This is a genomic window from Phycicoccus flavus, assembly GCF_004025965.2.
Taxonomy (GTDB): Bacteria; Actinomycetota; Actinomycetes; order Actinomycetales; family Dermatophilaceae; genus Phycicoccus; species Phycicoccus flavus.
Genome location: NZ_SAYU02000032.1, coordinates 1 through 45487 on the forward strand (window position 1 = coordinate 1; position 45487 = coordinate 45487).

The following is a 45487-nucleotide window of genomic DNA, read 5'->3' on the forward strand; positions in this document are numbered from 1 at the left end:
GGCCGCACCCGGCGGCGGGGGTGGCGGCGGAGGCGCCGTCCCGCCGGTGGGCGGCGGTGGCGGGGCGGCCGGCATCCCCGCGGCGCTGCCGGTGGCGGCGGCCGTCGCGGCTGCTCCCGTGGGCGGGGGCGGGGCGTCGTGGCGGGTCTCGGGCGGGGAGACGGTGAGCGGCCCCAGCCTCCCGGACAGCTCCAGCTCGCGCAGGGTGTCCAGGACGCGCTCGCGGTCGGCGGGGTCGACGGGCCGGTCGGTGGCCTCCAGCCAGGCGAGCACCCCGAGGTCGCGCAGGGCCTTGTTCGGGCTGGGCCCGCCGCCGATGTTCGCGTCGATCCCGGCGTTCGTCATCGCGACGTCCGCCTTGGCGGCCAGGTCGTTCGCGGCGGCCTTGGCGCGGTCGAAGAAGCTCATCGGGGTCCTCCCTGGTCCGACCCTCGGGCTGTCCCGGAACCATAGCGAGCCGGGCACCGTCCCTTCTAGCGTTGACCCCGAGAGGGTGGGCCGCCACCCGACGCACGGAAGGTGACCCTCCCCCCATGACGATCCACGGCTCGCTGTTCCAGGACTTCCGCGAGAAGCAGACCCAGGACCCGTTCGCGCTGCAGAACAAGAAGCTGCTGCGCATCGACATGCGGTACGGGGCGGTGCACGCGAAGACGGGCTCGATGGTCGCCTACCAGGGTGACGTGCGCTTCCAGAACCGCGGGTCCGGCGGGATGGGCAAGTTCCTCAAGTCGGCGATGACCGGCGAGGGCGTGCGGATGATGGAGTGCACCGGCTCCGGCGAGCTGTTCGTCGCCGACGAGGCCGCCGAGGTGCAGGTCCTGTACCTCGAGAACGACATGATCTCGGTCAACGGCAACAACGTCCTCGCCTTCTCCGCCTCGATCCAGTGGGACATCCACCGCATCCAAGCCCGCGGCGGGATGATGACCGGCGGCCTCTACAACGTCTCGCTGCGGGGCACCGGCTACGTCGCCGTGACGACCAAGGGCGACCCCGTCGCGCTCGACGTCGCGTCGTCGCCGACCTTCGCCGATGCCCAGGCCGTCGTCCTGTGGACCGCCGGGGTGTCGATGGACGTGCGGGTCGACACCGGCGGCATCGGCTCGATGCTGCGAGGCGGCACCGGCGAGCTGCTGCAGATGGCCTTCGGCGGCCAGGGCTACGTGCTCGTCCAGCCGAGCGAGAACGTCGTCGACGGCGGCCACCAGAGCAGCGGGAACCGCGGCGGCGGGGGCATGCTCGGCGGCCTCCTCGACGGCTGACCCCTGCGCCAACTTTCTCGCCTGATCCCGGAACCTTCGGGTTCGCCCACCCTCCGAAGGGGCGCGAACCCGAAGGTTCCGCGGTGATCCGGCGCCGGCGACCCGGTCCGGCGCGACGGACACCGCACCCGGTGCGCCAGAATGCACGGCATGACGGCTCAGGCGACCGGCACGGACATCCTCGACGTCGCGCGCGAGCAGGTGCTCGGGCGCGGCGTCCCCCTCACGAAGGAGCAGGTGCTCGACGTCCTGCGCACCGGTGACGACCGGCTGCAGGACCTGCTCGCGCTCGCCCACGAGGTGCGGCTGCGCTACCAGGGGCCGAGCGTCGAGGTCGAGGGCATCGTGTCGCTGAAGACCGGCGGCTGCCCCGAGGACTGCCACTTCTGCTCGCAGTCGGGGCAGTTCACCTCGCCGGTGCGCTCGGTGTGGCTGAACATCCCCGAGCTCGTCCGCGCCGCGAAGCAGACGGCCGCCACCGGCGCGTCCGAGTTCTGCATCGTCGCCGCCGTCCGCGGCCCCGACGACCGGCTCATGGAGCAGATGCGCGAGGGCGTCGCCGCCATCAAGGCCGCCGTCGACATCGAGGTCGCCGCCTCGCTCGGCATGCTCACCCAGCACCAGGTCGACGAGCTCGTCGACATGGGCGTGCACCGGTACAACCACAACCTCGAGGCCGGCCGGTCTTTCTTCCCCCGGGTCGTGACGACGCACAGCTACGACGAGCGGCTCGACACCTGCCGGATGGTCAAGGAGTCCGGCATGGAGCTGTGCTGCGGGGGCCTCGTGGGGATGGGCGAGACCCTCGAGCAGCGCGCCGAGCTCGCCGCGCAGCTGGCCGAGCTCGAGCCGCACGAGGTCCCGCTGAACTTCCTCAACCCGCGCCCCGGCACGCCGTTCGGCGACCTGCCGCCGATGGAGCCCGCCGACGCGCTGCGCACCGTCGCCGCCTTCCGGCTGGCCCTGCCCCGCACGATCCTGCGCTACGCCGGCGGCCGCGAGCTGACCCTCGGCGACCTCGGCACCCGCGACGGCCTGCTCGGCGGCATCAACGCCGTCATCGTCGGCAACTACCTCACGACGCTCGGCCGCGACCCGCGCGAGGACCTGGCGCTGCTCGACGAGCTCGAGATGCCGATCCGGGCGCTGGGCGAGACCTTCTGAGCGGCGGCCCGTCGGTGGTCGCGGACGCGGGGACGCCCGAGCCGGTGCCGCGCGTCGGCGACGCGGGCGCCTGGTGCGGGCAGTGCGGCGAGGCCCGCGACGACGCGGCCGGGCACGACCGCTGCGCCGCCCGGGCCGAGCTGGAGCCCCCGCGGTTCTGCGTGCACTGCCGCCGCCGGATGCGGGTGCAGGTGACCCCGGGGGCGTGGACGGCGACGTGCAGCCGGCACGGGTCGGTCGAGCGTTCGACCTGGTCCTGAGTCCCCCTCTCCACGTCGGGTGCCGGGGCGGCTGCCGGAGCGCCCACCTGGCCACCCGACTCCGCGAGCGCCGGCGGGAATGCGGCATGGTGGTTGACCGTTCAACCACACGATCAGCGTCGATCGCCCTGCCCGATCCCGCCCCAGGAGTGATCATGAACGTCCTCGTCCTCGTCGGCAGCCTCCGGCCCGACTCCACGAACCGCCGACTCGCCGACGCCGCCGTCGCCCACCTCCCGGCCGACGTGCAGGCCACCGTCTTCGAGCGCCTCGCCGACCTCCCGCACTACTCCGAGGAGCTCGACCACGACGACGCGCTGCCCGAGGTCGCCCGCGACCTGCGCGAGGCCGTCGCCGACGCCGACGCGCTGCTGCTCGTCACCCCGGAGTACAACGGCTCGCTCCCGAGCGCGCTGAAGAACGCCGTCGACTGGACCTCCCGCCCGCGCGGCGCCTCGGCCATCGCCGGCACCCCGGCCGCCGTCCTGGGCGCCAGTGGGTCGCCGCGCGCCGCCCAGTGGGCCCGCGAGGACGGCGTGCGGGTGCTGCGCGTCGCCGGGGCCGACGTGCTCGAGGACACCGTCGGCGTCGGGTCCGCGTTCCAGGCCTTCGCGGATGGCCGGCTCACCGACCCCGAGCTCGACGACGCGCTGCGCGGTCTCGTCCGTCGCCTCGCCGAGCAGGTCCGGGCGCACCGCACCGCCGCCTGACCCCGGCTCCCCCCGCCCGCCCGAGCGCCTGGGTCCGGCCCCTCCCGCCGGCACGCGTGTCCGGCGGCCCGGCCGGACCGGCTGCCACCGACCCGGTCGGCGATGTCCGGCGTCGTGCGGAGCGGGCCTCTCCGACGGCCCGACTCGTCGGTCGGGGCCGTGTCAGCGGGTCGCCGTGACGATGTCCTGCGGACTGTCCGGTCCGGACAAGGGCTTCCTCGCGCGTTGACCTGCGACGACGCCGCCCTGCACCATCTCGCGGCATGACACCGCTCGTCAGCACCCGCCGCCAGTACCTCGGACTCCTCGGGGCGGGAGGGATGACGGCGTGGCTGTCGGCGACGCACGCGCCGGCCGCACGGGCGGCCGTCGCCCCCGCCGCCTGGCTGACGGACGACGCGGTGGCGTCGCTCTACCACCGGGTCCTGCTGCGGCACACCCGCTGGACGGAGTCGCAGCGGGACGCCGGGGCCGGGGTCTACCGCTTCGGCGACTTCGGCTTCGGTGTCGTGCTCGGCCACGCGATGCTCCTGACCCGGGGCACCTACGACGCCGACGAGGCCGGCATCAGCGAGGACGAGCTGCGCTCGCGGACCCTCGCGACCATCAGGCACTACGCCGCCACCAACCGCAACGCCGGCGGAAGCGGGTGGGGACAGCGCCTGTTCTGGGACACCACGTTCCAGACCTACTTCGTCCTGGCCGCCCGCCTCCTGTGGGACGAGCTCGACGCCCCCACCCGGCGCAACGTCGAGCTCATCGGGACCGCGCAGGCCGACTACACGGTCGCCCTGGGCACCGCCCGTGACCCGATGTCCGGGAGCTGGACCCCCAACGGCCTGCAGGGCGGCTACCGCGGCGACACCAAGCTCGAGGAGATGGGCGTCTACGCGCAGGCCATCGGCCCCGGACTCGCGTGGTCCGGGGACGACCCGCACGCGCAGGAGTGGCTCGACACGTTCTCGCTGTGGGGCCGCAACCAGGCCGGCCTCCCCGCCGCCGACGCCGCGAACCCGACCATGGTCGGTGGCGCCCCCGTCTCGGACAACCGCGCCCACAACGTCTGGGACACCTTCGCCGTCGAGAACCACGGCTCCTTCGGCCCGCACTACCAGAGCGAGCTGTGGAGGACCGGCGGGCGCAACGCCGCGCACTTCATCGCCGCGGGCCGCGAGCTGCCCGAGGTCATCACCCACCAGCCGAACAGCGACCCGCTGTGGCGCGTCATCCTCGGCGTGATGAGCGACTCCGGCGAGCCGCTCATGCCGATGGTCGACGACCGCGAGCACCTGTTCGGCCGTGACGTCATCCCCCTGGCCTTCCTCGCCCAGGTGCTGGGCGACCCGCACGCGGCGCAGGCCGAGAGCAACCTCGCCCACCAGCTGCTGCCCTACCTGGACTACCCGCCGGAGTACCGGCTGGCCAAGTTCTCCGGCGAGCCGAAGTACGAGCCCGAGACGCGGGCCGAGATCACGATGAGCCTGCTCTTCCACGAGTGGCGGGCGGCGAACGGCGGCGCGGTGGCCCCGTCCGGCCAGGCCGAGATGTTCGCCGCGGCCGCCGGTGCCGTCGACCTCGGAGACGGCATCGGGATGGTGTCGCACCAGACCGCCCGCGCCTGGGCCGGCGCGCTCAGCAAGCCGGGCTTCACCAAGCTGGCCTGGCAGCCCGACCACGACGACTGGTTCTTCAACCTCGGCGGCGCGTCCCCGATGTACCTGCCGAGCACGTCGCTGCGCGCCAACGCCCGCGACACCACCGTGTACTCCCCCGCCCGCGACGGGTTCCACGCGTCGGCGACCGTGCTGACCCTCGACGACGGGCGGGTCGGCATGACGACGCTCCCGGACGGGAGCATCGTCATCTCGAGCTCCGGTGTCGCGGACCGTGAGGGGACCTACGGCCTGCACAACCTCACGATGCCCGGCGTCCGGGGTCTCGACGGCACCCGCACCTTCGCCACGGCCGAGGGCCCGGTCGAGGTCGAGTCCTCCGACTCCGGCGGCCCCCTGCCCTCCGGTGTCGTCCGTCGCGACGTCCTCGACCTGCACGGCGTCACCGCCCGCCACGTCCGCATGCTCGGCGTCCGCGCCGTGAACAAGTACGGGTACTCCATCTGGTCCCTCGAGGTCCGCGACCGGCGAGGCGGTCCCGACCTGGCCGTCGGCCGGCCGACGACCGCCTCGTCGCAGGACGGGGGCAAGGAGGCGCGGCTGGCCACCGACGGCGACCCGAGCACCCGCTGGGCGGTCTCCCGGGGCGACCGGCTCCGCCAGGACAGCTGGATCGCGGTCGACCTGGGCGAGCCGACCTCGATCGCCACGGTGCGCATCGACTGGGAGGCCGCGAACGCGACCGCCTACGAGCTGCAGACCTCCGACGACGGCACGACGTGGACCACCCGCGTCGTCTACCCCGCCGTCACCCGGACCTCGGGCTGGCTCGGCATCGACGACCGGGTCGCCTTCCTCGTCCGCGGGTCGCGCAACCCCATCGAGATCAGCGACGCCGCCCTGTGCCTGTCCGCCGGTCCGGCCTCGGGCAGCGCCGGGATGGTCGTCGAGGGCCTTCCCGACGTCCGCTCGGACGACCTGCCGGCCACGGCGGCGGCCGCCGAGGCGCTCGCCCCGCGGGTGGCGGACGGCAGCCTCACCGCCTCGCTCGCCGGCGGGCACCTCAGCCTGTTCAACCTCGGTGGGGCCGAGGTCCGCACGGAGGTCCTCCTGCCGCACCCGGGCTCCGGCCCCGTCGCGTGCCACGAGGGCCGTCAGACGGTGACCGCGGACGGGACCGTCCTCGAGGCCGCGCTCGGGGCCTCCTCGGCGGTCGTCCTGCCGCCGCGCCTGTCGGTCTCGGTCGGGGGCGCGCGACCCCCCGCAGGTCTCGTCGTCGAGGTGGTGGACGCCGCCACCGTGCGGCTCGGCGGGGTGCAGGCCCTGGTCGACGTCGAGTTCGCGACCGGCCGGACCCAGCGGATCGGCGTCGTCCCGGCGCGCACGACGACGGTCCGGGACCCCGGCGGCACCCCGTTCCCGCTGGCCGACCTCGCCCTGGACCGGCAGACCTTCCCGACCTCGCCGCTGCCCCCGACGATGACCTCGCCCGCCGCCGCCGTCGACGGCGACGCCGCGACCGCGTGGCAGGTCGAGGGCGACGGCCGCATGGTGGTCGACCTCGGCGGCGCCCACGACATCGGGCGGGTCCGGGTCGGCTGGGGCTCGCCGTCGGGCACCGGCACGGTCGCGGTCTCGGACGACGGGCTGGAGTTCACCGAGGTCGGCCGGGTCACCCCGTCGACGACGGGCGCCGGTCTCGAGGTCGGACGGTCCGCGCGCTACGTCGCGCTGGCGGTCACCGCCCCCGCGTCCTCGGGTCGCCGGGTCGCGGTGACGTCCCTGTCGGTCCTGCCCGCCTGACCTGCCCTCCCCGCTCCCGCCGCCCCGCAGCCCGCACGGTGGCGGACGGGGCGGCGGGGCCCCGGCGGTCGGGCGGGATGATGGGGCGGTGGACGCCGACCTCGCCGACCTGCTCGCGTTCGACCGCGACCACGTCTGGCACCCGTACTCCTCGGCGCTGAGCCCGCACGCCCCGTACCTCGTCGAGTCCGCCGAGGGGGTGCGCCTGCACGTCCGCGACCGGGACGGCACCCGCCGCGAGGTCATCGACGCGATGAGCTCGTGGTGGTGCGCCATCCACGGCTACCGCGTCCCGGAGCTGAACGCCGCCGCCCGCGGGCAGCTGGACCGGATGGCGCACGTGATGTTCGGCGGCCTCACCCACGAGCCCGCCGTCGGGCTGGCCCGCCGGCTGCGCGACCTCGCCCCGGACGGCCTGGAGCACGTGTTCCTCGCCGACTCCGGGTCGGTGTCGGTCGAGGTGGCGATGAAGGCGGCGCTCCAGTACCACCTCGCGGCGGGCCGGCCCCGCACCCGCTTCTTCACCGTCCGCGGCGGCTACCACGGCGACACCTTCAGCCCGATGTCCGTCACCGACCCCGTCGGCGGCATGCACTCCCTCTTCCGCGGCGTCCTGCCCGAGCACGTCTTCGCCCCCCGGCCGCCCGGCGGTGTGGACCGCGCCGCCGACGACCCCGACCTGCTCGCCTGGGAGCGCGCGACGACCGACCTGTTCTCCGCGCACGCCGACGACATCGCCGCGGTGGTCCTCGAACCGGTGCTCCAGGGGGCCGGCGGGATGCACGCCTACAGCCCGCACGTCCTCGGGGTGCTGCACCGGCTGGCCCGCGCCCACGGCGCCCTCGTCGTCCACGACGAGATCGCCACCGGCCTGCACCGCACCGGCCCGCGCTGGGCCGGCGACCGGGTCGTGTCGACCCCGGACATCCTCTGCGTCGGCAAGGCGCTGACCGGCGGCTACGTCTCCCTCGCGGCGATGCTGTGCACCCGCGAGGTCGCCGAGGGGGTGAGCCGCGGCGAGGCCGGCGGGCTCATGCACGGCCCGACGTTCATGGGCAACCCGCTCGCCTGCGCCGTGGCCGCCGCGAGCCTCGACCTCGTCACCGCGCGCGACACCGAGGCGGAGGTGGCGCGCGTCGGACGCGGCCTGGCCGAGGGCCTGGCCCCGGCCCGCGCCCTGACGTCGGTGGCCGACGTGCGCACCCTCGGCGCCGTCGGCGTCGTCCAGCTGCGCGAGCCCGTCCGCGTCGCCGAGGTCACCGCCGCCGCATTGGCCCGCGGCGTGTGGGTCCGGCCCTTCCGCGACCTCGTCTACACGATGCCGCCCTACGTCACCTCCGGCGACGACCTCGCGCTCCTCACCGCGGGGCTCGTCGGCGCGGTGGCCGACGTCCACGGGTGACGCGGCCGGGCGCCGGGGTCAGTCGGCCCGGGCCGCGCCCCAGCCGTGCCAGTGCTCGACCTCGACCCAGCAGCTGACCCGCGGCCGGTCGCGCACCCGGTACTGCTGCCCGGTGTAGTAGACGGCGAGCCGGTCGATGTCGGCGAGGGCGGTGGCCTCGTCGTCCTCCCAGCGCACGACCCGTCCGCGGACGCTCACGTGGGTGTACCACTCGCCCTCCTTCAGGGCCGTGAGCGCGACCTCGGGGTGCTCGCGCATCCAGGACACCCGGGCGCGCTCGGCGTCCATGTTGAGCAGGACCGTGCCGTCGTCCTCGACGAGGTACCAGGTGGCGACCGACATCGGGGTCCCGCCGGGCAGGAGGACGGCGACGACGGCCGGGTTCGGCGCCCTCAGCAGGTCGAGGGTCTCGGGCGGGATCGGGGGCTTGGGCACGGGAGGTCCTCCTCGGTCGGGACGGACGCCGCGGCCGGCGCCCCGCCTCCCAGCATGCCCGCGACCGGGGACACCGGGGGCAGCCGGCGCGGCGGGGCCGGCCGGCTCACCGGCCCACCACCCGCACGAGCACCGAGACCGCCTCGTCCGTCGACACCCCGAGGACGGCCGCCCGCTCGAGGTAGGCCCGGGCGGCGTCCTCGAGGGCGGCCTGCGGGGTGACCGCCGCCGGGGGGTGCGGCGCGACCCGGGTGCCGCCACCCCGGCGCGAGCGCACGTAGCCCGCCTGCTCCAGCTCGCGGTAGGTGCGGGCCACCGTGCCCGTCGCGAGGCCGAGGTCGGCGGCCAGCTGGCGCACCGGCGGCAGCCGGTCGCCGGGCGCCAGGACGCCGCTGCCGACGAGGTCGGCCAGCTGACGGCGGAGCTGCTCGTAAGGAGGCGTGGGGTCGAGCACGTCGACCGTCACCGTCGAGAGCGTCATCGGACGGGGGCGCCCACGGACGAGGCGTCGCCCGGCGTCGGCCGGGGCAGGTCCTCGACCCGCAGCCGCGGCGCCGCGACGAGGACCCCCAGCACCGCGGACGCCCCGACGAGGGCCAGCGGCGCGACGACCCCGGCGCCGGCCTTCACCGCGGCCTGCAGCGGCGAGAGCCCGCACAGCCCGCCGTCGAGACCGGAGGAGAGGAAGGCCGCGACCGGCGCCAGGGTCCCGAGGACCGCCACGGTCGCCCCCTCGAGCACCGCGGCGACCGACCAGCGGCGCAGCGTCGTGTCGAGGCCGAGGCTCTCGACCCCCGGGCGCGGCCGGCGCACGACGGCGCGCAGGGCGAGCAGCGTGAGCAGGCCGAGCACGGCGAACGCCGCCAGCAGCGGCACCGCGTAGTACGACCCCGGGAACGGCCCACGGCCCGAGCCGTACTGCGTCGCCACGCCGTCCACCACGGTGGTGCACGCGACCTGGAAGTACCGCCCGGCACGGCCCAGGTCGTCCGGCGCCCCCCACGCCGTCCCCGCCGCGAGCGATCCCACGAGCAGCGCGGTCCCGACGCCCAGGACCGCGGCGTGCCCCCGGGGGAGGACGTCGCGGACGCGACGCGTCTCGACCGGGGCCGACCGCCGCACGCCGCCGGCCCGGTGCCCGGTGAGCTCACCGACGACGGTGCCGAGCAGGACGCCCGCGCCGAGGACCGCCGGTGCCAGGGCGCTCACCCGGCCCAGCGCGTCGACCTGGCCGCCGGCGACGGCGAGCAGCCCCGCGGCCAGCAGCCCCCCGAGGAGGCCGAGGACCCGGGACAGGCGGGTGCGCCGGGCGACGTCGACGACGGCGGCGTGCTCGGCGATGCCGAGGACGACGGTGTGCCGCCGGGCCACGGCCAGGACGGTGGCGACGAGCGCGAACGGGAGGGCGAGGACCAGGATGCGCATGGCGCCTCCATCTTGTGTCGAGTGAGTGGTACAAAAGGGAGGGTGCAGCACGCGCGGGGTTTGTGTCAAGCACTTGATACAAGGTGGCTGTCCGGAGTCCGTGGGAGGATCGAGGAATGACGGGGACGCTCGACTGGTTGAAGGAGGCCGCCGCCGCCCGGGAGGCCGCGGGGCTCGTGCGGCGGCTCTCGGTGACGAAGTCCGCCGACATCGTCGACCTCGCCGGGAACGACTACCTGGGGCTGCGCCACCACCCCGCCGTGGTCGCGGGGGCCGTCGCCGCGGTCGAGACCTACGGGTCCGGGGCCGGGGCGTCGCGCCTGGTCACCGGCACCCTCGACGTGCACGAGGAGCTCGAGTCCGCGCTCGTCGGGCTCACCGGGGCGCCCTCGGCCCTCGTGCTGTCCAGCGGCTACCAGGCCAACCTCGCCGCCGTCGCCGGCCTGGCCGACGCCGGCACCCTCATCGTCAGCGACGAGCACGCGCACGCCTCGCTCATCGACGGCTGCCGGCTCTCGCGCGCCGCGGTCAACGTCGCCCGGCACAACGACCTCGAGCACGTCGCCGAGCTGCTGGCCCGCCGCGACGTGCCGCGGGCCGTCGTCGTCGCCGAGTCCGTGTACTCGGTGCTCGGCGACACCGCGCCGGTCGAGGACCTCGTCGCCCTCACCGCCGAGGCCGGCGCGATGCTCGTCGTCGACGAGGCCCACGCCCTCGGGGTGCTCGGGCCCGGCGGCGCCGGCCTGCTCGCGTCGATCGGCGCGCTCGGCGCCGAGCACGTCGTCGCCACCGGCACGCTGTCGAAGTCGTTCGCCGCCCAGGGCGGCCTCGTGCTCGCCGACCCGGTCGTGCGCGACCACCTCGTCAACACCGCCCGGCCCTTCGTCTACGACACCGGGCTGGCGCCGGCGTCGGCGGGGGCCGCGCTCGCCGCCATCGGCGTCCTGCACGAGCACCCCGAGCTCCTCCCCCGCGTCCACGCCAACGCCGCCCGCCTGGCCGAGGTCTGCGGGATCCCCGTGCCCGACGGTGCGGTGATGTCCGTGCGCATGCCGGGGCCGCACGAGACGGTCGAGGCCGTCGAGCGCGCCCGCGCGGAGGGCATCCGGGTCGGGGCGTTCCGGCCGCCCTCGACGCCCGACGGCTCCTCGCGGCTGCGGCTCACCGCGCACGCCGACCACGGCGCCCACGAGCTCGAGCGCGCCTGCGCCGTCCTCGCCGACCTCGTCCCGGCCCCGGTCTGACGGCCGCGCCGGTGTCCGGGACCTACGGGACCGAGGGGTCCGCGGACGACGTCGACGCCACCGGGACGGTCGACGGGCGGGCCCTGCCGTCGGTGGTCCTCGTCACCGGCACGGGCACCGGTGTCGGCAAGACCGTCGTCACCGCCGCCCTCGCCGCCCTCGTCCGCGGACGCGGCAGCAGCGTCGCCGTCGTCAAGCCGACCCAGACCGGTGTCGTCGACGACGAGCCCGGCGACGTCGACGAGGTGCGCCGGCTGGTCGGTGACGACCTGCCGGTGCACGAGCTCGTCCGGCTGAAGGACCCGCTCTCGCCCGAGGCCGCCGCCCGTCGCGACGGCACCCAGCTGCCGCCGGTCGCGCTGCACGCCAAGCGGATCGGCGAGATCGCCACCGGACACGACGTCACCCTCGTCGAGGGCGCGGGCGGCCTGCTCGTCCGCCTCGACGCCCGCGGCGGCACGCTCGCCGACCTCGGGACGGCGCTGCGCTACAAGGGCGTGTCCTGCGGTGTCGTGCTCGTCGCGTCGGCCGGTCTCGGGGTGCTCAGCACGGCCGCGCTCACCGCCGAGGCCCTGCGGGCGCGGTCGCTGCCGCTGCTCGGCGTCGTCGTCGGGTCGTGGCCGCAGGACCCGGACCTGGCCGAGACCGAGAACCTCCACGACCTGCCACGGGTCACCGGGGCGCCGCTGTGGGGGCGGGTGCCCGAGGGCGCCGGCACCCTGGCCGCCGACGCGTTCACGGCCGCGGTCCCCGGCTGTTTCGCCATCGCCTGACCCGCCGGCCCCGACCGGGACGTGACCCCGGTGGCCGGTGACCTCACGGCCAGCCGCACCCACGTCGGCGGGTGCGGGGGCGGCTTGCGAGGATGGGCGGATGAGCGCCGCCGACCGTCCGTACCGCGTCACCACCGTCTGCCACGGCAACATCTGCCGCTCGCCGATGGCCGCGTTCCTCCTGCGCGAGGCCTTCGACGACGCCGGGCTCGGCGACCGCGTCGAGGTCGACTCCGCGGGCACCTCCACCGAGGAGCTCGGCAACCCGCCGCACCGGCGGACCGTCGCGACCCTGCAGCGGCACGGCCACCCGGACACCGGCTGGTCCGAGCACCGGGCGCGGCAGTTCCAGGCCGACTGGTTCGACGACGTCGACCTCGTCCTGGCCGCCGACCACGCGCACGCCGACCGGCTGACCCGCCTCGCCCGGACCGACGAGGAGCGCGGGCGCGTGCGCCTCGTCCGCTCCTTCGACCCCGACGCCGTCGCTGCCGGCGAGCTGGGCATGGACGACCCCTGGTACGGCGGCGACGCCGAGTACGAGCAGACCTACGCCGAGATCACCGCCGCCGTCCCCGGCATCGTCGAGCACGTCCGCGCCGAGCTCGAGGGCTGACCCCTCCCGCCGGGCTCGACCCCGTCGGTGGCCGTGCGGCGACCGACCGCGCCGGACCCGGTCCGGCGGTCGACGTGAGGACGGCGGCGGCGGTCAGGGCAGCGGCTTGACGAGCCAGGCGACGACGTCGGCCGACTCGCGGCGCACCCCGTCGTCGTCGACGACGGTGTACCGGTCGGGGTAGCGCGTGCCGGTGTCGAGGTAGCCGCGGCGGCGGTAGAGCCGCAGGGCGCCCTCGTTCGCGGGGTCGACGCCCAGGCCGACGCCCCGGTGCCCGGCGCCGGCGACGAGGGCCTCGACGTGGTCGAGCAGCCGCGAGCCGACGCCCGAGCCCTGCCGCTCCTGCGGCCACACCTGCAGGCCGTTGACCTCCGGCACGCCGTCGGACACCTCGGGCGCCGGCGGCCCGTCCCACCGCACCTCGCAGGACCCGACGGGCCCGGCGCCGTCGAACGCGACGAGGTAGGTGCTGGCGCCCTCCTCCACCCGCGCGACCCGGGTCTCGTGGACGGCCGAGGCGCCGGTCGGCTGCCAGCGCTCGAGCAGCGGCAGGTCCCGCCGGTCGACGGCCCGGACGGTCAGGTCATGGGTCGGGTCCACCCGTCCCACGCTAGGCCCGCCGTCGCTCCGGGCGGCGGGGGCACTGCCCCCGACCACCTCGCCCACACCGACGGCCGGCCGGGTGGTCGTCGCCGTCCGGCAGCCGACGCCGGGACGGCGGGGGCGTGCCGCTCTGGGACACTGGAGACATGACGAGCACGACCGACGCCGCGCCCGGCGGCCTCTCGCACACGACCCGCCTCGCCGACGTCGAGCCGCCGATCGCCCTCGGTGCGCTGGACGGTCGCTACCGCGGGGTCGTCGCGCCGCTCGTCGACCACCTCAGCGAGCCCGCGCTCAACCGCGCCCGCCTCCACGTCGAGGTCGAGTGGCTCGTCCACCTCACCGAGCGCGAGGTGCTCCCCGGCGTCCGTCGCCTCACCCCGGCCGAGCAGGACACCCTGCGCGCCGTCGTCCGCGACTTCGGCGCCGCCCAGATCGACGAGCTCGGCGACATCGAACGGGTCACGCTGCACGACGTCAAGGCCGTCGAGTACGTCCTCAAGACCCGCCTGCGCGAGATCGCGCCAGCAGAAGAGGACGCAGGCCTCGCCGAGCTCGTGCACTTCTGCTGCACGAGCGAGGACATCAACAACCTCTCCTACGCCGTCATGGTCCGCGGTGCCGTCCACGAGGTGTGGCTGCCCCGCGCCCGCGCCCTCGTCGACGACCTCGCGAGCATGGCCGCCGACCTCGCCGACGTCCCGCTGCTCGCGCACACCCACGGCCAGCCGGCGACGCCGACGACGATGGGCAAGGAGCTCGCCGTCCTCGCCTGGCGGCTGCGCCGGCAGCTCCGGCGGATCGAGGACGCGGAGTTCCTCGGCAAGCTCAACGGCGCCACCGGCACCTACGGCGCGCACGTCGCCGCCGTCCCCGGCGCCGACTGGGAGGCGCTGAGCCGGTCCTTCGTCGAGCACCTCGGGCTCACCTGGAACCCGCTGACGACGCAGATCGAGAGCCACGACTGGCAGGCCGAGCTCTACGCCGACCTCGCCCGCTTCAACCGGGTGCTGCACAACATGTGCACCGACGTGTGGTCCTACATCTCGATGGGGTACTTCGCCCAGGTCCGCGGGCAGGGCACGGTGGGCTCCTCGACGATGCCGCACAAGGTCAACCCAATCCGGTTCGAGAACGCCGAGGCCAACCTCGAGGTGAGCAACGCGCTGTTCGACGTGCTGTCCGCGACGCTCGTGCAGAGCCGGCTCCAGCGGGACCTCACCGACTCCTCGATGCAGCGCAACATCGGCTCCGCGTTCGGGCACAGCCTGCTGGCCATCGACAACGCCCGCCGCGGGCTCGACGGGCTCGACGCCGTCCCCGAGGCCATGGCCGCCGACCTCGACCGCAACTGGGAGGTGCTCGGCGAGGCCGTGCAGTCGGCGATGCGGGCGCTCGGCGCGCAGGGCGTGCCGGGCATGGAGGAGCCCTACGAGCGCCTCAAGGAGCTGACCCGCGGCCGGCGGATCGGACAGGACGACCTCGTGGAGTTCGTCCGCGGACTGGGCCTGCCGCCCGAGGTCGAGCAGCGGCTCGCCGCCCTCACCCCGCAGACCTACACCGGCCTCGCCCCCGCCCTGGTCCGCCACCTCGGATGACCGCCGGCCCGCGCCCCGGTGACGGCGTAACCGGGGACGGCCCCGTCGCGATCGTCCCGGCCGACCTCGCCGACCCGCGGGTCGGGGACCTCGTCGCCGAGCACCTCGCCGAGATGGAGCCGACGGCGCCCGCGTGCAGCCGGCACGCCCTGACCCTCGAGCAGTTCGCCGACCCCGCCGTCCGGCTCTGGGTCGCGGAGGCCGGCGGGGGGCTCGTCGGGTCCGTGGCGCTCAAGGACCTCGGCGGCGGGCACGTCGAGCTGAAGACGATGCGGGTCTCGCCCATCCTGCGCGGCAGCGGGCTCGGTCGCCGGCTGTTGGCCCACGCCCTGGCCGCGGCCCGGGCCGGCGGCGCCACCCGGGTGAGCCTCGAGACCGGCGCCGGCGAGGTCTTCGTGCCGGCCCGCTCGCTGTACCGCCGCCACGGGTTCACCGACTGCGAGCCCTTCGGCGACTACCGGCCGGACCGCAACAGCACGTTCCTCACCCTCGCCCTCTGACCCACCGGCGCGCGGCGCGCGTCCGTCCGCGGCGGCGGCCCCTCTGCCCACGGGCGCGTGGCCGGGCGACCCGTCTGCACGGAACCTCCACACGTCGGCGACGCCCTGCCCACACGCCGGGTGGTGGGGTGGGGCCATGGGGGCCTCGGAGGGGACGGCGCGGCCGGACGGACGACGGTCGGAGTGGGCGCTGGCGTCGGCGGCCGCGCTGACGGTGGTGCCGTGGACGGTGTTCGGCCTGCTCGGCCGGCTGCCTCGGCGGGACGACCGGGGGCGTCGGGTCACCCAGGTCGTGCTCCTCGACACGCAGGTCTGGCGGGCGTGGTCGCTCGTCGCCGGGGCCGTGCTCCTCGCCGTGCTCCTGCTGCTGCTCCTGCTCGTCCTGGCCCGGCGGGCCCGGGGCGGCGCCCGCGTCGTCACGGCCGCCGTCGGGGGGACGCTCTGGCTCGGCGTCGCGGCGCTCCTGGCGGTCGTCGCGTTCTTCGGTCTGCTGGGCACGGGTGGGCGGTCCGAGGTCGTCACCGGCGCGGACGGCCGCCGCGTGATGCTCACGGCCGACTCCGTCGACGGCGACGTCACAGCGGTGTACCAGCCGTCCGGCCGGGTCACCTGGGTCGCCGAGCCGGCCGGTCCGGAGGTCGACCGGTGGCAGCACCCCTGCACGCTCGTCTCGCGCCCGGACCTCACGGGCACGGTGCGCTGCGGGTCGACGGCCCAGGAGATCGGTCCGCCGCCCTGACGCCGGGGACGGCGGCGTGCGGTGTGCGGTGTGCGATCGTGGAGCGGTGGCGACCAGCGACCCCCGGCCCGTCGACCGCAGCGACCTCGACGGCATCGCGACAGCCCTGCCCGAGGTGACCCGCGAGGGCATCGACACCCATCCCGCGTACGCCGTGCGTGGGAAGACGTTCGTCGTCTGGCGCGGGCCCCGCAAGGACGCGCTCGAGCCCGACACCGGCGAGCGGCTGGACGACGTCATCTGCATCGTCGTCCCCGGCCCGGACGACAAGCAGGCGATCCTCCAGCTCGGCGAGCCGTGGTTCACGACCCCGCACTTCGACGGCTACGACGCCGTGCTCGTCCGGGAGCGCGATCTCGGCCGGCTCGAATACCTCGAGCTCGCCGAGATCGTCACCGACGCCTGGGCCACGAGGGCGCCGAAGAAGCTCGTGAAGCAGCACCTCGGCTGACCGGGACACCGGGGTCGGGGCGGTGGACCCGTCGGGGGCCGGTGGGCGTGCGGGTTTCCCGTCGGGGGTGGGCGCAGGTGTGCCATCCTGACCCTCAGGCCCCGGAGGTCGACTCCAACCCCATACCCTAGGGGGGTATGATGGTGTCCATGAGCGTCGCCACCCCGGACCCTGCCGTCGGCCCACCCGGCTACGAAGGCACCAAGGACGCGCAGCTGAAGCGGCTGCGCCGCATCGAGGGCCAGGTGCGCGGCATCGCCCGGATGGTCGAGGGCGACGCCTACTGCATCGACGTCCTCACCCAGGTGAGCGCCGCGACCCGGGCCCTGCAGGCCGTGAGCGTCGGCCTGCTCGAGGAGCACATCGCCCACTGCGTCGTCGACGCCGCCCGTGAGTCCGACGAGGCCGCCGCCGCCAAGGTCGACGAGGTCACCGCCGCCGTGGCCCGGTTGCTGAGGAGCTGACGTGACCCAGACCACCGACCGTCCCGGCAGCGAGGTCCACGAGGTCGACCTCGCCATCACGGGGATGACCTGCGCCTCGTGCTCGGCGCGCATCGAGAAGAAGCTCGGCAAGCTCGAGGGCGTCGACGCCGTCGTCAACCTCGCCACCGAGAAGGCCACCGTGCGCTGGACCGGGCCCGTCACCGTCGAGGACCTGCTCGGCACCGTCCGCAGGACCGGGTACGGCGCCGAGCTCGTCGGCGACGACGCCGCCCCGGCGCCCACGACGACGGCCCGGACCCCGGCGACGAGCCCCCGACCGGGGCGCGACGGCCGGCCGACCCCGCCGCGCGCGGACGGCGCCCCGCCCACCACCCGCCCGGTCGCGTCCGGTGACCACCGTGCCGCGACCGACGCGCCGCCGGCCGCCGTGCCCCCGGCCCCCGCGACGGACCGGCCCGCGGCGGACCGGCCGAACCGCGCCTCCGCCGCGCTCGAGCGGGTCGCCGACCTGCGCTCGCGCGCCCTCTCGGCCGCCGTCCTCACCCTGCCGGTCGTCGTGCTCGCCATGGTCCCCGGCGCCGACATCCCGAACGAGACGTGGGTGCAGCTCGTGCTCGCGACGCCGGTCGTGCTCTGGGCGGGCTACCCGTTCCACCGCTCGGCGGTCCTCAACGCCCGGCACGGCGCGTCGACGATGGACACCCTCGTCTCGCTCGGCGTGCTCGCCGCGTACCTGTGGTCCACCGTCGTCGTCGTGTCCGGTCGCGCCGGCGGGATGGACGGCGACGGCTCGCACGTGTGGTTCGAGTCGGCCACCGTCGTCACGACCTTCCTCCTCCTCGGCCGCTGGATGGAGGCCCGCGCCACCGACCGCACCCGCGACGCCCTGCGCGGCCTGCTGGAGCTCGGCGCCAAGGAGGCGCGCGTCCTGCGCACCGACCCCCGGTCCGGCGCGACGGTCGAGGAGCGCGTGCCGGTGGACGAGCTGGTCGTCGGCGACCGCTTCATCGTCCGCCCCGGCGAGAAGGTCGCCACCGACGGCGTCGTGCGAGACGGCTCCAGCGCCATCGACGCCGCGCTCGTCACCGGCGAGTCCACCCCGGTCGAGGTCTCGCCAGGCCACGACGTCACCGGCGGCACGGTCAACACCACCGGCCGGCTCGTCGTCGAGGCGACCCGGGTCGGCCGCGACACGACGCTGGCCGGCATCACCCGCCTCGTCGAGCGCGCGCAGACGAGCAAGGCCCCGGTGCAACGGCTCGCCGACCGGGTGTCGGCGGTCTTCGTGCCGGTCGTCCTCGTCCTGGCGCTGCTGACCTTCGCCGCCTGGTGGGCGATCGGCGGCGACCCGGTGCGCGCCCTCGAGGTCGCCATCACCGTCCTCGTCATCGCCTGCCCGTGCGCCCTCGGCCTCGCCACCCCGACGGCGCTGCTCGTCGGCACCGGCCGCGGCGCCCGGCTCGGCATCCTCATCAAGGGCGCCGACGTCCTCGAGGACACCCGCCGCATCGACACCATCGTCCTGGACAAGACCGGCACGGTGACGACCGGCGAGATGTCCCTCGTCCAGGTCGCGACGGCCGGACGGCTGCTCAAGGACCAGGCGCTGCGGGCGGCCGCCGCCGTCGAGGACGGCAGCGAGCACCCGGTGGCACGGGCCGTCGTCGCCGCCGCCCGCCGTCGGGCCCTCGACGTCCCCCCGGTCACCGACTTCGTCGCGCTGCCCGGGGCGGGGGCCCGCGGCGACGTCAACGGCACCGTCGTCTCCGTGGGTCGCGCCGACCTCTTCGACGACGTCCCGGCCGCCATCGCCAAGCCCTCGGCCGAGGGCACGACGGTGTGGGTCGGCTGGGGCGGGCGGGCCCGGGCGGCCCTCACCGTCTCGGACACCGTCCGCCGCAGCTCGGCGCGCGCGGTCCGTGACCTCGGCGACGCCGGCCTCACGACCTACCTGCTCACCGGCGACCACGACCGCGCCGCCCTCACCGTCGCGCGCGACGTCGGCATCTCCGCCGGCCACGTCGTCGCCGACGTCCGTCCCGAGGACAAGCACGCGATGATCGCCGACCTCCAGGCCCGGGGCCGGGTCGTCGCCATGGTCGGGGACGGGGTCAACGACGCCGCCGCCCTCGCGCAGGCCGACCTCGGGATCGCCATGGGCAGCGGCACCGACGTCGCCGCCGGCGCCGCGGACATCGTCCTCCTGCGCTCGGAGCTGCCGGCCGTCGCCGACGCCGTCGCCCTGTCGCGGGCGACCCTGCGCACCATCCGCCAGAACCTCGTGTGGGCCTTCGGCTACAACGTCGCCGCCATCCCGCTCGCCGTCGCCGGGGTGCTCAGCCCCATGGTGGCCGGGGCGGCGATGGCGGCCTCGAGCGTCCTCGTCGTCACCAACAGCCTCCGCCTGCGCCGCTGGTCGCGCGCCCGCTGACCCGCGGGAGACCCCCACCGCACGAGAGAGCCCACCCGGGTACCGGGTGGGCTCTCTCGTTGGGGGCGGACCGGGGTCCGCGGGGCGGGGCGTCAGACGACGACGGAGCCCTGGGGGGTGTCGAAGGTGACGGCCATGAGGCCGGGGGTGCCGCGCGGCGAGACGAACGAGAAGTCGATGACCGACGAGGTGTAGTCGGCGGGGAGCCCGAGCCACTCACGGACCCGGTCGGGGTCGCCGGCGATGGTGAGGGAGCGGATGGTCACCTCGGTCGAGGCGTCGTCGGAGGGGTGGGGCAGCCCGTCCTCCCACGCGATGAAGAACGGCAGCTGCGGGTCGGCCTGGAGGCCCTTGATCCCGATCTGCCGCCAGCGCAGCTCGACCCCGTCGGGCCGGTGCCGGTTGCCCTGGACGGCCTGGCGGCCGAGGCGCTGCTCCTGCTCGGCGAGGTCGTCGACGCACACGACCCACCCGAGCCAGCCGCCGCCGGCCTCGGACCGGGCGCGGACGACCTGGCCGAACGGCGCCTTGTCGGCGGCGGGGTGCTCGAGCACCTCGACGACCTCGACGTAGCGCTCGTGGGCCAGCGGCAGGATGACGTTGCGGGTCCCGAACCTCGGGTGGACGCCCCCGTCGACCGGCTCGACGCCGATCAGCTTCGCGAGGCGCTCGGCCGTCGCGTGCACGCCATCGTGCTCGGCCGCATAGACGACGTGGTCAACTCGCATGCCATGCATGGTCCCACATGCGCGGACGTGCTCCGGACACCGCCCCGGGACCCCTCCGCCCCTGGCCCGACGCCCGATCCCAGGCGTCACAGCAGCCTCACGAGGTGCGCTGGCGCACCGCCTCGTAGACGACGACGGCGGCCGACACCCCGGCGTTGAGGGAGTTGACCCGGCCCGCCATCGGGATGCGCACCCGCACGTCGGCGGCGCCGAGCGCGGCCTCGCTGAGGCCGGTGCTCTCGGTGCCGACGGCGATGGCGACGGCCCCGCGGTAGTCGGCGGCGGTGTGCGTCAGGTCGGTGTCGGGGGTGGTCGCGACGACCCGGAACCCGCCGGCGTGCAGCCAGTCCCGCACCTGCGCCAGCGGCGCCGACGCCACGGGCACCGAGAACACCGTGCCCTTGCTCGCCCGCACGACGTTGGGGTTGCCCCAGTCGGTCGTGGGGTCGGCGGCGACGACCGCGGCCACCCCGGCGGCGTCGGCCGTGCGCAGCACCGACCCGAGGTTGCCCGGCTTCTCCAGGCCCTCGACGACGACGACGAGCGGGTCGTCAGGCAGCGTGAGGTCGGCCAGCGGCACCCCGGCCACCGGGACGACCGCGAGCAGCCCGTCGGGGCCCTCGCGGTAGGCGACCTTCTCGAAGGCGGACCGGCCGCAGCGAATCGTCGTGGTGCCGAGCGCGCGTACCCGCTCGACGAGGCCGCCCTGGGCCTCCGGGTCGGTCATGAGCTCGGGGCAGTGCAGCAGCAGGTCCGGGACGACGCCCGCCTCGACCGCGAGCGCGAGCTCGGCGTGGCCGTCGACCACCGTGCGCCCCTCTTGCTCGCGCACCCGCCGGCGCCGAAGCGCCGTCACGGCCTTGAGGCGCGGGTTGGTCGCGGAGGTGACGTGGAGCTCGGCCATGGCCGGGCCAGCATCCCACGCACCCGACGTGGGGGCGGCCGGTCGGGGCCCGGGTGCGGTAGAAATGCGTGATGACCAGCAGCGACGCAGGCAGTCCGGCGCAGACGCGGGGCCGCCGGCTCGGCCGGGCCGCCGTCTACGCGGTCCTCACCGCCGCGCTGCTCTTCGGGATCGGCTTCCTCGTCCGCAGCAAGTGGGACCCGCTCATCGACCTCGACGACGGCACGATCGACTGGATGACCAACGTTACCCGCAACCACTCCACGCTGCGGGACGCGGCGCTGGTCTGGGAGACCGTCAGCCAGCCGCTGCTGCTCCATCTGATCGGGACGGCCCTGTGCCTGTGGGTCTGGCTGCGCCGCGGACTGCGGACCCGGGCCTGGTGGGCCTTCGCGACGCTCATGGTGTCCTGGTCGGTCGGGCTCGGCGCCAAGTACGTCTTCCAGCGGGCCCGGCCCGTGGTCGAGGACCCGGTCTCGGAGGCCCCCGGCTACTCCTTCCCGTCCGGGCACGCGCTGAACTCGGCGGCCTGGGCGACGACGGTCATCGTCCTGGTCTGGCCCCTGGTCAAGCACCGCACGGCGCGCGGCGTCCTCGTCGGACTCGGCGCCCTCTTCGTCCTCACGACCGCCCTGGACCGCACCTTCCTCGGCGTGCACTACCCCAGCGACGTCACCGCCGGCGTCGTCACCGGCGTCGGCCTCGTCCTCGCCTCCTACGCCGGCTACTCCGGCTGGCGGCCGCGCGAGCCCGAGGCCGCCGACGACACCGACATCGCGCAGGACCGGACCCTCTCGCGCAAGGAGCACCGATGACCTTCCTGGACCGCTGGGACGACCCGAGCAGGCCGACGTTCGGAGAGGCCCTGCGCGACGTCGCCGTGCGGGCGCTGGCCCCGGGGGTCCTGCTGTTCGCCGTCATCGCCGGGATCGGCTTCCTCATCGTCGGTCCGCTGCGCGGGCTCGAGGGCGAGAACGAGGTGAACCGCTGGTTCGAGGACCAGCGCACTCCGCTCGGCGAGACGATCACCCTGTTCCAGTCGTCGATGGGGAACACCGAGTACGTCATCGGCGTCGGCGTGATCGTCGCGCTCGTCGTCTACTGGCGCACCCGGAAGTGGTGGTACGCCGTCGTGCCGCTGGTGTCGATCTCCGTGCAGGCGCTGATCTTCGTCGCCGCCGCGTACGTCGTCGGCCGCCCGCGTCCCAACGTCGAGCGGCTCGACCCGACGCCGCCGACCTCCAGCTACCCCAGCGGCCACGTCGGCGCCTCGACGGCCCTCTACATCGCCTTCGCCCTCATGGCCACCCGGATCGAGAACGTCGTCGCGCGCCGGGTGCTCGTCACGCTATGCGTCCTCGTCCCGTTCTCCGTCGGCTTCGCCCGCCTCTACCGCGGCGCCCACCACGTCACCGACATCGTGTTCGGGATGCTCAACGGCGTCGTCTGCGCGCTGCTGGCCTGGGGCTACCTGCGCCGGGACCCGCACCGCTCCGACCCCGGGTACTGACCCGGCGGACCGCCTCCCCCGAGGAGCACCCATGTCCTTCCTCACCCGCTACGACGAGGACCGGTCCCGGCCCCCGTTCCTCGCCGCGCTGCGCGACGCGGCCGTACGCGCGCTCCTGCCGAGCGTCCTGGTCTTCGCGGCCGTCGTCGGGATCGGGCTGCTGATCGTCGGCCCGCTGCACCGGCTCGGCACCGCCGAGAACGGCGTGAACCGCTGGTTCGCGTCGTGGCGGACGCCGCTGTGGAACGAGGTCACGCACTGGATGTCGACCATCGGCAACACCGAGTACGTCATCGGCGTCGGCGTCCTCGTCGCGCTGCTCGTCTGGTGGCGGACCCGGGAGTGGTGGTTCGCCGTCGTCCCGCTCATCGCGATCTCGCTGCAGGCGACGTGGTTCGTCCTCGCCGCCTGGATCGTCGGCCGCCCGCGCCCCGAGGTCGAGAAGCTGGACCCGGCACCGCCGACCTCGAGCTACCCGAGCGGCCACGTCGGGGCGTCGTCGGCGCTGTACTTCTCGTTCGCGCTCATGGCCACCCGGATCGGCAACCCGGTGCTGCGCCGGCTCGCCGTGCTCGTCGGCGCCGTCGTGCCGTTCGTCGTGACCTTCGCCCGGCTCTACCGCGGCATGCACCACGTGAGCGACGTCGTCGTCGGCATGCTCAACGGCATCGGCTGCGTGCTCCTGTCGTGGAACTACCTGCGCCGCGAGCCCCGGGGCAGCGGCCACTGACGCCCGCGACCGGTTCTCCCCCCGCCGGCCGCCCGGCGGTCAGAGCCGGACGTAGCGGGCGCGGGCGAAGGAGTACACGCCGTACGCGGCGAACCCGAGCGCGACGAGGGTGAGGATGACCGGCCCGCCGGTCATGTCCTTGAGCGACTTCAGCGCGCCGTCGAGTCCCTTGACCTCGTTGGAGTTCGAGGTGAACGCCGCCGTCATGAAGAAGAGGCCGACGATGCCGATCGCCACGCCCTTGGCGATGTAGCCGTACTGCCCGGCGTGGACGGCCCACTCCCCCGGGTGCTCCTCGAGGTCCTCGAGGAACTTCTTCTTCCAGCCCTTGTAGACGTGGTAGGCCGCGACCCCGAGGATGACGAGCCCGAGGATCCCGACGAGGACCGGGCCGCCCGGACCGCCCATGAGCTTCTGGGTGAAGTCCTGGGTCTGCTGGTCCCCGCCCTTGGTCCCGCCGAGCGCCGCGACCTTGAAGGTCGTGTACGCGAAGAAGCCGTACATGACGCCCTTGGCCACGAGCTTGGCGCGGTCCTTGGCCTCCTTGCTGCTCGTGATGATCCCCTCGGTGATGTTCCAGACCCCGAGGAGGACGAAGCCGACGACCCCGATCCACAGGAGGATCTGGCCACCGGTGTTGTTCGACAGCGACTTCAGCGCACCGTTCTGGTCGGCCTGCTTCGAGCCGCCGCTGATCCCCCAGGCGACGTTGAGGGCGATGTACGCGATGAGCAGGTGCAGCCCGCCGAGGACTCCGTAGCCGATGCGGGCCCCCCACTCGACGGCGGGGCTCTCGTTGGCCTCTTCGGTGGCGTTCCTGGCCTCGGCGCTCTTGTCCATGGGTGCACCCTGCCACCTGCGACGATGCCGCGTACAGATGGGCGCCCGGTCAACCTCGCGGGACGGCGGCGAGGACGGCGACGAGACCGTCCTCGTCGACGTGGCCGGCGACCTCGTCGGCGACGTCCTTGACCTCGTCCGGGGCGTTGCCCATGGCCACCCCGCGGGCGGCCCAGCGCAGCATCTCGAGGTCGTTGCGCTGGTCGCCGACGGCGACGGTGAGCGCGGGCTCGACGTCGAGCAGCCGCCGCACGTGCTCCAGGGCCGCGCCCTTGGAGACGCCCTCGGGGGTGATGTCGAGCCAGGCGCTCCAGCCGACGGCGTACTCGACGCCGTGCAGGCCGATGCGCTCGGTGCCGGCGACGAACGCCTCGCTCGTGCTCTCCGGGTCGCGGATGGTCAGGCGCGTCACGGGGTGGGCCATGAGCTCCTCGAAGGGGACGACGCGCGGGGTGCCGTCGAGCTCGCCGTCCGGGAAGGGCGCCGAGACCTTGAACCCGACGCCGACCTCCTCGACCGCGACGAGCGCCGTGGGGAACTCGGCCCGCAGCACCCGCAGCGCGGGCGCGGGGTCGAAGGTGACGGCCTCCAGCAGCTCGTAGCCGGCGTCGGCGCCGGCGTCCAGGCGCACGGTGATCGCGCCGTTGGCGCAGACGGCGTAGCCCGTGGTGATGCCGAGGGCCTCGAGCATCGGCAGCGTGCCGACGACGGCCCGGCCGGTGGCGAGGACGACGTGGTGGCCGGCGGCCATCACCTCCTGGACGGCGGTGCGGACGGGCTCGTGCAGGCGGCCGTCGTGGTCGACGGTGGTGCCGTCGATGTCGAGGCAGACCAGGTACGGGGTGCTCATCGGGCACCACGCTACCGAGGCCGGGTGAACTCCCGGTGCCGGGCGCGTCACTCGGGCGTGGACCAGGCCTGCCGGATCGAGAGCCGCCCGCCGGTCTGCAGCAGTGAGCGGCGGTAGAGCCGCTCCGCGACGTAGAGGACGAGCCCCGCCGCCGCGAGGAGCAGGACGAGCGCGAGCACGGCCTGCCACCACGTCGCCGTCCCCTCGAGCACCCGGGCGGGCATGACGACCGTCGAGAACGGCGGGACGAAGGAGAGCACGACGCGGGCCGGCCCGTCGACGAGGAAGCCGGCGAAGAAGACACCGAGCACGATCATGATGAGCGGCGTGCCCGTGCTCTGCACGTCCTCGGCCCGCGAGGCCAGCGCCCCGGCCACGGCCCAGAGCGCGGCGAGCGCGACGAAGCCGCCGACGAAGAAGGCGAGGAACCAGGCGACCGGGCCGGAGACCGCCCCGAGCACGTCGGAGTACGGCGTGAACGACAGCCCGACGAGGCCGACCGCGGCGTAGAGCAGCATCTGCAGAATGGCGATGACGCTCGTGCCGACGACCTTCCCCGCGAGCAGCTGGCGCACCGGGATGGCCGTCGCGATGATCTCGACGATGCGGGACTGCTTCTCCTCGACGACGCTGTTGGCGATGACGTAGCCGAAGGTCAGCGTCGCGATGTAGAAGAGGAAGGCGAAGACGAAGGACCCGGCCCGGGCGATCTGCGCCTGCTCGGCATCGCCCTCGAGCAGCTGGGGCGTCACCGTCGTGCCCTGCTCGAGCGCCGTGGCCGTCGTCCCGAGCCGGGTCGCCTGCTGCTCCAGCACCGTCGAGCGGACGACCTCGCGGGTCACGCCGGCCAGGGTGTCCTCCTCGGAGTCCAGGGTCGTGAGCACCCAGCCGCCCTCCCCCGGGTGCAGCCAGGCGTCGGCGTCGCCCGCGCGCACGGCGGCCCGCGCGGCGTCGGCGTCCGCCACGGGGTCGAGGGCGACCTCGACGTCCTGGCCGGACTCCGGTGCGCCCTGCACGAGCCGGTCCCCCATCGACCGGTCGGCGGCGGTGACGGCCACCGTGTAGGAGTCGGTCCGCGAGGAGTCCCACACCTGCCAGCCGAGGTAGCCGCAGATGAGGACCAGGGTGAAGGCCGTCCCGCCGAGGAAGGCCTTGTCGGTGAGCCGGACGACGATCTCGCGGCGGGCGACGAGCGCCCAGGCGGACCGTGCGGAGCCGCCGTCGGCGGTGGCCGGGCCGGGGGCGCCGGTGCGGTCGGGGGTCGTCGTGGTGCTGCTCATCGGGCGGCCACCTCTCGGTAGATGTCGGCCAGGGCGGGTCGGACGGGGGTGAACTCGCGGACGGTGCCGCGGGCGGCGGCCTCGCGCAGGACGACCTGCTCGGCGCCGTCGTCGACGACCTCGACGAGCGCGGTCGGCCCGTCGACGTCGACGACGTGGACGCCGCGGACGTCGCGCAGCCAGCCGGTGTCGGCGTCGAGCACGACCCGGTAGCGCAGGGGTCCCCGGGCCCGCAGCTCGTCGGCGTCGCCCACCGCGACGACCCGGCCCGCGGCGAGGATGACGAGCCGGTCGCAGAGCCGCTCGACGAGGTCGAGCTGGTGGCTGGAGAACAGGACGGGGACGCCGGCAGCGGCGTGCTCGCGCAGGACGTCGGCCATGGCGTCGACGGCGACGGGGTCCAGGCCGGAGAACGGCTCGTCGAGGACGAGGGCGGTCGGCCCGTGCAGGAGCGCGGCGACGATCTGCACCCGCTGCTGGTTGCCGAGGCTCAGGGCCTGCAGCCGCTCGGTCGCCCGGTCGGCGAGGCCGAACCGCTCGAGGTGCCGCTCGGCCGCCTCGCGGGCGCTCGCGTCGGCCATCCCGCGCAGCCGGGCCAGATAGACGAGCTGGTCGAGCACCCGTTGCTTCGGGTACAGGCCCCGCTCCTCGGGCATGTACCCGAAGCGCCGCTGGTCCTGCGGGGTCACCGGCCGCCCGGCCCAGCGGACCTCCCCGGCGTCGATGCCGAGCACACCCATGACCATCCGCATGGTCGTCGTCTTCCCGGCGCCGTTCCCGCCGACGAAGCCGGTGAGCATCCCCTCCCGGACCTCGAACGAGACGTCGTCGACGGCGGTGGTGTCGCCGAAGCGGCGGGTGAGTCCCTCGATCTCCAACATGGCGTGGACGCTACGGGCGGGCAGGCCCCGCCGGATCCGCCTAGGGGATGGTCAGGCCTCCTTCGGCGAGATGAGACCGGCCTCGTGGGCGAGGACGACGGCCTGCACCCGGTCGCGCAGGTGGAGCTTGGCCAGGCAGCTCGACACGTGGGTCTTGACGGTCGCCTCGCCGAGGAACAGCCGGGCGGCGATCTCGCCGTTGGAGAGCCCGCGGCCCACGAGGACGAAGACCTCCCGCTCGCGCTCGGTGAGCCGCGCGAGGCCGGGCGGGTCGGGACGGCGGGGGGCGGCGCGCTCGCCGGTCATCCGCTCGATGACCCGGCGGGTGACCTCGGGCGCGAGGATGCCCGAGCCGCGGCCGACGACCCGGACGGCGTCGACGAGCTGGTCGGGCTCGGCGTTCTTCAGCAGGAAGCCGCTGGCGCCGGCGTCGAGGGCGTCGAAGAGGTAGTCGTCGCGGTCGAAGGTGGTGAGGATGACGACCCGGCCGAGGTCCTCGGCGACGACCCGGCGGGTGGCCTCGATGCCGTCGAGCACCGGCATCTGGACGTCCATGAGGACGACGTCGGGCCGGGTCTCGCGGGCGACGACGACGGCCTCGGCGCCGTTCGCGGCCTCGCCGACGACCTCGATGTCGTCCTCGACCGAGAGCATCATCGAGAAGCCCGAGCGGACCATCGCGTGGTCGTCGACGAGGAGCACCCGGATGGGGTCGGCCCCGGCCGGCGGCCCGGCGTCCGGGAGCGGGCTGTCGTCCCGGCTCATCGGGCGCGGGCCGGGGTGGCGGTGCGGCGGTCCGCGGAGGGCCCAGCGCCCGGTCCGGTGCCGGGGCGGGTGCCGTCGGCGCCCGAGGTCCACGGGTAGCGGACCCGCACCCGGTAGCCGCCGGTGGCGCGGGGGCCGAGGTCGACGACCCCGGAGTGCGAGGCGGCGCGCTCGCGGATCCCCAGCTGGCCGAGGCCACCGGTCGAGGTGCCCGGGCGGGGACGGCCGTCGTCGACGACCTCGAGCTCGACGTGCCCGTCGGGGCCCCGCCGCACCCGCACGACGACCGACACCCGGGTCGCGGTCGAGTGCTTCTCGACGTTGGTCAGCGCCTCCTGCACCGTGCGGTACACCGAGTGGGCGAGCGGCGCCGGCACCACCTCGGCGGCGCCCGGGGCGGACTCGACGAGGTCGTAGGTGGCGCGGCGGCCGGCGGTGCTCGCGGCCGCCACGAGCGCCGGCAGCTGGCCGAGGCCGGGCTGCGGGGTGCGGTCGGCGGGTCCGGCGTCCACGGTCGGGGCGGTGCGCAGCGTGCCGAGCAGCCCGCGCATCGAGGTCACGGCCTCGCGCGAGGAGCCCTCGATGCCGCCGAGCGCGCGGTCGGCGGCGTCGGGGTCGCGGCCCATGACCCGCCGGGCGGCGGCGGCCTGGATGCCGATGACCGAGACGTGGTGGGCGACGACGTCGTGGAGCTCGCGAGCGATCCGGAGGCGCTCCTCGGTGACCGCGCGGGTGCGCAGCTCGCCGGCCTGGGCGCGGATGGTCCCGGCCTGGTCCTCCAGGAGCGCGCGGTCGCGGGCCGTCCGCCACATGAGCTGGCCGATGACGACCGCGCCGCCGAAGTACACGACGTTCACCGCCAGGGTGAGGAGCACGGCGGCGGGGACCGGGCCGAGGAGGCCGACCCGCTCGGTGACGTCGCCCCCGGCGGAGTCGAGGAAGCGCTGCGCGGCGTTCCCGACCGCGAACTGCAGGGCGACCCAGGAGAACATCACGACGAGGATGACGCCGACGGCGGCGAGCATCCAGCGACGGTCACGGGCCCAGGCGACGCCCGACATGATGGCGACGAAGTACACGACCTGCATCGTCAGCTGGCCCATGACCACCGGCATCGTCACGCCGACGACGACCAGGTGCGTCGCGGCCAGCGCCGCCACCGTCACCGGCCATCGCCGCCGGCCGAGCAGCAACACGGCGCCGCTGGACACCGCGAGCCACTGCGCCCAGAGCGGCGCGGTGAGCTCCTGGAGGGCGCCGACGCTGCGGACGAGCTCGAGGGTGACCAGGCCGAACGCCTCGAGGGCGAGGGCGAGGAGCACGTCGGACCGGTCGACGGCCGGACGCGGCCGCTGCCACGGGTCGTCGACGCCGAACCACCGGCCGAGCCGGACGAGCGGCGTGGGGGCGGAGGCGTCCATGCGCCCAGCGTAGGAGGGGCGGGGGCGGTCGCCCTCCCCCTCGCGGTGGAGGACGGCTCCGCCCGGGCGGGGATACCGTGCCCGGGTGCCGACGCCCCAGGACATCACGACCTTCCCCGACGACACCCCGCCGCCGGGCCTCTCGCCGTACCTCGGCGGCGGCCCGTCGCCGATGGTGGCCGTCGTCGACCCGGACCCGTCGTGGCCGCAGCAGTACGCGCAGCTGGCGGAGCTCGTGCGCTCGGCGCTCGGCCTGCGGGTCCTCACCCTCGACCACGTCGGGTCGACGTCGGTCCCCGGGCTCGCCGCGAAGCCGGTGATCGACATCGTCCTCGTCGTCGCCGACCCGGACGCGGAGGATGCCTACGTGCCTCCCCTGGAGGCGGCCGGGTTCGTCCACTGGATCCGCGAGCCCTGGTTCGAGGGCCACCGGATGCTGCGGCACACCGACCCGGCGGCCAACCTGCACGTGTTCGGCCCGGACTCCCCCGCCCCGTTCCGCGACCGCGTCTTCCGCGACTGGCTGCGCGCCTGCGACGAGGACCGCGACCGCTACGCCACCGTGAAGCGCGAGGCGTCGGCGGCGGCGGTCGCGGCGGGCGAGCACGGCATGCAGTACAACGCCCGCAAGGAGGCCGTCATCCGCGAGATCCACCACCGCGCCTTCGTCGCCGCCGGCCTGCTGCCCTCCTGACCCCCGGCGGGCGGCCGCCGCCGACGGGGTCGGGGGCGCACCCTTGACAGCCGCGCCGGAGTCCGGCATCAATCACTGGGTGTCCAGGTCCACGTCGACGGGGCGGGCGCCCCGGCTGCCGCGGCGCGGGTGGTGGCGTCGCGCTCTGGCCGGTTCGCCACCGGCGCTCGCACGGTCCCTGCCGCCCGCAGGGCGCCTGGTGGACGAGGTCGAGTCCGAGTACCGGGTCGTCCTCGCCGACCGGCCCCCGTGGGCGCAGGAGTCGTCGGCGCTGCGCTTCCACCTCGAGCAGTCGGTGGCCCCCGCCCTCGCGGTCTACCGGGTGCTGCAGCGCCACGGGGTCCCGCCGGAGCCGGCCCGCGCCGAGGTCGGGCGGCTCGTCGAGGCGCAGATGGCCCCGGTGCTCGGCGTCGTCGGCGCGCTCGACCGCCTCCGGCTGCCGTTCGCGGCGCTGCGCGCGCTGAACCGGCGTCTCGTCCCCCGCATGTTCCCGGCGGCCGGCTTCACCATCGACTGGGTCCGCGACGACCCCGACTCCCTCGCCTTCGACTTCTCGGCGTGCTTCTACCTGCGCGTGCTGCGGCACTACGGCGCCGGCGAGCTCACCGGGGTCTTCTGCCACGGCGACGAGCTCGCCTACGCGCGGATGCCCCGCACCCTGCGCTTCACCCGCACCGGCACCATGGCCGGCGGGGCGCCGCGGTGCGACTTCGTGCTCCACCCGGTGCGGCGCGCCTCCTGAGGACGGCGACGTCCGGCCCGCGGGGCGGAGGGCTCAGCGGACGGGGGTGAGCACGTCGAGACCGAGCGCCGGGCGCAACGCCTCGGGCACGACGACGGAGCCGTCGGCCTGCTGGTGGTTCTCGAGGATGGCGACCATCCAGCGCGTCGTCGCCAGCGTGCCGTTGAGCGTCGCCGCGACCTCGTTGCCCTGCTCGCCCTTGAACCGGGTGCCCAGCCGACGGGCCTGGAAGGTCGTGCAGTTCGAGGTCGAGGTCAGCTCGCGGTGCCGGCCCTGCGAGGGCACCCAGGCCTCGCAGTCGTACTTGCGGGCCGCCGGGGTGCCGAGGTCGCCGGCCGCGGTGTCGATGACCCGGTAGGGCACCTCCATCGCCGCGAGCATGTCCTTCTCGATGCGCAGGAGGTTCTCGTGCTCCGCCTGGGCGTCCTCGGGACGGCAGTAGACGAACATCTCGATCTTGTTGAACTGGTGGACGCGGATGATGCCGCGGGTGTCCTTGCCGTACGAGCCGGCCTCACGGCGGTAGCACGTCGACTGCCCGGCGTAGCGGACCGGCCCGTCGGCCAGGTCGATGACCTCGTCGGCGTGGTACCCGGCGAGCGCGACCTCCGAGGTGCCGATGAGGTACAGGTCGTCGTCGGCGAGCCGGTAGACCTCCTCGGCGTGGTGGTCGATGAAGCCGGCGCCGGCCATGACCTCGGGCTTGACGAGCGTCGGCGTGACGAGCGGGACGAACCCGAGCGCCACAGCGCGCTGCATGGCCAGCTGCAGCATCGCCGCCTCGAGCCGGGCCCCGACGCCCTTGAGGAAGTAGAAGCGGGCACCCGAGACCTTCGCGCCGCGCTCCATGTCTACGGCGTCGAGGGCGTCCATGAGGGTCAGGTGGTCGCGGGGCTCGAAGCCCTCGGCGGCGAAGTCGCGCGGGGTGCCGACCTCCTCGAGCACGACGTAGTCGTCCTCACCGCCCACGGGGACCTCGGGCTCGACGACGTTGGCGATGCGCCGCATGAGGTCGTCGAGCTCGGTCTGGGCGGCGTCGGCGTCGGCGGACAGGCGCTTGACCTCGGCGGCGACCTCCCTGGTCCGCGCCAGCAGCTGCTGCTTCTCCTCACCCTGCGCCCTCGCGACGTCCTTGCCCATCGACTTCTGCTCGGCGCGCAGCCGCTCGAAGGCGGTGAGGGAGGACCGGCGGCGCTCGTCGGCGGCGAGCACGGCGTCGACGACGCCGGCGTCCTCACCCCGGGCACGCTGGCTGGCACGCACCGCCTCGGGGTCCTCACGGAGCAGCCTGATGTCGATCACCCGGCGCACTCTACCGAGGCTCCCGCCAGGGACCGGCGGCCCTTTCGCCGGGACACGGGCGCCCCGCCGGCGACGTCCACCGGTGCGCACGTCACGCCCCGTGGGTGCGTGGAGTGCAACACCCCCCCGCCCGGCCAGCGGACATTTCGGGGTGACCCCGAAATGTCACCGAGACCCCGGTTCCGAACCCTTGCTCAGCGGACATTTCGGGGTCACCCCGAAATGTCCACCGGGTGGAGGCGGGAGGGGCTGGGGTGGGTCGTGGGGTCAGCGGGAGGCGGGCTGCCCGGCGAGGGGTTCGCGCCGGTTGTCCAGCCAGCGCATGGCGGGGGTCGCGAGGACGCCGTGGACGAAGACGGACAGGGCGATGGTGAAGGTGACCGTCGACCACATCCAGCGCTCCTCGGTGAAGGCCGTCGTGCCGGCGGCGAACGCCAGGTAGAAGACCGACCCGATGCCGCGGACGCCGAAGAACCCGACGACGAGCCGCTCGCGGTGGTCCAGTCCCGCCGTGCCCCGGCGCGTGCGGTGGCCGAGGAAGGCGAGGTAGCCGGCCAGGGGCCGGACGACGAACACGAGAGCGAGGCCGACGACCACCCCGCGCAGGTCGAGGTTGGCGAGCAGCCCGCGGGTGAAGGCGAACCCGAGCCCGAGCAGCAGCACGAGCGTGAGCAGCGTCTCCAGCCGCTCGACGGCCCCGTGCATCGCGGCGTGGAAGTCCGACATCCGCTCGACCGACCGGATGGTCACCGCGCAGGCGAACACGGCGAGGAAGCCGTAGCCGTGCACGGCCTCGGCCAGGCCGTAGGACAGCAGCAGCGCGGCGACGGCGAGCAGCGGCTCCTCGGCCTCGGCCAGCCGCAACGAGCGCCGCGTGGACCGGAACGCCAGCCACGCGAGCAGCCACCCGAGCAGGGCCCCGACGAGGACCCCGACGACGGTCTTGCCCACCAGCTCCCAGCCGACCCAGCGCCACACCCCGCCGGCCGGCGCGCCCGCCGCGAGGAAGATCGCCGCCCAGACGAAGGGGAAGGCCAGGCCGTCGTTGAGCCCGGCCTCGCTCGTTAGCGCGAAGCGGACCTCGTCGTCCTCGTCGACCTCGTCCTCGGCTCCCTCGAGCGTCGGGCCGGCGACCTGCACGTCGGACGCGAGCACCGGGTCGGTCGGCGCGAGCACCGCGCCGAGCAGCACGGCGGCCGGCAGGGCCACCCCGAGCGGGCCCCACGCGAGCAGCGCCACCCCGGCGATGGTCAGCGGCATCGTGATGCCGAGCAGCCGCCAGGCCGGCGACCACGTCCCCCACGACGCGCGCAGCCGCGGGCGCAGCGGCCGGTCCAGGGCCAGCCCGACGCCCATGAGCGCGACGAGCACCGTGACCTCGGCGAGGTGCTCGATCCACGGCCGGACGGCCACCGGGTCGATCGTCGCCGACCGGGTCACCGGGAGCAGCCCGACGCCCATCCCCGCGAGGACGAGGACGATCGGCGCGGAGAGCGCCCATCGCCGGATGACGCCGGGCAGGACGGCGGCGAGGAGCAGCGCCGCCCCGAGCAGGCAGTAGACGAGCGTCGGGCTCACCGGCGGGCGGCCCCGACATCCTGCAGGTGGTGCGCGAGGTCGTGCAGGCCGTAGCGCACGAGCCCGAGCAGGTCGAAGCGCGAGCCGTTCGACCGCGTCGCCGGGCGCTCCCACGCGTCGTCGGGCACGTCCGCCACCGTCCGCGACCAGGCGTCCGCCGCGGCGTCGACCTCGTGCGCGACGACGGCCGGGTCCTGCTCGCCGTAGCCCTGCGCGACGGCGGTCTCGTCCTGGTCCCAGTTCGCGAACGTCGGGTCGTCCTCCTCGAGCACCAGGCGGGTGCGCTCGTCGAAGAGCCGGCACACGTCGCGGACGTGGCACCCGTACTCCAGCGGCGACCACGTGGCGGCGTCGGGGCGCCGGGCGGCGCCGTCGCCCGCGAGGACGCCGGCCCAGGGGGCGGTGAGCGCAACGATCAGCCCGGCCAGGTCGTCCGCCGGCACCGTTCCCGCCTCGAAGCCGCAGTCCGGGCAGGCCCGTTGCAGCGTCCAGGTCCAGTCCTTGGAGTCCGGGACGATGCCGTCCGGCGAGGCTGCCGTCATGTCGCGCAGCCTACGGCGATGACCGCCCGTGGCCTGGACTGATGTACGTTGCCGTCTGTGTCGGGCGAGACGTGGACGTTCGTGGGGATCGCGGTGGCCGTGGTGTTCGCGGTCGTCGGGCTGGTCCTCGTGCTGCAGTCCCGTGAGCCGGGTCGGCACGCCGACCCCGGGACCCGCCCCTCCCGCGACGCCTTCCGCCAGGGCGAGGCCCCCGAGCCGCCGCCGCGCAAGCGCGCCGCGGTCGTCGTCAACCCGACGAAGTTCGAGGACCTCGACGAGGTTCACGAGAAGCTGAAGAAGGTCTGCGCCGACCACGACTGGGACGACCCGCTGTTCCTGGAGACGACGAAGGACGACGTCGGCTTCGGGCAGACCCGCGAGGCGCTCGAGCAGGGCGTCGACCTCGTCTGCGCGCTCGGCGGGGACGGCACCGTCCGCGCCGTCGGCGAGGAGCTCGTCGGCACCGACGTGCCCTTCGGCCTGCTGCCCGGCGGCACCGGCAACCTCCTGGCCCGCAACCTCCTGCTGCCGGTCGACGACCTCGAGAAGGCGATGGCGGTGGCCCTCACCGGGCGCAACCGCCGCATCGACGTCGCGTGGATGGTGCTCGACGAGGACGACGAGTCGCTGGAGCTCGAGGAGGGCGCGGGCGCCAACTCCTCCAGCGGGCCACGCAAGCACGCGTTCTTCGTCATGGCCGGGCTCGGGCTGGACGCCGCCATCATGGACTCGACGTCCGAGGAGCTGAAGAAGCGGATCGGCTGGGCGGCGTACGTCCCGTCCGGCTTCTCGCACTGGCTGGGGGACCGCTTCACGACGACGGTGGCCATCGACGGCGGCGCCGAGGAGACCAAGCGCGCCCGGATGGTCGTCATCGGCAACTGCGGCAAGATCACCGGCGGCATCGAGCTCATGCCCGACGCCGAGCCGGACGACGGCCTGCTCGACCTCATCGTCCTCGCGCCGCGGGGCGTCGCCGCCTGGGCGTCCGTCGCGGCCCGGGTCGTCACCCGCAGCGACCGGACGAGCTCGGACCTCTCCCGCTCGAAGTGCACGGCGGCCACGGTGCGCGTCGACGAGAAGCAGCGCGTCCAGCTGGACGGCGACATCATCGGCGAGGCCAGCCGGCTCGCCGTCGAGATCGAACCGCGCGCCGTCGTCGTCCGCACCGAGGTCGGCAAGAACGGCTCCCCCACCTCGTGAACTTTCTCGCCTGATCCCGGAAGGTTCGGGTTCGCCGGGGTTCGGAGGGTGCGCGAACCCGAAGGTTGCGGGATCAGGCGAGAAAGGTGCGCCGGCGCGCGGGGGTCGCCCGTCGGCCGAGCGAGCGCACGCCAGCCGATCGCGCGGCGACCGTCCCCTCGCCGGGCGACCGCACGGCAGCCGATCGCGCGGCGACCGTCCCCTCGCCGGGCGACCGCGCCGGCCGACCGCCCCCGCGACCAGCCACCGCACACGGCAGACCGTGTGCAGCCGGACGGGGGTGACCGGCGCCGGGGTCAGTGGGCGGGGTGCTCCTCGGGCTTGGTCGTCGTGCGGCCCTCGCGCCACTTGCGCTCGAACGGCAGCCGCCAGGTGAACGGTGCGATGAGCTGGTGGATCTGGTTCGGCCCCCACGTGCCCTGCGAGTACGGGTGCACCGGCGGGGGGTTGTCGATGACCGGCTGGCTGATCTCCCACAGCCGCTCGATGCCGGTGGCGGACGTGAACAGCGTGCGGTCGCCGCGGGCGGCGTCGTAGATGAGCCGCTCGTAGGCCTCGAGGACGTTGCCGGCCCAGTTCGTCTCGCCCATCGCGAACTGCATCGACAGCTTGTCCAGCCGGAAGCCCGGCCCGGGCCGCTTGCCGTAGAACGACAGCGACATCCGGGAGCGGTCGGCGAGGTCGAAGGTCAGGTGGTCCGGCCCCTGGTCGCCGACGCCCGAGCCCTTGGGGAACATCGACTGCGGCGGCTCCTTGAAGGCGATGGAGATGATCCGGGCCCCCTCCGCCATCCGCTTGCCGGTGCGCAGGTAGAACGGCACGCCGGCCCAGCGCCAGTTGTCGACGAAGCACTTCAGCGCGACGAAGGTCTCGGTCTCGGAGTCCTGCGCGACGCCCGGCTCGTCGTGGTAGCCGACGTACTGGCCGCGCACGACGTCGGCCGGCTGGATGGGCTGCATCGAGCGGAAGACCTTGTTCTTCTCCCGGCTGATGGCGAACGGCTCGAGCGCCGTCGGCGGCTCCATCGCCGTGAATGCGAGGATCTGGAACAGGTGCGTGACGACCATGTCGCGGTAGGCACCGGTCGTCTCGTAGAAGTCGGCGCGCTGGCTGAGGCCGAGCGTCTCCGGCACGTCGATCTGCACATGGGAGATGTTGTTGCGGTGCCAGATCGGCTCGAAGAGGCCGTTGGCGAACCGGAAGGCGAGGATGTTCTGGGCCGGCTCCTTGCCGAGGAAGTGGTCGATCCGGAAGATCTGCTCCTCGTCGAAGACCTCGTGCAGCTCGGCGTTGAGGGCGACGGCCGACCCGTGGTCGTGCCCGAAAGGCTTCTCCATGATGACGCGGCTCTTGCCGACGAGGTCCGCCTCGCCGATCGTGCGCACCGCCGCCAGCGCCGCCTTGGGCGGGACCGCGAGGTAGTGCAGGCGCTGCGAGGTGTCCCCCGGCAGCTGCTCCTCGGCCGCGAGGACGGCGTCGTGCAGGGCGCCCGGTCCGGCCTCCAGCCCCACGTAGTCGAGCCGTTGGGCGAACTCGCGCCAGTCGGCGTCGCCGACGTCGCGGGTGCTGAACTCCCGGACCGCGTCCATCGCGAGGTCCCGGAACTCCTCGCGCGACATCTCGTCGAGGGAGGTCCCGACGACGCGCAGGTCGTCCAGGAGCTTGGACTGGAAGAGGTGCAGCAGCCCGGGGATGAGCTTGCGTTTGGCCAGGTCCCCCGTGGCGCCGAAGAGGATGACGGTCGTGGGCGCGGTCATGGCCTCCACTCTGTCGGTCCCGCGGCGCCCGGCGCTACCCCGGGGCGCCGCGGACGTCCACCCGTCGAACACCCGCCGCCAGTTCGTCGCCCCCGGAATAGGTTCACGTTCGCAGGGGGTTGGCCCCCTCGACGACGTCGGCGTTCGCTCGCCGGTGTTCGGCACGGGCAGGGCCGCGCCGGCGCAGGGGCCCGCGCGGACCTGCCCTCGTCGGACCGTGACCGCGAGTGACCGGTGGCCGGGCGCACGTGAGCAGCCGGCTCACCCGAACAGCCGGCGACCCCGGTCCTCGTCGGCCGCGAGCCCCGGCGGACACGCGGACCCCGCCGACCCGGTGTGCTCGAGCGCCGGGGTCAGGAGATCTCGAAGTCGGCGCGGATGCCGTCGCCGGACTGGCCCGGCTTGCAGGCCGTGACGTAGTCGCCGGCGACGACGTCGTCGATCGTGAGGGTGCGGGTGAGGCCGGGGCCGATGTTCTCGACCTCGCCGATGATCTCCTCGTCGCTCGCGTAGAGGTAGAACTCGGTGACCGAGCTGCCCTCGTTGGTGACGGTGAACGCGACGCTGCCGGGCTTGGCCGAGGTGGCCGAGAGCTCACACGCGTCGTCGGTGGCCGTGACGGTGACGGACGTGCCGGCCGTGTCGGCGCCGGCGGCACCGTCGGTGACGGTGCCTTCGTCGCTCTCACCGCAGCCGGTGAGGGCGAGGGCGCAGACGGCGAGGGCGGGCAGCAGGGCGGGGATGCGCATTCGTGGTCTCCGGGCGGGAAGGGGTTCAGACGGCCGCGGTCTCGGTCGGGGCGGGGGTGCGCTCGGGGGCGGCGGCGACGGTGGTGCGGGTCGGGCGCAGGAAGAAGAAGAGGACGACGCCGACGTACAGCACCCAGGCGACGGCCTGCAGCACGGTGGTCTGCGGGGTGAAGTTGACGATGCCCTTGAGCAGCGCGGCGTACCAGGACCCGCCGTTGATGGTGCCGGACAGGTCGAAGGCCAGGGTGTTCAGGCCGGGCAGGACCGCGGCCTCCTGCAGGTCGTGCAGGCCGTAGGCGAGGATCCCTGCGGCGACGACGACGAGACCGATGCCGGTCCAGCGGAAGAACTTCGCGAGGTTGATCTGCAGTGCGCCGCGGTAGAGCAGGTACCCGAGGACGACCGCGCCGCCGATGCCGACCGCCCAGCCGAGCAGCGGCACGGTGTTGCCCGCGCCGGCGGCCTCGGCGGTGGCGTAGAAGAAGATCGCGGTCTCGAGCCGCTCGCGCCCGACGCCGAGGAAGCCGACGAGCGCGACGGCCAGCGGCCCGAGGTCGAGGGCGCGGTCCAGGCGGCCCTTGAGCTCACCGGAGATCGTGCGCGCCGCGGACTTCATCCAGAAGACCATGGCGGTGACGAATCCGACGGCGACGATGCTCGCGGTCCCGCCGACGATCTGCTGCGCCTCGAAGGAGAGGCTGCGGGTGCCGAAGGTCAGCACGGCGCCGAGGGCGACCGACAGGGCGACGGCGACGCCGACCCCGGCCCACACCCAGCGCACGCCCCAGGTGCGTCCCGTCTTCGTGAGGAAGGCGAGGAGGATGACGACGACGAGGGCGGCCTCGAGGCCCTCGCGCAGGCCGATGAGCGCGTTGCTCACGAACATCCGGATCTCCCACGAGCTCTCGAAGTGAGGTATTCCTTACCTAAATAAGGTAACCCTAACCTCCGCCCGTGCGTCAAGGAGATCTTCCTCGGGGCGGGACGACGCACCCGGGGCCGCAGGGCGACGGCCCCGAGGCGTGGGGCAGTCTTGCTCGGTCAGCGGCGGCGGCGCCTGCTGCGGGGCGTGGCCCGCGCGACCTCCTCGGCCGTCGGCGTGCGCGCCGCACGCGCCTGCGGCGGCAGGAGGTCGGAGATGGCGGCCATGATCCGGGCGGTGTCGGCGACGAACCCGTCGCCCTCGAGCCCGACCGGAGGGCCGACCCGGACCCGCACCGTCGGCGGGTGCCGCAGCCGGTGCATCCGCGGCAGCGGCGAGGACCGTGGCCACACCTCCTCGCTGCCCCAGATGCCGAACGGGATCACCGGGGCCCCGGTGGCGGCGGCCAGCCGGGCGGCGCCGGTGCGGCCCACGAGCACGGGGTCGAAGAACCGCTCGCCGCGCGGGATCGTGCCCTGCGGCAGCAGGCAGACCAGCTCGCCCCCCTCGAGGGCCACGGTCGCGGCCTCCAGCGACTCGGTGCCCGCGCGACCACGGTCCACCGGGATCCCGCCGAGGGCCAGCGCGAGCCCGCCGACGAGCGGCACGTCGAAGAGCTCCCGCTTGGCGAGAATGCGCCCGGTGCGGGGGGTGGCGCGCATCATCTGGATGATCGCGGGGACGTCGAAGTACGAGCGGTGGTTGCCGACGAGGATCGCCGGGCCCGAGCGCGGGACGTGCTCGGGCCCGGCGACGTCGAAGCGGGCGTAGGGCCAGAGGGCGGGTGGGCAGGCGGCGAACAGCAGCCGCTGCAGCTCCACCCCGAGGACGGGGATCTTCACGACTCCCGGCGAGACGTCGAAGTGCACGATGGGCCACCCCCGGGCGAGCGCGTAGACGGTGAGCCGCGGGTCGGGGTTGACCGCGGCGGGGTTGCCGACCGCCGTGAGCAGCGGCAGGTCGAAGATCGAGTCGGAGTAGGCGAAGCTCTCGCGCAGGTCGACACCCTCGCGCTCGGCCCAGGCTCGCACGGCCGACAGCTTGCCGCGCGACCAGACGAACGGGCCGTCGAGCGAGCCGTCGAACCGGCCGTCCTCGGTCAGGGCGTAGCGGGTGGCGACGACGTGGTCGATGCCCAGCCGGTCCGCGAGCGGCCGGACGAGGTGCTCGGGCGTCGTCGTCGCGAGGACGACCGGGCGGCCGGCCGCGCGGTGCTGCTCGATGAGGGTGAGCGCGAAGGGGTGGACGACGGTGCGGATGGCCTCGGCGGCGAGGTCGGCCGCGGAGTCGAAGGCGCCCCCGTCCCGGCCGCGGGCGACGAGGCTCGCCTGACGGGCCAGGGCGACCGAGGGGAGGTTCTCGCCGAGGACGTCGAAGGCCCTGAAGATCAGCCGCTCGCCGGGCAGCCGCCGGGTGACGACCCCGAGGTCGTACATCGCGCGGGCCAGCAGCGGCCCGGTGCCGCCCTGCAGCAGCGTGCGGTCGAGGTCGAAGATCGCGGCGCCGGGCGGGTCGGCCGGCGGCGCTGCGGACATGGCCCGAGGCTACCCGGGGGCCGCTGTCCGGCACGGGGCGTCGCGGGGGACGGGTCGCGGCCGGCGGGGTGCCTAGGCTGGCCGGATGACGGAGCGCGGCACGACGGCGTTCGTCCTCGGCGGCGGCGGGGTGCTGGGGACGACGCAGGTGGGCATGCTGCGGGCGCTGGCGAAGGCCGGCGTCCGCCCCGACCTCGTCGTGGGGACGAGCATCGGTGCGCTCAACGGGGCGTTCGTCGCCGCCGACCCCTCGCCCGCCGGCGTCGAGCGCCTGGCCGGCGTCTGGGACGCCGTCGTCCGCGACCGGGTGTTCGTCGAGAACCCGCTGCGCCAGGCCGGGCGGGTCGCCCGTTTCCGGACGCACCTGCTGTCCGACGCCCCGCTGCGGCACGTCGTCGACGCCCACCTGCCGGTCGACCGCTTCGACGAGCTCGCCGTGCCGTTCCAGTGCGTCGCCGCCTGCGTCGAGGACGCGAGCGGGACGTGGTTCGACGAGGGCGCGCTCGTCGACGCCGTCGTCGCCTCCTGCTCGGTGCCGGGGCTGTTCCCGCCGGTCGAGATCGGCGGTCGGCACTACCTCGACGGCGGGCTCGTCCACTCCATCCCGGTCGGGCGGGCGCTGACCCTGGGCGCCACCCGGCTGTTCGTCCTCCAGGTCGGGCGCGTCGAGCAGCCGCTCGCCCCGCCGCGGCGTCCGTGGGAGGTCGGGACCGTCGCCTTCGAGATCGCGCGGCGGCACCGCTTCGTCCACGAGATGGCCTCGCTGCCGAGCGACGTCGAGACGCACGTCCTGCCGAGCGGCGCCGCCTCGAGCCCCAACCTGCCGGTCCGCCAGGTCCGCCGGGCCCGGATGCGCGAGCGCGCCGACCAGGCGTACGCGGCGTCGGCGGCCTACCTCGCCGCCCTCGGCGCCGGCTGACTGGCCCTAGGCTGCGTGCGCATGGGCGCCCGGAGCATCCCCCCGCCGCCGCGAGCCGTGCGGACCGTCCTGCACGCGGTGTGGCCGCTCGTCGGGGTCGTCGTCACCGGCCTCATGGTCCCGGTCGTCGTCGCCGGCGCCTTCCACGCGCTGCTCGACCGCCGGGCCCGGCTGTTCCGGGTCTCCTGCCTCGCGGTGCTGCTCATGTGGGTCGACATCCGGATGCTCGTGCGCTGCTGGGCGCTGCGGGCGGCGAGCCCCGAGGGCGACTCGCCGACCTGGCGTGAGGACCACGAGCGGCTGCTCGGCGACGCCCTGGACTCGCTGATGTTCTACAGCCGCCGCTGGCTGGGGCTGCGCGTCGAGCTCACGGAACGGATGCACTTCGGCAGCGAGGACGAGCCGCTCGTCGCCTTCGCCCGTCACGCCGGCCCGTTCGACTCCCTCGCCGTCGCCTGGCTGCTGGCCCGGACCGCCGAGCGGCTGCCGCGGATCGTCCTCGCGGAGGCCATGCGTTGGGACCCCGGCATCGACACGATCCTCACCCGCCTGGACGCCTCGTTCGTCCCGAGCACGGGCGACCGGCTCGGCGGGGTGCGCGCCATGGCCGCGACGCTGGAGCGCGACGACGTCTTCCTCCTCTTCCCCGAGGGCCAGAACTGGACCCCGAGCCGGCGCGCCCGCGTCATCGACCGGCTGCGACGCCGCGGCGACGCCGACGGGGCCGCGCACGCCGAGCGGCTCGTCAACGTGCTGCCCCCGCGCACCCGCGGCGCCTTCGCCGCCCGGTCCTCGCGCCCGCGGGCCGACGTCATGGTCATCGCCCACGCGGGCTTCGGCGAGCTGACGAGCGCCCGGCGGGTTTGGGCGGCGATGCCGTTCCGCGACCGGCCCTTCCTCGTGCGCACGTGGACCTACCGGGCGCAGGACGTCCCCACCGACGCCGAGACGTTCGACCCGTGGCTGCGGGCCCGCTGGGACGAGGTCGACGCCTGGGTGACCGAGCACCGCACCGACCGGCCGGCCGGGGACCCGGTCGACGAGGCCGCGACCACGGACGGCGGGCCCGCGGAGGGGAACCCGACCACGCCGGGCACCGTCCGACACCCGTGACGACGCCCGCGCCCGACCCCCGGTCGCGCCGGACGCGTCTCCTCCCCGTCCTGGCCCTCGCCGTCGCGGTGCTCGCCGCGGGCACCCTGCTCGCGCTGGACCGGCGGACCGACCGGACCGCGAACGGGTCGGTGCCCGTCGGGTCCGTCCAGGACCTCGCGGGGTCGTGGACGGCGGTCAACGACGCCGGTGCGCCGGCGGGCCTCGTCGCCGACGTCCGGCTCGTCGTCGCGGGCGACCGGCTCACCCTGGCCACCGGCTGCACCACGGGCCGGGCGACGGTCGCCGTCGAGGACTCCCGCCTCGTCCTCGACGGGTCCGGGCTGGCCGTCGCCGGGACCGGCTGCGACGACGCCCGCGCCGGTCAGGAGGACTGGGTGCTCGACATGCTCGGCGCCCGGCCCCGGCTGGAACGCTCCGGGCCCTCCCTCGCCCTGCTCTGGGGCGAGGGGGAGGGGTCGTGGCTCGGCTTCGCCCGGGACGGCGCGGGCGAGCACGGCTGACCGCCGGGCCGGCGGTCCGCCGTGCGGCCGGCTCCTTGCCGACCTCCGGCTCAGCCCTCGGCGGGAGCCGGGCAGCCGCGCATCGGCCCGCTCTGGTCCCCGCCGTCGGCGGGCGCCTGCCCGGGCGGCGCCGTGTGCGGGTGCACCGGGTCGCCGGTGCCGGCTCCCGGACGCAGGCCGAGGGGGTCCAGGCCGGGGGCGGCCTGGTGGCTGTGGTTGGTGTCGCCGTAGCCGCACCCCGGCCGCGGTGGCTCCGCGGCGGCGGGGCCGGCGGCCAGCACGGGGAGCACGAGGGCGGTCACCGCGCAGGCGGTGAGGAGACGGACGGACGGGTGGCTCGGCATGGCGGCTCCTCCGGGGGGTGGGGGGTCACCATAGGCAGACCGCCGTCCCGGAGTCCATGCCCGGCCGCCCCGGTGGGCCCGCGTCGTCGAGGACGGTCAGCCGTCGCGCAGGCCGTGCAGCCAGCCGCGGGCGGCGGTGAAGTCGGCGTCGCTCGCGCGGGGCGCGATGGTCGCCCGCTGCCGGTCGGCGCGCGGGTAGGAGCCGAGGAAGCGCACGTCGGCACAGATCCGCTTCAGCCCCATGAGGGCCTCGCCGAGCCGCTCGTCGCGGATGTGGCCCTCGACGTCCACGGAGAAGCAGTACGACCCCATCGACGCCTTGGTCGGCCGCGACTCCAACCGGGTCAGGTTGATGCCGCGGGCGGCGAACTGCTCGAGCAGCTCGAGCAGGCCGCCGGCGTGGTCGTCGCGCTGGAAGAGCACGACGGTCGTCTTGTCGGCGCCCGTCGGCGGCGGCGTCGACCCGGGCCGGGCGACGAGGACGAAGCGGGTGACGGCGGCCTGCATGTCGCCGATGCCCTCGGCGAGGACGTCGAGGTCGTGCAGCGTCGCGGCGGCGGGCGCGCAGACGGCCGCCTGGTAGGGCGGCTCCTGCCCGGTCGGGGCGGCGAGGTCGGCCGCCGCGGCGGCGGTCGAGAGGGTCGGGACGTAGGCGGCGTCGGGGAGGCGGGCGTGCATCCAGCCGCGCACCTGGGCCCAGGCGTGCGAGTGCGTCCCCACGGCGCGCACCTCGTCCAGCACGGTCCCGGCCCGCGCGGCGAGGACGAAGGTGACCGGCACGAGGACCTCGCCGACGACGACGAGCGGGTCGCCGCTGGCCAGGGCGTCGAGGGTCGCCGACACCCCGCCCTCGACGGAGTTCTCGATCGGCACCATGGCGCCGTCGACGTCCCCGGCCCGCAGGGCGGCCAGCGCCCCGTCGACCGAGCCGAAGGCCACCCGCTCGGCCCCGTCGGCGTCGGGCCAGGAGTCCAGGGCCATCGAGGTGAAGGTGCCCTCGGGGCCGAGGTAGGCGAGTCGGGTCACGGTCGGTCCTTCCCGGTGCGGGCCGCCGCGAGGGCCTGCTGCTCCTCGGGCGTCAGGGTCGCGTCGGAGGTGCCGCCGACGACCCCCTTGGCGTAGGTGCGGGACTCCCCGCGGGCGTGGATGGAGGACAGGACGATGCCGTCGCCGTCGTCGTCGACCACCGCGGCGCTGAAGCTCAGCCGGCCGCCCATGTCCCCGAACGCGTCGTAGCGGACGACGGCGACGTGCTTGAGCGCCTGCCCGACCTCCGAGCGCAGGGCGGCGAGGTCGGCGTCGCCGGCCGGGCGGTGGGCCTCCAGGGCCGCGACCCGCCGGCGCAGGTCCGCGGTGCGGGCCAGCAGCGCGACGACGGCGGCCACGGCGAGGACCACGAGGAGGGTCGGAACGCCGAGGAGCAGCAGCTCCCATCCGTTCAGCCCCAGCATGCCCTCAGGCTAGAGCCGCCCCGGCTCGTCGGGTCACGGCGTCCGTCCGGCGCGCTCCACCGGACGGGCGGGGACCTGCTCGCGCGCGGGGTCCCCGGCGACCCCGTCCGACGGCGACGGGGCGGCCGGTGCGTCGCGGGCCACCCACCAGAGCAGCCACAGGGCGGCCAGCCCGCCGAACACGTCGGCGTTCTGCAGGACCCGCCCCGGCCACTCCGGCCAGTCGGTGGCGAGCCAGTCGATGCCCCACCACGGCAGCCGCAGGACGAAGAACACGCAGACGAGGGCCCCGGCCCAGAGCCGCCGCCGGTCCCGCCAGGGCTGCGTCCCGAGCAGCGCGAGGACCACGACGACGACCCAGTGGTAGTGGTGCACCCAGGCCACCGGCGACAGGAGGCAGGCGAGCAGCCCGACGACCGCGACCTCGGCCACGCTGTCACCCCGCCGGTACATGCGCCGGGCGAGGGCGAACCCGAGCACCCCGACGACGGCGACGAGCAGCAGCCACAGCACCGTGCCCGGCACCCCCTCGGGCCCGAGGCGCAGGAGGAACCCGCGCATCGATTGGTTCGCCGTGCCCGCGTTCGGCCCGAGCCGGTCGCTGTCCTGCAGCGCCCCGAGCCAGAACGCCCACGACGCCGACGGCAGGACGACCGCCGAGGCCACCGTCACCGCCGCGGCCGTCCCGACGGCGGTCGCGGCCTCGCGCCAGCGCCGGGTGACGAGGAAGTGGACGACGAAGACCC

General features: G+C 75.0%; 48 protein-coding genes. 24 read left to right on the top strand and 24 right to left on the bottom strand.

Going from position 1 to position 45487, the window contains the following annotated elements; all coding sequences use genetic code 11:
* A partial coding sequence (locus EPD83_RS10835; protein ID WP_205859498.1) for a hypothetical protein occupies positions 1–408 on the bottom strand: 408 nt, incomplete at its 3' end.
* A 125-nt stretch (positions 409–533) separates the two neighbouring features.
* Here EPD83_RS10835 and EPD83_RS10840 point away from each other — a divergent pair.
* From EPD83_RS10840 to EPD83_RS10865, 6 genes are all read left to right on the top strand, one after another.
* Positions 534–1265 (top strand): AIM24 family protein, encoded by a 732-nt coding sequence (locus EPD83_RS10840; RefSeq protein WP_128367785.1) that lies wholly within the window; start codon positions 534–536, stop codon positions 1263–1265.
* A 150-nt stretch (positions 1266–1415) separates the two neighbouring features.
* Positions 1416–2429: a biotin synthase BioB gene (gene bioB / locus EPD83_RS10845; protein ID WP_128367784.1), complete on the top strand. Its 1014-nt coding sequence runs from the start codon at positions 1416–1418 to the stop codon at positions 2427–2429.
* Positions 2430–2473: 44 nt separating this feature from the next.
* Complete coding sequence (bsaP, locus tag EPD83_RS10850) at positions 2474–2689, top strand: biotin synthase auxiliary protein BsaP (RefSeq protein WP_128367578.1); 216 nt, start codon at positions 2474–2476, stop codon at positions 2687–2689.
* Between the two features lie 155 nt (positions 2690–2844).
* Positions 2845–3399: an NADPH-dependent FMN reductase gene (locus tag EPD83_RS10855; protein ID WP_128367579.1), complete on the top strand. Its 555-nt coding sequence runs from the start codon at positions 2845–2847 to the stop codon at positions 3397–3399.
* Positions 3400–3662: 263 nt separating this feature from the next.
* Positions 3663–6815, top strand: a complete 3153-nt coding sequence (locus tag EPD83_RS10860) for a discoidin domain-containing protein (protein WP_205859499.1) — start codon at positions 3663–3665, stop codon at positions 6813–6815.
* A gap of 88 nt (positions 6816–6903) precedes the next feature.
* Positions 6904–8217: an adenosylmethionine--8-amino-7-oxononanoate transaminase gene (locus tag EPD83_RS10865; protein WP_128367447.1), complete on the top strand. Its 1314-nt coding sequence runs from the start codon at positions 6904–6906 to the stop codon at positions 8215–8217.
* A gap of 18 nt (positions 8218–8235) precedes the next feature.
* Here EPD83_RS10865 and EPD83_RS10870 read toward each other — a convergent pair whose 3' ends face one another.
* The 3 genes from EPD83_RS10870 to EPD83_RS10880 all read right to left on the bottom strand — a co-directional run bounded on the left by EPD83_RS10870 (position 8236) and on the right by EPD83_RS10880 (position 10077).
* Positions 8236–8652: a pyridoxamine 5'-phosphate oxidase family protein gene (locus EPD83_RS10870; protein WP_128367446.1), complete on the bottom strand. Its 417-nt coding sequence runs from the start codon at positions 8650–8652 to the stop codon at positions 8236–8238.
* A 106-nt stretch (positions 8653–8758) separates the two neighbouring features.
* Positions 8759–9118, bottom strand: coding sequence for a GntR family transcriptional regulator (locus EPD83_RS10875; protein ID WP_322095784.1), 360 nt, complete (start codon positions 9116–9118; stop codon positions 8759–8761).
* Positions 9119–9129: 11 nt separating this feature from the next.
* Positions 9130–10077 carry a hypothetical protein gene (locus EPD83_RS10880; protein WP_128367444.1) on the bottom strand — a complete coding sequence of 316 codons (948 nt, stop codon included), beginning with the start codon at positions 10075–10077 and terminating at the stop codon, positions 9130–9132.
* A 116-nt stretch (positions 10078–10193) separates the two neighbouring features.
* Between EPD83_RS10880 and EPD83_RS10885 the strand changes: the two genes are divergently transcribed.
* From EPD83_RS10885 to EPD83_RS10895, 3 genes are all read left to right on the top strand, one after another.
* Positions 10194–11321, top strand: coding sequence for an 8-amino-7-oxononanoate synthase (locus tag EPD83_RS10885; protein ID WP_128365751.1), 1128 nt, complete (start codon positions 10194–10196; stop codon positions 11319–11321).
* A gap of 11 nt (positions 11322–11332) precedes the next feature.
* A complete protein-coding gene (bioD, locus tag EPD83_RS10890; RefSeq protein ID WP_235950518.1) occupies positions 11333–12094 on the top strand; it encodes a dethiobiotin synthase in 762 nt (253 codons plus the stop codon).
* A gap of 100 nt (positions 12095–12194) precedes the next feature.
* Complete coding sequence (locus tag EPD83_RS10895) at positions 12195–12710, top strand: low molecular weight protein-tyrosine-phosphatase (RefSeq protein ID WP_128365750.1); 516 nt, start codon at positions 12195–12197, stop codon at positions 12708–12710.
* 93 nt (positions 12711–12803) lie between these two features.
* Here the strand turns inward: EPD83_RS10895 and EPD83_RS10900 are convergent, their stop codons facing one another.
* Positions 12804–13310, bottom strand: coding sequence for a GNAT family N-acetyltransferase (locus tag EPD83_RS10900; protein WP_205859500.1), 507 nt, complete (start codon positions 13308–13310; stop codon positions 12804–12806).
* A 149-nt stretch (positions 13311–13459) separates the two neighbouring features.
* On the opposite strand from EPD83_RS10900, the gene purB reads away from it, so the two are divergent.
* The 6 genes from purB to EPD83_RS10930 all read left to right on the top strand — a co-directional run bounded on the left by purB (position 13460) and on the right by EPD83_RS10930 (position 19478).
* The gene (purB, locus tag EPD83_RS10905; RefSeq protein WP_128365749.1) at positions 13460–14911 is read left to right on the top strand and encodes an adenylosuccinate lyase; all 1452 of its coding nucleotides are present in this window, start codon (positions 13460–13462) and stop codon (positions 14909–14911) included.
* A complete protein-coding gene (locus EPD83_RS10910; protein WP_128365748.1) occupies positions 14908–15411 on the top strand; it encodes a GNAT family N-acetyltransferase in 504 nt (167 codons plus the stop codon). Before purB ends, EPD83_RS10910 begins: the two co-directional genes overlap by 4 nt.
* Positions 15412–15547: 136 nt before the next feature.
* A complete protein-coding gene (locus EPD83_RS20875; protein WP_128365747.1) occupies positions 15548–16150 on the top strand; it encodes a hypothetical protein in 603 nt (200 codons plus the stop codon).
* Positions 16151–16196: 46 nt separating this feature from the next.
* On the top strand, positions 16197–16601 hold the full coding sequence (locus tag EPD83_RS10920; RefSeq protein WP_128365746.1) for a hypothetical protein: 405 nt from the start codon (positions 16197–16199) through the stop codon (positions 16599–16601).
* 149 nt (positions 16602–16750) lie between these two features.
* Entirely contained in the window at positions 16751–17065 is a 315-nt protein-coding gene (locus tag EPD83_RS10925) for a metal-sensitive transcriptional regulator (protein ID WP_235950520.1), read from the top strand.
* A gap of 1 nt (position 17066) precedes the next feature.
* Positions 17067–19478, top strand: a complete 2412-nt coding sequence (locus EPD83_RS10930) for a heavy metal translocating P-type ATPase (RefSeq protein ID WP_322095785.1) — start codon at positions 17067–17069, stop codon at positions 19476–19478.
* Positions 19479–19570: 92 nt separating this feature from the next.
* Here the strand turns inward: EPD83_RS10930 and EPD83_RS10935 are convergent, their stop codons facing one another.
* Both EPD83_RS10935 and EPD83_RS10940 read right to left on the bottom strand, forming a co-directional pair.
* Positions 19571–20206, bottom strand: a complete 636-nt coding sequence (locus EPD83_RS10935) for a VOC family protein (RefSeq protein WP_128365744.1) — start codon at positions 20204–20206, stop codon at positions 19571–19573.
* A 97-nt stretch (positions 20207–20303) separates the two neighbouring features.
* Complete coding sequence (locus tag EPD83_RS10940) at positions 20304–21110, bottom strand: TrmH family RNA methyltransferase (RefSeq protein WP_128365743.1); 807 nt, start codon at positions 21108–21110, stop codon at positions 20304–20306.
* Between the two features lie 71 nt (positions 21111–21181).
* On the opposite strand from EPD83_RS10940, the gene EPD83_RS10945 reads away from it, so the two are divergent.
* Genes EPD83_RS10945 through EPD83_RS10955 form a run of 3 tightly spaced genes read left to right on the top strand, consistent with a single transcriptional unit; the run spans position 21182 to position 23350 of the window.
* Positions 21182–21925, top strand: coding sequence for a phosphatase PAP2 family protein (locus EPD83_RS10945; RefSeq protein ID WP_128365742.1), 744 nt, complete (start codon positions 21182–21184; stop codon positions 21923–21925).
* On the top strand, positions 21922–22620 hold the full coding sequence (locus EPD83_RS10950; RefSeq protein ID WP_128365741.1) for a phosphatase PAP2 family protein: 699 nt from the start codon (positions 21922–21924) through the stop codon (positions 22618–22620). Before EPD83_RS10945 ends, EPD83_RS10950 begins: the two co-directional genes overlap by 4 nt.
* Positions 22621–22651: 31 nt before the next feature.
* On the top strand, positions 22652–23350 hold the full coding sequence (locus EPD83_RS10955; protein ID WP_128365740.1) for a phosphatase PAP2 family protein: 699 nt from the start codon (positions 22652–22654) through the stop codon (positions 23348–23350).
* A 39-nt stretch (positions 23351–23389) separates the two neighbouring features.
* Here the strand turns inward: EPD83_RS10955 and EPD83_RS10960 are convergent, their stop codons facing one another.
* From EPD83_RS10960 to EPD83_RS20880, 6 genes are read right to left on the bottom strand one after another with little or no spacing between them, the layout of a single operon-like run.
* Positions 23390–24190: a DUF1206 domain-containing protein gene (locus EPD83_RS10960; RefSeq protein ID WP_128365739.1), complete on the bottom strand. Its 801-nt coding sequence runs from the start codon at positions 24188–24190 to the stop codon at positions 23390–23392.
* A gap of 49 nt (positions 24191–24239) precedes the next feature.
* Positions 24240–25040 (bottom strand): HAD family hydrolase, encoded by an 801-nt coding sequence (locus EPD83_RS10965; RefSeq protein ID WP_165566584.1) that lies wholly within the window; start codon positions 25038–25040, stop codon positions 24240–24242.
* A gap of 47 nt (positions 25041–25087) precedes the next feature.
* A complete protein-coding gene (locus tag EPD83_RS10970; protein WP_128368567.1) occupies positions 25088–26320 on the bottom strand; it encodes an ABC transporter permease in 1233 nt (410 codons plus the stop codon).
* Entirely contained in the window at positions 26317–27201 is an 885-nt protein-coding gene (locus EPD83_RS10975; RefSeq protein ID WP_165566585.1) for an ABC transporter ATP-binding protein, read from the bottom strand. The genes EPD83_RS10970 and EPD83_RS10975 overlap by 4 nt, the downstream gene beginning before the upstream one ends.
* Positions 27202–27252: 51 nt before the next feature.
* Positions 27253–27966, bottom strand: a complete 714-nt coding sequence (locus EPD83_RS10980; protein ID WP_128366203.1) for a response regulator — start codon at positions 27964–27966, stop codon at positions 27253–27255.
* On the bottom strand, positions 27963–29387 hold the full coding sequence (locus EPD83_RS20880; RefSeq protein WP_165566586.1) for a sensor histidine kinase: 1425 nt from the start codon (positions 29385–29387) through the stop codon (positions 27963–27965). Before EPD83_RS20880 ends, EPD83_RS10980 begins: the two co-directional genes overlap by 4 nt.
* Before the next feature lie 85 nt (positions 29388–29472).
* Between EPD83_RS20880 and EPD83_RS10990 the strand changes: the two genes are divergently transcribed.
* Positions 29473–30081 carry a GrpB family protein gene (locus EPD83_RS10990; protein WP_235950521.1) on the top strand — a complete coding sequence of 203 codons (609 nt, stop codon included), beginning with the start codon at positions 29473–29475 and terminating at the stop codon, positions 30079–30081.
* A gap of 199 nt (positions 30082–30280) precedes the next feature.
* Positions 30281–30823 carry an L-2-amino-thiazoline-4-carboxylic acid hydrolase gene (locus EPD83_RS10995; RefSeq protein WP_165566587.1) on the top strand — a complete coding sequence of 181 codons (543 nt, stop codon included), beginning with the start codon at positions 30281–30283 and terminating at the stop codon, positions 30821–30823.
* 33 nt (positions 30824–30856) lie between these two features.
* Here EPD83_RS10995 and serS read toward each other — a convergent pair whose 3' ends face one another.
* The 3 genes from serS to EPD83_RS11010 all read right to left on the bottom strand — a co-directional run bounded on the left by serS (position 30857) and on the right by EPD83_RS11010 (position 34245).
* Positions 30857–32125 (bottom strand): serine--tRNA ligase, encoded by a 1269-nt coding sequence (gene serS / locus EPD83_RS11000; protein WP_165566588.1) that lies wholly within the window; start codon positions 32123–32125, stop codon positions 30857–30859.
* A 267-nt stretch (positions 32126–32392) separates the two neighbouring features.
* Entirely contained in the window at positions 32393–33703 is a 1311-nt protein-coding gene (locus EPD83_RS11005) for a cation:proton antiporter (RefSeq protein WP_165566589.1), read from the bottom strand.
* The gene (locus EPD83_RS11010) at positions 33700–34245 is read right to left on the bottom strand and encodes a DinB family protein (protein ID WP_165566590.1); all 546 of its coding nucleotides are present in this window, start codon (positions 34243–34245) and stop codon (positions 33700–33702) included. The genes EPD83_RS11005 and EPD83_RS11010 overlap by 4 nt, the downstream gene beginning before the upstream one ends.
* Positions 34246–34302: 57 nt before the next feature.
* Between EPD83_RS11010 and EPD83_RS11015 the strand changes: the two genes are divergently transcribed.
* Positions 34303–35448 (top strand): diacylglycerol/lipid kinase family protein, encoded by a 1146-nt coding sequence (locus EPD83_RS11015; protein WP_235950523.1) that lies wholly within the window; start codon positions 34303–34305, stop codon positions 35446–35448.
* A 296-nt stretch (positions 35449–35744) separates the two neighbouring features.
* On the opposite strand, the gene zwf is transcribed toward EPD83_RS11015, so the two are convergent.
* From zwf to EPD83_RS11035, 4 genes are all read right to left on the bottom strand, one after another.
* On the bottom strand, positions 35745–37205 hold the full coding sequence (gene zwf / locus EPD83_RS11020) for a glucose-6-phosphate dehydrogenase (protein ID WP_128366656.1): 1461 nt from the start codon (positions 37203–37205) through the stop codon (positions 35745–35747).
* Positions 37206–37558: 353 nt separating this feature from the next.
* A complete protein-coding gene (locus EPD83_RS11025) occupies positions 37559–37954 on the bottom strand; it encodes a cupredoxin domain-containing protein (RefSeq protein WP_128366655.1) in 396 nt (131 codons plus the stop codon).
* A gap of 25 nt (positions 37955–37979) precedes the next feature.
* The gene (gene efeU, locus EPD83_RS11030) at positions 37980–38840 is read right to left on the bottom strand and encodes an iron uptake transporter permease EfeU (RefSeq protein WP_128366654.1); all 861 of its coding nucleotides are present in this window, start codon (positions 38838–38840) and stop codon (positions 37980–37982) included.
* Between the two features lie 155 nt (positions 38841–38995).
* Entirely contained in the window at positions 38996–40411 is a 1416-nt protein-coding gene (locus EPD83_RS11035; RefSeq protein WP_128366653.1) for an HAD-IB family hydrolase, read from the bottom strand.
* Positions 40412–40496: 85 nt separating this feature from the next.
* Between EPD83_RS11035 and EPD83_RS11040 the strand changes: the two genes are divergently transcribed.
* From EPD83_RS11040 to EPD83_RS11050, 3 genes are read left to right on the top strand one after another with little or no spacing between them, the layout of a single operon-like run.
* Positions 40497–41330, top strand: a complete 834-nt coding sequence (locus EPD83_RS11040; RefSeq protein WP_128366652.1) for a patatin-like phospholipase family protein — start codon at positions 40497–40499, stop codon at positions 41328–41330.
* Between the two features lie 21 nt (positions 41331–41351).
* Positions 41352–42443: a 1-acyl-sn-glycerol-3-phosphate acyltransferase gene (locus EPD83_RS11045; protein WP_165566591.1), complete on the top strand. Its 1092-nt coding sequence runs from the start codon at positions 41352–41354 to the stop codon at positions 42441–42443.
* Positions 42440–42946 (top strand): META domain-containing protein, encoded by a 507-nt coding sequence (locus EPD83_RS11050; protein WP_164896739.1) that lies wholly within the window; start codon positions 42440–42442, stop codon positions 42944–42946. Before EPD83_RS11045 ends, EPD83_RS11050 begins: the two co-directional genes overlap by 4 nt.
* 50 nt (positions 42947–42996) lie before the next feature.
* On the opposite strand, the gene EPD83_RS11055 is transcribed toward EPD83_RS11050, so the two are convergent.
* The 4 genes from EPD83_RS11055 to EPD83_RS11070 form a co-directional block, all read right to left on the bottom strand.
* Positions 42997–43290 carry a hypothetical protein gene (locus EPD83_RS11055; RefSeq protein WP_128368239.1) on the bottom strand — a complete coding sequence of 98 codons (294 nt, stop codon included), beginning with the start codon at positions 43288–43290 and terminating at the stop codon, positions 42997–42999.
* A 96-nt stretch (positions 43291–43386) separates the two neighbouring features.
* Positions 43387–44316 carry a prephenate dehydratase gene (pheA, locus tag EPD83_RS11060; protein ID WP_128368238.1) on the bottom strand — a complete coding sequence of 310 codons (930 nt, stop codon included), beginning with the start codon at positions 44314–44316 and terminating at the stop codon, positions 43387–43389.
* Positions 44313–44741 carry a DUF4446 family protein gene (locus EPD83_RS11065; RefSeq protein ID WP_165566592.1) on the bottom strand — a complete coding sequence of 143 codons (429 nt, stop codon included), beginning with the start codon at positions 44739–44741 and terminating at the stop codon, positions 44313–44315. Before EPD83_RS11065 ends, pheA begins: the two co-directional genes overlap by 4 nt.
* 33 nt (positions 44742–44774) lie before the next feature.
* Positions 44775–45487, bottom strand: a 713-nt coding sequence (locus tag EPD83_RS11070; protein WP_128368666.1) for a glycosyltransferase 87 family protein, incomplete at its 5' end; no start/stop codon positions are given.

What these genes read in the sequence shown, in the direction of transcription:
- EPD83_RS10840 (WP_128367785.1), top strand. Translation starts at nt 534, where the DNA reads ATGACGATCCACGGCTCGCTGTTCCAGGACTTCCGCGAGAAGCAGACC.
- bioB (WP_128367784.1), top strand. Translation starts at nt 1,416, where the DNA reads ATGACGGCTCAGGCGACCGGCACGGACATCCTCGACGTCGCGCGCGAG.
- EPD83_RS10855 (WP_128367579.1), top strand. Translation starts at nt 2,845, where the DNA reads ATGAACGTCCTCGTCCTCGTCGGCAGCCTCCGGCCCGACTCCACGAAC.
- EPD83_RS10860 (WP_205859499.1), top strand. Translation starts at nt 3,663, where the DNA reads ATGACACCGCTCGTCAGCACCCGCCGCCAGTACCTCGGACTCCTCGGG.
- EPD83_RS10880 (WP_128367444.1), bottom strand. Translation starts at nt 10,077, where the DNA reads ATGCGCATCCTGGTCCTCGCCCTCCCGTTCGCGCTCGTCGCCACCGTC.
- EPD83_RS10885 (WP_128365751.1), top strand. Translation starts at nt 10,194, where the DNA reads ATGACGGGGACGCTCGACTGGTTGAAGGAGGCCGCCGCCGCCCGGGAG.
- EPD83_RS10895 (WP_128365750.1), top strand. Translation starts at nt 12,195, where the DNA reads ATGAGCGCCGCCGACCGTCCGTACCGCGTCACCACCGTCTGCCACGGC.
- purB (WP_128365749.1), top strand. Translation starts at nt 13,460, where the DNA reads ATGACGAGCACGACCGACGCCGCGCCCGGCGGCCTCTCGCACACGACC.
- EPD83_RS10910 (WP_128365748.1), top strand. Translation starts at nt 14,908, where the DNA reads ATGACCGCCGGCCCGCGCCCCGGTGACGGCGTAACCGGGGACGGCCCC.
- EPD83_RS20875 (WP_128365747.1), top strand. Translation starts at nt 15,548, where the DNA reads ATGGGGGCCTCGGAGGGGACGGCGCGGCCGGACGGACGACGGTCGGAG.
- EPD83_RS10925 (WP_235950520.1), top strand. Translation starts at nt 16,751, where the DNA reads ATGAGCGTCGCCACCCCGGACCCTGCCGTCGGCCCACCCGGCTACGAA.
- EPD83_RS10935 (WP_128365744.1), bottom strand. Translation starts at nt 20,206, where the DNA reads ATGCGAGTTGACCACGTCGTCTATGCGGCCGAGCACGATGGCGTGCAC.
- EPD83_RS10940 (WP_128365743.1), bottom strand. Translation starts at nt 21,110, where the DNA reads ATGGCCGAGCTCCACGTCACCTCCGCGACCAACCCGCGCCTCAAGGCC.
- EPD83_RS10945 (WP_128365742.1), top strand. Translation starts at nt 21,182, where the DNA reads ATGACCAGCAGCGACGCAGGCAGTCCGGCGCAGACGCGGGGCCGCCGG.
- EPD83_RS10950 (WP_128365741.1), top strand. Translation starts at nt 21,922, where the DNA reads ATGACCTTCCTGGACCGCTGGGACGACCCGAGCAGGCCGACGTTCGGA.
- EPD83_RS10955 (WP_128365740.1), top strand. Translation starts at nt 22,652, where the DNA reads ATGTCCTTCCTCACCCGCTACGACGAGGACCGGTCCCGGCCCCCGTTC.
- EPD83_RS10960 (WP_128365739.1), bottom strand. Translation starts at nt 24,190, where the DNA reads ATGGACAAGAGCGCCGAGGCCAGGAACGCCACCGAAGAGGCCAACGAG.
- EPD83_RS10965 (WP_165566584.1), bottom strand. Translation starts at nt 25,040, where the DNA reads ATGAGCACCCCGTACCTGGTCTGCCTCGACATCGACGGCACCACCGTC.
- EPD83_RS10970 (WP_128368567.1), bottom strand. Translation starts at nt 26,320, where the DNA reads ATGAGCAGCACCACGACGACCCCCGACCGCACCGGCGCCCCCGGCCCG.
- EPD83_RS10975 (WP_165566585.1), bottom strand. Translation starts at nt 27,201, where the DNA reads ATGTTGGAGATCGAGGGACTCACCCGCCGCTTCGGCGACACCACCGCC.
- EPD83_RS10980 (WP_128366203.1), bottom strand. Translation starts at nt 27,966, where the DNA reads ATGAGCCGGGACGACAGCCCGCTCCCGGACGCCGGGCCGCCGGCCGGG.
- EPD83_RS20880 (WP_165566586.1), bottom strand. Translation starts at nt 29,387, where the DNA reads ATGGACGCCTCCGCCCCCACGCCGCTCGTCCGGCTCGGCCGGTGGTTC.
- EPD83_RS11010 (WP_165566590.1), bottom strand. Translation starts at nt 34,245, where the DNA reads ATGACGGCAGCCTCGCCGGACGGCATCGTCCCGGACTCCAAGGACTGG.
- zwf (WP_128366656.1), bottom strand. Translation starts at nt 37,205, where the DNA reads ATGACCGCGCCCACGACCGTCATCCTCTTCGGCGCCACGGGGGACCTG.
- EPD83_RS11025 (WP_128366655.1), bottom strand. Translation starts at nt 37,954, where the DNA reads ATGCGCATCCCCGCCCTGCTGCCCGCCCTCGCCGTCTGCGCCCTCGCC.
- efeU (WP_128366654.1), bottom strand. Translation starts at nt 38,840, where the DNA reads ATGTTCGTGAGCAACGCGCTCATCGGCCTGCGCGAGGGCCTCGAGGCC.
- EPD83_RS11035 (WP_128366653.1), bottom strand. Translation starts at nt 40,411, where the DNA reads ATGTCCGCAGCGCCGCCGGCCGACCCGCCCGGCGCCGCGATCTTCGAC.
- EPD83_RS11040 (WP_128366652.1), top strand. Translation starts at nt 40,497, where the DNA reads ATGACGGAGCGCGGCACGACGGCGTTCGTCCTCGGCGGCGGCGGGGTG.
- EPD83_RS11045 (WP_165566591.1), top strand. Translation starts at nt 41,352, where the DNA reads ATGGGCGCCCGGAGCATCCCCCCGCCGCCGCGAGCCGTGCGGACCGTC.
- EPD83_RS11055 (WP_128368239.1), bottom strand. Translation starts at nt 43,290, where the DNA reads ATGCCGAGCCACCCGTCCGTCCGTCTCCTCACCGCCTGCGCGGTGACC.
- EPD83_RS11065 (WP_165566592.1), bottom strand. Translation starts at nt 44,741, where the DNA reads ATGCTGGGGCTGAACGGATGGGAGCTGCTGCTCCTCGGCGTTCCGACC.